General features: G+C 40.6%; 48 protein-coding genes, 4 tRNA genes and 1 rRNA gene (1 of these 53 running past the window's edge). 10 read left to right on the top strand and 43 right to left on the bottom strand.

Annotated features, from left to right (window positions below):
* The 29 genes from KHA99_RS08265 to ychF all read right to left on the bottom strand — a co-directional run.
* Positions 1-12: the 5' end (the start) of a hypothetical protein gene (locus KHA99_RS08265; protein WP_213116990.1), read on the bottom strand. Its footprint begins 192 nt before the window's first position; only the first 12 of its 204 coding nucleotides appear in the window; it begins with the start codon at positions 10-12; its stop codon lies off the left edge, out of view.
* Between the two features lie 38 nt (positions 13-50).
* Entirely contained in the window at positions 51-350 is a 300-nt protein-coding gene (locus KHA99_RS08260) for a hypothetical protein (protein ID WP_213116989.1), read from the bottom strand.
* A 15-nt stretch (positions 351-365) separates the two neighbouring features.
* Entirely contained in the window at positions 366-872 is a 507-nt protein-coding gene (gene radC / locus KHA99_RS08255) for a RadC family protein (protein ID WP_213116988.1), read from the bottom strand.
* A 158-nt stretch (positions 873-1030) separates the two neighbouring features.
* Positions 1031-1741, bottom strand: coding sequence for a M48 family metallopeptidase (locus KHA99_RS08250; protein ID WP_213116987.1), 711 nt, complete (start codon positions 1739-1741; stop codon positions 1031-1033).
* Position 1742: 1 nt separating this feature from the next.
* Complete coding sequence (locus tag KHA99_RS08245; protein ID WP_213116986.1) at positions 1743-4796, bottom strand: type I restriction endonuclease subunit R; 3054 nt, start codon at positions 4794-4796, stop codon at positions 1743-1745.
* Positions 4793-6013 (bottom strand): restriction endonuclease subunit S, encoded by a 1221-nt coding sequence (locus tag KHA99_RS08240; protein ID WP_213116985.1) that lies wholly within the window; start codon positions 6011-6013, stop codon positions 4793-4795. Before KHA99_RS08240 ends, KHA99_RS08245 begins: the two co-directional genes overlap by 4 nt.
* Positions 6004-8409 carry a type I restriction-modification system subunit M gene (locus KHA99_RS08235; RefSeq protein ID WP_213116984.1) on the bottom strand — a complete coding sequence of 802 codons (2406 nt, stop codon included), beginning with the start codon at positions 8407-8409 and terminating at the stop codon, positions 6004-6006. Before KHA99_RS08235 ends, KHA99_RS08240 begins: the two co-directional genes overlap by 10 nt.
* 273 nt (positions 8410-8682) lie before the next feature.
* Positions 8683-9162: a 23S rRNA (pseudouridine(1915)-N(3))-methyltransferase RlmH gene (rlmH, locus tag KHA99_RS08230; protein WP_213116983.1), complete on the bottom strand. Its 480-nt coding sequence runs from the start codon at positions 9160-9162 to the stop codon at positions 8683-8685.
* Positions 9163-9262: 100 nt separating this feature from the next.
* Complete coding sequence (locus KHA99_RS08225) at positions 9263-9421, bottom strand: CxxH/CxxC protein (RefSeq protein WP_213116982.1); 159 nt, start codon at positions 9419-9421, stop codon at positions 9263-9265.
* A 139-nt stretch (positions 9422-9560) separates the two neighbouring features.
* On the bottom strand, positions 9561-10796 hold the full coding sequence (locus tag KHA99_RS08220) for a S1C family serine protease (protein ID WP_213116981.1): 1236 nt from the start codon (positions 10794-10796) through the stop codon (positions 9561-9563).
* Between the two features lie 180 nt (positions 10797-10976).
* On the bottom strand, positions 10977-11774 hold the full coding sequence (locus tag KHA99_RS08215; RefSeq protein ID WP_213116980.1) for an MBL fold metallo-hydrolase: 798 nt from the start codon (positions 11772-11774) through the stop codon (positions 10977-10979).
* A gap of 5 nt (positions 11775-11779) precedes the next feature.
* A complete protein-coding gene (locus tag KHA99_RS08210; protein ID WP_213116979.1) occupies positions 11780-12577 on the bottom strand; it encodes a two-component system regulatory protein YycI in 798 nt (265 codons plus the stop codon).
* Positions 12564-13886: a YycH family regulatory protein gene (locus tag KHA99_RS08205; protein ID WP_213116978.1), complete on the bottom strand. Its 1323-nt coding sequence runs from the start codon at positions 13884-13886 to the stop codon at positions 12564-12566. Before KHA99_RS08205 ends, KHA99_RS08210 begins: the two co-directional genes overlap by 14 nt.
* Complete coding sequence (gene walK, locus KHA99_RS08200; protein WP_213116977.1) at positions 13883-15712, bottom strand: cell wall metabolism sensor histidine kinase WalK; 1830 nt, start codon at positions 15710-15712, stop codon at positions 13883-13885. The genes KHA99_RS08205 and walK overlap by 4 nt, the downstream gene beginning before the upstream one ends.
* Before the next feature lie 6 nt (positions 15713-15718).
* Positions 15719-16429 (bottom strand): response regulator YycF, encoded by a 711-nt coding sequence (gene yycF, locus KHA99_RS08195; protein ID WP_213116976.1) that lies wholly within the window; start codon positions 16427-16429, stop codon positions 15719-15721.
* A gap of 291 nt (positions 16430-16720) precedes the next feature.
* Positions 16721-18175: a peptidoglycan DD-metalloendopeptidase family protein gene (locus tag KHA99_RS08190; protein ID WP_249366561.1), complete on the bottom strand. Its 1455-nt coding sequence runs from the start codon at positions 18173-18175 to the stop codon at positions 16721-16723.
* A gap of 357 nt (positions 18176-18532) precedes the next feature.
* Positions 18533-18605: transfer RNA gene (locus KHA99_RS08185), tRNA-Phe, on the bottom strand.
* A 239-nt stretch (positions 18606-18844) separates the two neighbouring features.
* Positions 18845-18921: transfer RNA gene (locus KHA99_RS08180), tRNA-Asp, on the bottom strand.
* A 68-nt stretch (positions 18922-18989) separates the two neighbouring features.
* Positions 18990-19061 (bottom strand) — tRNA-Glu (locus tag KHA99_RS08175).
* Between the two features lie 12 nt (positions 19062-19073).
* Positions 19074-19149: transfer RNA gene (locus tag KHA99_RS08170), tRNA-Lys, on the bottom strand.
* Between the two features lie 135 nt (positions 19150-19284).
* A complete protein-coding gene (locus KHA99_RS08165) occupies positions 19285-20577 on the bottom strand; it encodes an adenylosuccinate synthase (RefSeq protein ID WP_213116975.1) in 1293 nt (430 codons plus the stop codon).
* 199 nt (positions 20578-20776) lie between these two features.
* The gene (gene dnaB / locus KHA99_RS08160) at positions 20777-22129 is read right to left on the bottom strand and encodes a replicative DNA helicase (RefSeq protein WP_213116974.1); all 1353 of its coding nucleotides are present in this window, start codon (positions 22127-22129) and stop codon (positions 20777-20779) included.
* 173 nt (positions 22130-22302) lie between these two features.
* The gene (gene rplI, locus KHA99_RS08155) at positions 22303-22752 is read right to left on the bottom strand and encodes a 50S ribosomal protein L9 (protein WP_213116973.1); all 450 of its coding nucleotides are present in this window, start codon (positions 22750-22752) and stop codon (positions 22303-22305) included.
* The gene (locus KHA99_RS08150; RefSeq protein WP_213116972.1) at positions 22749-24722 is read right to left on the bottom strand and encodes a DHH family phosphoesterase; all 1974 of its coding nucleotides are present in this window, start codon (positions 24720-24722) and stop codon (positions 22749-22751) included. Before KHA99_RS08150 ends, rplI begins: the two co-directional genes overlap by 4 nt.
* 25 nt (positions 24723-24747) lie before the next feature.
* Positions 24748-25692, bottom strand: coding sequence for a YybS family protein (locus KHA99_RS08145; protein ID WP_213116971.1), 945 nt, complete (start codon positions 25690-25692; stop codon positions 24748-24750).
* A 200-nt stretch (positions 25693-25892) separates the two neighbouring features.
* Positions 25893-26132 (bottom strand): 30S ribosomal protein S18, encoded by a 240-nt coding sequence (gene rpsR / locus KHA99_RS08140; RefSeq protein WP_173062335.1) that lies wholly within the window; start codon positions 26130-26132, stop codon positions 25893-25895.
* Positions 26133-26184: 52 nt separating this feature from the next.
* Complete coding sequence (ssb, locus tag KHA99_RS08135; RefSeq protein ID WP_213116970.1) at positions 26185-26697, bottom strand: single-stranded DNA-binding protein; 513 nt, start codon at positions 26695-26697, stop codon at positions 26185-26187.
* A 69-nt stretch (positions 26698-26766) separates the two neighbouring features.
* Positions 26767-27054: a 30S ribosomal protein S6 gene (gene rpsF, locus KHA99_RS08130; RefSeq protein ID WP_213116969.1), complete on the bottom strand. Its 288-nt coding sequence runs from the start codon at positions 27052-27054 to the stop codon at positions 26767-26769.
* Positions 27055-27225: 171 nt separating this feature from the next.
* Positions 27226-28326 (bottom strand): redox-regulated ATPase YchF, encoded by a 1101-nt coding sequence (ychF, locus tag KHA99_RS08125; RefSeq protein WP_213116968.1) that lies wholly within the window; start codon positions 28324-28326, stop codon positions 27226-27228.
* A gap of 299 nt (positions 28327-28625) precedes the next feature.
* On the opposite strand from ychF, the gene KHA99_RS08120 reads away from it, so the two are divergent.
* Positions 28626-31382: an SH3 domain-containing protein gene (locus KHA99_RS08120; protein WP_213116967.1), complete on the top strand. Its 2757-nt coding sequence runs from the start codon at positions 28626-28628 to the stop codon at positions 31380-31382.
* Positions 31383-31515: 133 nt separating this feature from the next.
* Here the strand turns inward: KHA99_RS08120 and KHA99_RS08115 are convergent, their stop codons facing one another.
* The 3 genes from KHA99_RS08115 to KHA99_RS08105 all read right to left on the bottom strand — a co-directional run bounded on the left by KHA99_RS08115 (position 31516) and on the right by KHA99_RS08105 (position 34694).
* Positions 31516-33522: a molybdopterin-dependent oxidoreductase gene (locus KHA99_RS08115; RefSeq protein ID WP_213116966.1), complete on the bottom strand. Its 2007-nt coding sequence runs from the start codon at positions 33520-33522 to the stop codon at positions 31516-31518.
* A gap of 86 nt (positions 33523-33608) precedes the next feature.
* Complete coding sequence (locus tag KHA99_RS08110; RefSeq protein ID WP_213116965.1) at positions 33609-33806, bottom strand: DUF951 domain-containing protein; 198 nt, start codon at positions 33804-33806, stop codon at positions 33609-33611.
* A gap of 15 nt (positions 33807-33821) precedes the next feature.
* The gene (locus KHA99_RS08105; RefSeq protein ID WP_213116964.1) at positions 33822-34694 is read right to left on the bottom strand and encodes a mechanosensitive ion channel family protein; all 873 of its coding nucleotides are present in this window, start codon (positions 34692-34694) and stop codon (positions 33822-33824) included.
* A gap of 169 nt (positions 34695-34863) precedes the next feature.
* Here KHA99_RS08105 and yyaC point away from each other — a divergent pair, with 169 nt between their 5' ends.
* Positions 34864-35478, top strand: coding sequence for a spore protease YyaC (gene yyaC, locus KHA99_RS08100; RefSeq protein WP_213116963.1), 615 nt, complete (start codon positions 34864-34866; stop codon positions 35476-35478).
* A 130-nt stretch (positions 35479-35608) separates the two neighbouring features.
* Here the strand turns inward: yyaC and KHA99_RS08095 are convergent, their stop codons facing one another.
* From KHA99_RS08095 to rpmH, 11 genes are all read right to left on the bottom strand, one after another.
* Positions 35609-36322, bottom strand: coding sequence for a DUF554 domain-containing protein (locus KHA99_RS08095; protein WP_213116962.1), 714 nt, complete (start codon positions 36320-36322; stop codon positions 35609-35611).
* Positions 36323-36390: 68 nt separating this feature from the next.
* Positions 36391-37242, bottom strand: a complete 852-nt coding sequence (locus tag KHA99_RS08090; protein WP_213116961.1) for a ParB/RepB/Spo0J family partition protein — start codon at positions 37240-37242, stop codon at positions 36391-36393.
* Positions 37235-37996 carry a ParA family protein gene (locus KHA99_RS08085; RefSeq protein WP_213116960.1) on the bottom strand — a complete coding sequence of 254 codons (762 nt, stop codon included), beginning with the start codon at positions 37994-37996 and terminating at the stop codon, positions 37235-37237. Before KHA99_RS08085 ends, KHA99_RS08090 begins: the two co-directional genes overlap by 8 nt.
* 272 nt (positions 37997-38268) lie before the next feature.
* A complete protein-coding gene (gene noc / locus KHA99_RS08080; protein WP_213116959.1) occupies positions 38269-39132 on the bottom strand; it encodes a nucleoid occlusion protein in 864 nt (287 codons plus the stop codon).
* 138 nt (positions 39133-39270) lie between these two features.
* The gene (gene rsmG / locus KHA99_RS08075; protein ID WP_213116958.1) at positions 39271-39987 is read right to left on the bottom strand and encodes a 16S rRNA (guanine(527)-N(7))-methyltransferase RsmG; all 717 of its coding nucleotides are present in this window, start codon (positions 39985-39987) and stop codon (positions 39271-39273) included.
* Positions 39988-40008: 21 nt separating this feature from the next.
* A complete protein-coding gene (gene mnmG / locus KHA99_RS08070) occupies positions 40009-41898 on the bottom strand; it encodes a tRNA uridine-5-carboxymethylaminomethyl(34) synthesis enzyme MnmG (RefSeq protein ID WP_213116957.1) in 1890 nt (629 codons plus the stop codon).
* A gap of 77 nt (positions 41899-41975) precedes the next feature.
* Complete coding sequence (gene mnmE / locus KHA99_RS08065) at positions 41976-43361, bottom strand: tRNA uridine-5-carboxymethylaminomethyl(34) synthesis GTPase MnmE (protein ID WP_213116956.1); 1386 nt, start codon at positions 43359-43361, stop codon at positions 41976-41978.
* Positions 43362-43669: 308 nt separating this feature from the next.
* Positions 43670-44296: an RNA-binding cell elongation regulator Jag/EloR gene (gene jag / locus KHA99_RS08060; RefSeq protein ID WP_213116955.1), complete on the bottom strand. Its 627-nt coding sequence runs from the start codon at positions 44294-44296 to the stop codon at positions 43670-43672.
* Positions 44293-45066 carry a YidC family membrane integrase SpoIIIJ gene (gene spoIIIJ / locus KHA99_RS08055; protein ID WP_213116954.1) on the bottom strand — a complete coding sequence of 258 codons (774 nt, stop codon included), beginning with the start codon at positions 45064-45066 and terminating at the stop codon, positions 44293-44295. Before spoIIIJ ends, jag begins: the two co-directional genes overlap by 4 nt.
* 270 nt (positions 45067-45336) lie before the next feature.
* Entirely contained in the window at positions 45337-45684 is a 348-nt protein-coding gene (gene rnpA, locus KHA99_RS08050) for a ribonuclease P protein component (protein ID WP_213116953.1), read from the bottom strand.
* Positions 45685-45923: 239 nt separating this feature from the next.
* Positions 45924-46058, bottom strand: a complete 135-nt coding sequence (gene rpmH / locus KHA99_RS08045; RefSeq protein ID WP_066059809.1) for a 50S ribosomal protein L34 — start codon at positions 46056-46058, stop codon at positions 45924-45926.
* 669 nt (positions 46059-46727) lie between these two features.
* Between rpmH and dnaA the strand changes: the two genes are divergently transcribed.
* From dnaA to KHA99_RS08005, 8 genes are all read left to right on the top strand, one after another.
* Complete coding sequence (dnaA, locus tag KHA99_RS08040) at positions 46728-48074, top strand: chromosomal replication initiator protein DnaA (RefSeq protein WP_213116952.1); 1347 nt, start codon at positions 46728-46730, stop codon at positions 48072-48074.
* A gap of 184 nt (positions 48075-48258) precedes the next feature.
* Positions 48259-49395, top strand: a complete 1137-nt coding sequence (gene dnaN, locus KHA99_RS08035) for a DNA polymerase III subunit beta (RefSeq protein ID WP_213116951.1) — start codon at positions 48259-48261, stop codon at positions 49393-49395.
* A 150-nt stretch (positions 49396-49545) separates the two neighbouring features.
* Entirely contained in the window at positions 49546-49761 is a 216-nt protein-coding gene (yaaA, locus tag KHA99_RS08030) for a S4 domain-containing protein YaaA (protein ID WP_213116950.1), read from the top strand.
* An 18-nt stretch (positions 49762-49779) separates the two neighbouring features.
* Positions 49780-50898 (top strand): DNA replication/repair protein RecF, encoded by a 1119-nt coding sequence (gene recF, locus KHA99_RS08025; protein WP_213116949.1) that lies wholly within the window; start codon positions 49780-49782, stop codon positions 50896-50898.
* A gap of 8 nt (positions 50899-50906) precedes the next feature.
* A complete protein-coding gene (gene remB, locus KHA99_RS08020) occupies positions 50907-51155 on the top strand; it encodes an extracellular matrix regulator RemB (protein ID WP_213116948.1) in 249 nt (82 codons plus the stop codon).
* A 65-nt stretch (positions 51156-51220) separates the two neighbouring features.
* Positions 51221-53143, top strand: coding sequence for a DNA topoisomerase (ATP-hydrolyzing) subunit B (gyrB, locus tag KHA99_RS08015; RefSeq protein ID WP_213116946.1), 1923 nt, complete (start codon positions 51221-51223; stop codon positions 53141-53143).
* Positions 53144-53334: 191 nt separating this feature from the next.
* The gene (gyrA, locus tag KHA99_RS08010; protein ID WP_213116945.1) at positions 53335-55857 is read left to right on the top strand and encodes a DNA gyrase subunit A; all 2523 of its coding nucleotides are present in this window, start codon (positions 53335-53337) and stop codon (positions 55855-55857) included.
* Between the two features lie 256 nt (positions 55858-56113).
* Positions 56114-57663, top strand: a 16S ribosomal RNA gene (locus tag KHA99_RS08005).
* Positions 57664-57671: the final 8 nt, after the last annotated feature.

Below are 57671 nucleotides of genomic sequence, written 5' to 3'. Positions count from 1 at the left end.
ATTAGGCAGCATATTATTACCTCCATAAACTCAAATTGTATGATTTCAAGCTATAACAAAAATTCATTTACTATAGGCTGTCCATTATGAATTAACACAATATATTCTCTTACATTTGTTGCAGGATTGACGACTATACCTGCTATCCAATCATTCCCTTTATCATCCTCATAAAGCAAAGTATCAAATTGAATTGGATTAGGTAGCTGTTTTAAGTGCATAATCGGGATAAGTTTTTCATCAATCTCGTCTTGGTAAAGTTCTGTTGATTCGAAGCTGATTTTCCTTTCATCTATAGCAGTATCAGCGTGTAGACCCATAAATTTCGTGAAAAGCTGAATACTCTCCATAATCCTACCACTCCTTCAGACATATCCTTTTTCTTTTAGAGATACAAATTTATCAGCGCAAACAATTAAGTGATCCAACACCTCAATCCCTATAATCTTACCAGCCTCTATAAGCCTCTTGGTCACTTCAATATCTTCCTTACTTGGTGTAGGATCATTACTTGGATGATTATGGGCAACAATTATCGAGGCTGAGTTTGATAAAATAGCAGGCTTTAGAACCTCCCTAGGATGAACTATACTAGCGTTTAAACTTCCCATATGACACACATTAATGGCCGTTGGTTGGTTTTTAGTGTCTAAACATACAACTAAAAAGTACTCACGGTCAGCTTCTACTAAGAACTGTTTTAGTAGCTTGTAAGCACCTTCTGGAGATTTTACATTTCTTTCTGGGTACAGAAAGCTGGTTTCCTTTACAACTTTTAAACTGACGATATTGACTCTTTTTGCAGCTGACTTTGATGGAAGTGATTGTTCAAATAATTTTAGTTGTTCTTGCTTTACATTTTTATAGCTCATTCGTATTCCTCCTCAAAATAAAACGGCTTCAATCCCATTAAGAGATTGAAGCCGTCAATTAAAATATATATTCTCATATATAATATATATCTGAATAATTGCTTGATTCGATTTTATAAGCTATGAAATGATTTTTTAAGCTTTTATCTATGGTGATATTAATTCCAATTTTCATGCCTTAAAGGTAATCTATTTAATTCATCTTTATAAAAACGCCATTTGGGTAAATATTTATTCATGAATGAAATAAATCTGTCATTATGATTTCTTTCCAATAAATGCACCATTTCATGAACTACAATGTACTCTAAGCATTCCGGAGGTTTTTTAGCCAACTCTAAATTGACCCAAATCCTCTTAGCCTCACGATTACAAGTTCCCCATTTTGTTTTCATTTTCTTTATTCTAAACTCATCCACTTTGACATTCAACTTGTTTTCCCATTTTTCAATAAGTGCTGGTAAATCCTCTTTCAGCTGTGCACGATACCACTTATCTAATATAGCTTGTCTCTTCTCAATTGAGGTTTCTGGCCGGATATAAAGGACTAGTGTACTGTGCATCAGTTCCACTTTTGGTGGTGAATCAGTCTCTATAATTTTTAACAAGTAACGTTTCCCTTTATAGTAATGGCTTTCTCTATTAAGGAATTCTCTTTGTTCTTCTCTGTCCTGATTCTTAAATTTAAGCTGTTCTTTTTTTATCCAATTAAGTTTTGAGAGAGCATAAACCCTTATAGTATCAATATCCATTCTAGAAGGAGCTGCAATACGAACTCTTCCTAATGGCGGGTGTACACTTAAATGGATATTTTTAATATCCTTCTGTTCAACTTCTATGGTGATATCTCCAAACTTTAATTGTTCCATACTAATACTCACTCTGCTGTTCTATGATTAAGAATACTCTTTCCACTTCATCTACATCCTTGAAAATTTCATATAATGATCGCTTAATAACCATCTCTTTAGCGGGATTTCCCCTCCAGCCATCAGGTCTACATTTTAGAATACTTTCATGGACTGCAATGGCTTTATCTTTATCTTGCCCTAAATTATTATAGAGAACTCTCATTGCAGGTGTTTTTAAATCATCTGGGGTATTAACATTTTTTCCCTTTTGTACTTTTTTTGCTAACTCTGCAATTTTCTTTAAGTAATCTTCATAACTAATAGCTTTTTCTTTACGCTCTGTTATGATTGTACTAAGTAATGCAGACATTTCTTCAAAGAAGGCAGGGTCAATTAAATGATCCTTGATAATTTTACTTCTAACATTGTTCTCAATTGTTTCAGCAACTGCTTCTTTATTTCCCTTAATACCATTTGGCAACTTATCAACAGCATCTGCAATTCCCGATTTTACAATAAGTTCGATAAGTGGCATTTCACCAAAAGTTGATATAACTTGGGAATCTTCCGCTTGAATGTAATTGTCAATCAAATGACGCATATCTGCTTCATATGGTTTAAGATCAATAGTTTCGCCGCTTGCTCTTTTGATTTCTTCACGTAGTTTAAGATAAAAATCTAATAAATCCTTGATTTCATTAATTTCTGATAAAGTATAACCAGCTGCTTCCATATCATCGGAAATATTAGCGTATGCACGGATTAATGCAACTGTTCCTTTATATAATGCTGTTCTTTGAACTTCTCTTGCCTTCAATTCTTCTGGAATCTCTGTATTACCACAGAAGTACCTGATATACTCTAGTGTTCCTTTAGGTAGTTCTACAGGTTCACATAGAAAGGCTAATTGTTCAATGGCATCTTCCAGGCGCTCCCGACCTTTTTTTAGTCTATCTTGTAATAAGATCTCACAATCTTCCTTATCAAAGTCCTCATAATCTAGCTCTGATGTATATACTGCTACAGCATTTTCAACCTTTTTAAAGAGGTCCTTATAGTCAACAATGTATCCGAACTGTTTATCTTCTGTATCAAGTCTATTTACACGACAAATTGCCTGAAATAACCCGTGATCCTGCATAGATTTGTCAATATAAAGATACGTACAACTTGGGGCATCAAATCCCGTTAATAATTTATCAACCACAATTAAAAGTCGCATGTTTGAAGGCTCTTTAAGAAACTTTTCCTTAACAGCATCTTCATAAGATTCTGTTTTGGTCTTACCAGGCTTTGCACTGACATTCTCTAAAAGGTCCGTATAAGTCTTATAGATATATTCCTTTTCAGTTTCAGTATTTGCCCCAGTATCTTCAGTGGTAATATCCCTTGTACTTGGATTATATGAGGTAACAACTGCACACTTACCTTTCAATGATGTTTGTTGAAATAAATCAAAATAACGACAAGCTTCGTATATATTCGCAGCTACTAGGATAGCATTTCCTCTCTCAGAACTTAGTCTAGGTTTTAAACTAAAGTCAAAAATAATATCATTAACAACCTTGTCCATCCTAGAACGGGAACTTAATACTTTTTGCATTGTCCCCCATTTTTTCCTCAATTCTGCTTTTTGAAAGTCATTTAATCCTCTTGTTTTACTTTCAAACCATGCATCTATTCTCTGAGGAGAAGAAAGTTTCTGATCAATATCACGTGCTTCGTACAACAAATCCAATACTACTTCATCTTCAACAGCCTCATTGAATTTATAAGTATGAATGTACTTTCCAAATACCTCTAGACTAGTCTTTTTATCCTTCTTTAATAACGGTGTCCCGGTAAAGCCAATAAATACAGCATTAGGTAGCATAGCTTTCATTACACGGTGTAATTTCCCACTTTGGGTACGGTGACACTCATCTACAAATACAAACAATTCACCAACCGCTAGCGATGGACTACTTTCTAATTCCTTAATAAACTCCTCAAAATTCTCTACATCCTTCTTGCCAAACTTATGAACAAGCGAGCAGATTAACCTTGGGGTTGCTTGTGAAAGTTGTGCCATTAAGTCTTTCCCGCTAGAGGTTCGTTTTATTGACTCACCGGCATCATTAAAGACTCGTTCAATTTGCTTATCGAGCTCATCACGGTCAGTAATAATGGCAACACGTGCATTAGCATTATTCTCTAATATCCATTTTGCAAGTAGCACCATTACAATACTTTTACCACTACCTTGAGTATGCCAGATTATGCCGCCTTCTCGCTTACGAACATGTTCTTGAGCAGCTTTAATACCAAAATACTGATGAACCCTTGGTAGTTTTTTTATCCCACCATCAAATAGTACAAAATCATACATCAGCTCCATGAGGCGCTCCTTGTTACACATTTTTAGAAGGTATTTGTCAATCTGTAATCGGCTAGTGTCTTTTAAATCTTCCTTCCAATTAAGAAAGAACTTTTCAGCTGTGCCAATAGTACCATAGCGTAAACCTTCTGTGTCATTTCCTGCAAATACAAACTGTATAGTAGAAAAGAATTGACCAATAAACTCCTTCTTTTGGTTTACAATACTCTGACGAATACCATCACCAATAGAAATAGTACTGCGCTTGAGTTCTAGAACACCTATAGCAATTCCGTTTACGTATAACACAATATCAGGACGCTTTTCATGATTACCAAATACCGTTACTTCCTCAGCAATGTAAAAGTCATTGTTTTCAGTCCGCTCCCAATCAACGAGGTAAACAGTTTCATAATTTTCACTTACATCAGCCTTAACTTGTACACCATAGCGAAGTAATCTATATACGTTTTTATTGTTAGAATAAAGACTTTCATTATAATTGTTTGCTGCTATCCTTAACTCATGTAGGGCTTTGTTAATTAAGTTAAGGTTATAACCTTTTCTTGAAAGGAAATCCATCAACAAATGCTCTTCAATGTTACTGTTGTTTGTACGTTCTTCCCAATTTCCAAGATACTTATAACCTAGTTCCTCATGAAATAATTTAACAATACGATTCTGAGTTATCCTTTCTCTTTGCCCTACAGTGCTCATACTAGCCTAATCCTTCCTGTTAAAAGATTCTGCATCATACCTTGTTTTATTTGCTTATATTTAGATAGCTTATTTTCTAAAGCTACGATTTCCTTATCCATATCAAAGAGAATTGTGGCAATGCGAATCTGCTCCGTTTTGGAAGGATAACCAATTTCTATTGATTCAATGTCACTTGGTTTTAAATTATTTATACTTGATCCAGATAATAAAATATCAATAAATGATCTATAGCTATATGTTTGAAAGTTATAAAAGATAAAACGCTTATCTGTATCTTGGTCAAAGATACGAAAGCTACCCATAAAGGCCCCGAAAGTATAATTGAGATTGTCCTCGGGTAAATAGAATGCAGATTTACCTACCAATTCTTTGCTTCCGTTTGCCATACAAATTAATATATCTCCGGCTTGGAGAATCTGTTTTTCTTTTACCCTAGTATTTTTAACAAATTGTAGATTATTATAATCAATGGTTGATTTTTGGATATTGTTTGATCTAAAAAGCCTCACAGAATTCCAAGTATCATCTTGGTACAAATCACTATCACCATTATAACTAACTCCCCTAATACATTCCCCAATTTCACCTAATTTTTTAATAGCCCAGTTATCATTAGGTTTTAGCAACTCCTGCAATGTACCCTGTTTGATTCCACGTTTTTTATCAATAAGTTTTTCAATAGACTGGATTAAATTATCGATATCTGAAAGTGCAGCAGCTATAGAAACCTGTTCTATCTTTGAAGAAGGTGTGGGAATTAGAGTTTCTTCAACCGTTTTCCATTCCGCTCTTGGCATTTTTGTGCCTGTTGATTGATTTGCAATATTGATTACCTTATTCGATTGCATTTGATAATAAAGCCATTTACTATCAAATTCATTTTTAGTTTTTAAAACCCAAATTTCAGAGGTACAAACACCATCAAATTCTGCCAAAAGGTACTTTTTTAAATAAGGCCTTAATTTTCCAAAAAGTACATCATTCTTCTCAAATAAGGTTTTTTGGCTTTTTAATAATTTTGAATCTGTGTATCCTAGAAGTCTACCTGTTTCCTGAGAAATGTGTTCTAACTCAACACATTTATAGTTAACTGTTGAGGTTAAAGGATTTATTCTATTATTTGATGGGGTACAAATTTCCCCCAATCTTTTTAGTTCCCAATCTTCAGGAATAAATTCGCCCTCAACTTGTTTGTACGCTTCTTTTACATCCATACAAACCCCATCCTTTCGAGGTGGCTATTTACACTCTTTTCTAGTTCCTCTACTTCAGCACTTTGCAAAGGCAGTGGAGTTTCGTAGCGTTCTGCAAGCTCTTTTATTCGCAGAGTCAATCGTTGAATAATTCTATCTAATTCAGTCTGAATATTTTGCTCGATACTAGCCATCCATTTATCATCTACAACTAACGATTTTATTTCATCAACAGCTAAAGCCGGATATTTTTCATAAAGTTTTTTATCTAGTTCAGCATTAGCTTCTTTTAACTTTTTATTTATTTTTGCTAATTTGTCTGTTAAGTCGAGATAAGCCTTTAATGTATTAATTTCATCTTTTGTCTTGTCATCATTTTGAATCTCTTTTAAACGAGCCTTAACATTTCCTTTATTTATTTTATCTAATTCAGAAAAATAACCGTCTTCACCACTATGCTCCTCTTCCATTTCAACAAGTTGGGTAGCCAAAAGTTCACTTTCAGATTCTAATGATTCTATGAGTTGCTTTTCCTTAATGAAATAACGGTTAATTACAAGTTCCTTAGGAATTAGATCACAAGTCCATCCTTTATCTACCATTTTCTTCTGTTTATTTTCTACATAAATTCTGTAGGTCTCTGCCTTCCAACCATCAGAAGAAATTAAATAACTATCGTCCTGCATAATCTCTGCCCAATAATCCATAAGATGTTGGTATACATCATATTTAGAGATTAATTTTTTTCCATAATAATGTGTAAGTATATCCTCAGATAATTCAAATATTAACTCTTTAGGGTTTAAACCAACTTTAAGCTCTTTAAGCTTATTTGTATTCTTTATTTTCCAATCTGAAAATATTACATTCATTTCTGCTGTAAAATCTATAAATTCTTGGTGATTGAAAATTGTCTGTTTAATATCGTCTTTATTAATTTTTAATGTTAAATATTGTTCCCTTTTTGTATTTTCAAATAAAGATACCCTTAGGTTAGGGAAAACCTTCCAATAGTCATTTAATTCATCTATATCAACATTAGGAATGCCGCCTAATAGATGAGCATTAATATCTTGAATGTCTTCTTTTTCCTTACTATCAATATAACGGGAAATATTAAGACTGTATTCATTCTTCTCAATCTCAGAAAATGGGACCATTCTAGAATACTTATCTTCTTCTATTTGCTTATTAAATACATCTACAATTTTGTGGATATCCATACTACGTAATCTATTTTTGTTTCCATCCTTTAAAAAGCCTTTACTTGCATCTATCAAGAAAATACCTTTACGACTTGCCGCATGTTCTTTGTCAATTACGATAATACATGCTGGTATTCCTGTTCCATAAAATAAATTTGCAGGTAATCCTATTATTCCTTTGATATAGCCTTTTTTTATTAGGTTTTTCCTTATTTCTGCTTCAGCATTACCTCTAAACAGCACTCCATGAGGTAAGATACAAGCACCTTTCCCTTTGCTTTTTAATGAACGGATTATGTGCAATAAATAAGCAAAATCTCCATTTTTCTCCGGAGGTACTCCATAATCTACAAATCTACCATATTGATCCTTATCCGGGTCAACTCCATTTCCCCATCTTTTATCACTAAAAGGAGGATTGGCAACGATATAATCAAAGGTTTTAAGGTTTCCTTGTTCATCAAGAAATAAAGGATTAGCTAAAGTATTTCCCTGTTTAATTTCTGCTAAAGGATTGTTGTGAAGGATCATATTCATTCTTGCTAACCCTGCTGTTGTTGAATCCTTCTCTTGACCATATAAAGATATACTTTTTTCAGCCTCATCTGCTACTTTTAGTAATAGTGACCCAGAACCACATGTAGGATCATAGGCTGTAGTCGAAGCACTACTATTTGAACTATTAATACCAATGATCTTAGCCATGATACGGCTCACTTCCGCTGGAGTATAAAACTGGCCTTTACTTTTACCACTTTCTGAAGCAAAGTGACGCATTAAATATTCATAAGCATCACCTAAAATATCATCACCGTCAGCACGATTTTTGCTAAAATCTAATTCCTTACGTTCAAAAATTGCTATTAGGTTAGTAAGACGATCAACCATCTCTTTACCGCTGCCAAGTTTTGTTACATCATTAAAGTCTGGCATGTCAGTTAATTTATTTGCATCGGCAATTGGACCAATTATTTTCTTGTTAATATCGTCACCAATAGTTGATTTACCCTTTAAATCAACCATATCTTTGAAGCTTGAACCTTTTGGTATAGTAATAGGCGCGAATGGTTCATCAGCATATTTATCACTTATATACTTAATAAATAACATTACTAGTACATAATCCTTGTACTGACTCGCATCCATTCCTCCTCTTAATTCATCACAACTTGACCAAAGCGAACTATATAATTCCGATTTTTTAATTGCCATGATTTATCCCCCTAATATGCTTTGAATCTATGAAAAAATACCCTGATTAAAATAAAAAATCTATTATTATATCACACTTTACTACTAAATTATTATAGCACGAGTAATAGAGAAGAGCATTTTTCCTTTTTCCAATTCACTGGGTTTTTAAGTCTTATTGTTAGTGTTAGAAATAAAAAAAAAGAAGAAGGAATTTTCATTTCTTCTTCTTTTACTGTAATTTATTAAGTGACTCATCTATTTAATCCAATATCTTAATTAAAAATTTCGCCGTTACTTATGGTACGGTTCCCCCCGATTTATCCGAAATGCCCGGTAAACCTGTTCAACCAATATCAACCTCATCAATTGATGTGGGAATGTCATTCTCGAAAAAGACAGCTGCTCGTTCGATCTTTTTACCACCTCATCACTTAACCCCAATGATCCGCCAATTACGAAAGCTAACTTACTTTTTCCATAAGTCGCTAGTTTATCCAAAGTATCCGCCAACTCTTCCGATGATTGCATTTTTCCTTGAATCGCCAACGCAATCACATATGTATCCTGACTAATTTTCCCCAAAATCCGTTCGCCTTCTTTGTGTTTCACCTGTACCATTTCCAGCTCGCTTAATTCTTCAGGGGCCTTTTCATCGGCAACCTCGATGACTTCTACCTTGGCATATGCCGATAATCTCTTTAAATACTCCTCAATTCCCTGCTTCAAATACTTTTCTTTCAGTTTACCAACCGTAATAATAGAGATATTCACAATTCACAATCCTTTAACATTTGATTACAAACAGTTTACAAACAAGATATCCACAGAAGTTATCCACATATTCACATTTTTATCCACATCTTGTATGGAATCATTTGTTCCCCACAATATATACAGCCTGTTTTCGACAATATTCACAGGTTGTTGATAAATTATCCACATCCAATTTATTTAAAATTGGATAGGTTTCATATTCCTCCAAAATTGTATCCATTGCCTCACTCACATGTTCCTCACAACAATAAATCATTTTATTACACCATCCCGAACAATATTCAATCATCTATAGCTTTTACCAAACCAACGTGTTCAAAACAAGCTAAAAGCCTCATTTATCATAGCAAAAGGAAAAAGAGAAGTGAATTTATCACTTCCCTAAATCAGCAGCATTATTGAGTTTTATCACTAGCCAATGTCATAGTTACCTCTTTGAGTTTGCCGTCCCGATAGAATTTAATCGTCATCTGTTCACCGATTTTCTTTACCTGATATAAATGCTTTCTCAAGTCGATGACATCATTGATTTTCTGTCCGTCCATTTCAACAATGACATCCAATTCCTGCAGTCCCGCAACAGCGGCTGGCGAGCTTGGAACTACCTGGCGAATTGCAACCCCATGGGTCACATCGCGCGGCAATTTTAATGCTTCCTGCTGGTAATAGGCAGGAATTTCATCAACCGATTTTAGATCTATACCCATATATGGCCGCTTGACGCTGCCGAATTGTTCTAAATCATTAATGACCGGCTTAGCTGAATTTATCGGAATCGATAAGCCGATTCCTTCAACGGCCTCCTGGGAAATTTTCATCGAATTAATACCGATTACCTGACCGGCCATATTAATTAAAGCACCGCCGCTGTTTCCTGGATTGATGGCAGCATCGGTTTGCAATACTTCTGATTGCCAATCAATGATGCCATCCTGATTGATATCAACCGGAATAGTCCGTTTCAATCCGGAGATAATTCCCTGTGTGACTGAACCAGAGAAGGTAGGACCAAGCGGGTTGCCAATGGCAATAACCGGTTCACCCATTTTTAAACTGTCAGAATCACCGAATTCCGCAACCTTTTTGATTTTTCCAGCATCCACTTCAAGCACGGCCAAGTCTGTCCAAATATCGCTTCCTAATAGCTTGGCTGGTATCTTTGTACCATCCGAGAGACTAACCTCGAGCTTTGTAGCCCCCTCAACAACGTGGTGGTTTGTTACCACAAAAGCCCTGCTGCCTGCTGCCTTATAAATCACCCCTGACCCGGTTCCTGCCGGATCCTCAGTATTATTTTCCCCGTTATCCCAGAATCCTGATGACTGGATATTATTAATTCCAACAACAGCATCAGCTGTTTTATCGATAGCATTGGTGATATTGGTGTTAACATCATACGATATTTGTTTATGTACAACATTTTGCTTAGATGTATTATCTATTTCTGTCACAGTACTCTGCTGTGGCTCTACTTTGTATGGAAGTACACCGCGGTTGGCAAGAGCAGGGATGGAGACAATCACCAAAATGGCTCCCAAAACGGCTCCAACCAGGCTGGCAATAAAAATTCCACTTTTATTTCCTTTTTGCTCCCGATAGCGATTTGGAGAATGATCATCATAATAACCCAATTTACACCATTCCTCTCTACAGAACCATTGCTAACGTTTATTTTGGCTTATATAAACAATTATACTCCAATACAAGGAATTTACTAAAAATTTGCATAATATTTCATAAAACTTCATCTTTTGTTCATACTTTTTTCATACTAAAAAAAGAGAGGAGCCTTCAAAGTGAAAGCAACCTCTCTATACTGCAGTTAGCACGGTCGGTATTTTTGGATCTGTGTCATACAGGTCAAATTGTTCGCCGACTATTAAGCCGCGGCTTTCCAAAGTCTGTGACACTGACATTCTTGCTAAATCCTTCATATTGTTATCTAGGCTTAAATGGGCGAGATAAATCCGTTTGGTCCGGTCACCAACGACCTCACTCATCGCAAGTGCTGCATCTTCATTGGAAACATGGCCGACATCACTTAAGATTCTTCGTTTAATGTTCCAAGGATATCTACCCATCCTTAGCATTTGCACATCATGATTGGATTCAAAAATATATACATCGGCATCTTTGATTATGCCCTTCATCCGATCGCTTACATAACCGGTATCAGTAATTTGCACGAGTTTTTTGCCGCCGGAATGATGGAAAATATAAAACATTGGCTCAGCCGCATCGTGGGAGACCCCAAAAGATTCAATTTGCACTGAACCAAAGCTTTTTACCGATTCCATATCAAACACAAACTTCTGCTCAGTTGGGATTGCACCTACTAAACCATCCATAGCCCGCCAGGTTTTTTCATTTGCATAGACTGGCAGCTTATATTTACGCGCTAAAACGCCAATCCCTTTGATATGATCGCTATGCTCGTGTGTTACAAAAACGGCAGAAAGCTTGCTGATATCCCGGTCGATTTGCTGAAACAGCGCCTCCATTTGCTTTCCGCTTAAGCCTGCATCGACCAGAAAGGAGTGCTCTTCAGCCTCTACATATAGGGCGTTGCCTGTACTCCCGCTTGTAAGAATGCTATAACGTAAAGACATACATTTCACTCCACATTAGTTTTTTCATCGCTTTTGAATTGGATGATTTGCCCTTCAAAAGCATTCACAAATAGATTTTCCTTATCATTGACCGCAAAGTGCCAGGTTGGCGCTAACACCTGGGAGGCTGCTAATTGGATACGTGTTGAGTAGCCAAGCTCGACCTTGGTAATCTTGCTTTTTGGTTTGATGACTCCCTTTTGGTGCAACGTTTCAATCGCTTTTAACGGCGTGAGTATTTCTTCCTTCGCCGCCATCTTTTCGAAGCCCTCAAGATAGGTCTGCTGATAAGAGACTATTTGATTTTCAGAATTATACGTAAAGGTAATCATCCCATTAATATTTTTGTATAATGGATAGCTTTCATATTGTTGAAAATAGGTGATCGTACTCTTTTTCTCATTTTTCTCCCCAAATTGATACTGGTCTCCATACAAAATATTGTCCTTTAAAAAGGATGCCAATTCGGCAGGTTCGAACTTATTACTTAATGCAAACGGCTTTTCAAATTCCGCTTGAAGGGTGGTACCGGGGTCCTTAAGGGTAACGGACTGCCCTTTCAGCTTTGCCGTATCACTTTTTGTAAAAACCTTTGGTTTTGCACTTAAGTACTGCGACTTTATTTTCGCTGTCGGCAGTTCCTCGTATTTAATTTCGTCAGCCTTTAGTTTCTCTTCAAAAGTAGTTTCAGTTACGAATTCATATTTATTGGCATCACGGATTTTCATAAATTGAAATAACAGATATACATCCAGGATTAAGAATGTAACGATGAAAATTGTCTTAATTTTACTCCAATCCATGTGCCGGCCCCCCTAGGTCATCCATCGTAAGCTCTCCCCATTGTTTATCGTAGCGATAGAACCAGGCAGGCTCTAAAAGGATTAACTGGTTTTCCTCTGAATCCCGATCCATTCGATACCCTAATACTAACTCCTCGAGAAGCTCTGACTTAAAATTCCTTTTGTTCTCCAAGAAATTTAACACATCATGACCGGAAGCCCGCTTCACCGTTTTCATTTCAGTTGTCAGCGGCAGCTCTAAGGCAATGTTGGGCCGGATATATTTAGTAAGTTCATTTCGGCCCCATACCTCTGTAATCTCAGAAATGCCCCGTTCACTGAAAACTGGGTAGCCGTCACCAGTATAAAGGCGAAAAACAACTGTGGCACTGTATTCATTTTTTGAAACATAATGATAGGAATCCGTCCATCCACTATGTTCGTTGATTAAATCAATACTTCGCTTCACTAAGTCATAGGAATTATCTACAAAGTCATCCTCTGCAGTGGGATTGACATATGAAAGTATATTCGTATCATCACTGACTGTCATTTTACTTGAATCACTTGTATATTCTTCCCCTGCACGAATTGGGTTCTTCTGCACATTGCTTGGGTCTCGGAATAAGGCTTCTTTAAATTTTTCCGAATTAAGGGTAACAGGCAAATACTTATATGTTTTCATATCTGTTTCGCCTTCCGGTAAAAAGATCGTTTTATTATCCGAGGGCTTATACGCAAAATATCGCGGTAAGCGGGGTGCGTTTTTGAAAATGTCCCGGTTAAATGCAGTTAAATTGGCCGGTGAAATATGACTGATATAAACCTGCTGGTTTTCTGATGAAACAAAATAGACGATTCCATTCTCATTGCTGGAATTCTCCACATTAATAATCATTCTATTAAAATTAAAGGAAGGAACCTTTTTTCCTTCAATGTTTAAGACACCACGATATAAAGCGATTGGGACCTCACCCGGAAACACTATTTCCGCGTTTCCGGGACTGTGAATAAGGTCATTAATGTTTTCAACATTGTCGGTATAGTTTTTAATATCAAAGATAGACCATTTGCTAATTTCCTTAATGACATTGTCTATTTCATCCGGATTATTGGTCCCATAGTGATCATTTTTAATATGAAACAAAATTCGGTCAGGACGGACAATTTTCTGCAGTTCCTGCTTTTCACTCACCGAGACTTCCGCCACATAGCTGTCATTTTCCATCGTGTCGAAGTTAGGCTGGTACGTCCAAAGATTCCAGGTTAAAAAAATACTGATGAACACCAATATTGTTAAGATAACGGATTTTATATTTTCATATTTCATGACCATTCATCCTCTTCAGCACTTTCATATGGCAAGGAAAATGAAATGGTAGTTCCTTTCCCTTCCTTACTAGATGCCCAGATATTTCCGCCATGAGCACTGACAATTTCTTTAGCAATGGCCAGTCCCAAACCTGTTCCGCCCATTTTCCGCGTTCTTGCTTTATCGACTCGATAAAAACGGTCAAATATTTTCCCGATACTCTCTTTGGGAATTCCCATTCCTTGGTCTGAAACGCTGACAATAATGGTCTCATTTTTTTCTTGTATAGTGAAGGTCACCTGTCCACCTTCAGGAGAATACTTCAGAGCATTGGAAATGACGTTGTATAAGACCTGAGTCATTTTATCTTCATCCATTTCAACGAAGATGCCATGCTTAGGGAGAATTCTTTTAAATGTTACGTTTTGCTCCTTTGCCATTTCAAAACGGTCAATAATTCGGTCATAGAAATCAACAAAGTTTACCCATTCCATTGTCATTCGATAATCAGTGCTATCCATTTTTGACAATGTCAACAGGTCATTAACAAGGCGAATCATTCGCTCCGTTTCCTTACTTGTCACTTCCAGAAAGTTCGGGGCAATTTCCTCATCACGCCAAGCCCCATCTGCAAGAGCCTCTAGGTAGCTTCTCATCGTAGTTAACGGGGTCCTCAGCTCATGCGAAACATTGGCCACAAACTCCCGTCTTTCGAATTCAATTTTTTCCTGCTCCGTAATATCATGCAGAACGCAAATCAATCCGTTTACAAAGCCAGTTTCTTTTTGGATAACGGAAAAATTTGCCCTAAGGATGTATCTTTCCTGCTTGGTACTATAATCCAGAATAAGCGAATCCTTCTCCTCCAACAAATCTTCGAAGGTATTGGTGTCGTCCAAATCTAATAATGACACAATCGGCTGGGAGAGCACTGTTTCACGTGAAACATTCAGCATTTCCGCTGCCGGTTCATTTATGAGGATGACCCGGCCTTTTCTATCTGTTGCAATAACGCCATCGGTCATATAGGAGAGGACGGAGGATAGTTTTCTACGTTCCCCTTCCGTCATCGCCTGGGCTTCCTGCAGCTTCTTTGTTAAATTGTTAAAGGTAATTGCCAGCGTTCCGATTTCATCGTACCCATACACCTTAACCTTGCGAGAAAAGTTCCCTTTGGCCATTGCCAATGCCTGCTTTTTCATATCGGCAATCGGCCTTGTAATGGTCTGGGCTAACAAGATCCCTAATACAGCTGTGATTGACATGGCGATGGCTGTCCCTGTAGCAAAAATTGTATTAATGGTTTTCATTTGTTCAAAAACACTCTCAATTTTTGCAACAAGGTAAATGGCGCCAATGACCTTCTTGCCGGATTTAATTGGAGTAGAAAGGACCCAGATACGATTTCCCGTTTTCTTATCGATTAACAGGGCGCTTTGGTCTTCTTCCAATACCATTGATTGTTTAATGCGAAGTATGGTTGTTCTTTGCCCGATTAGACCTTGATTATCTGCATCAGAGGTTCCAAGAATCTTCAGTGACCGGTTTTCAATTACCTGCACCTCTGAGATATCACCGGCATTGTCAAAATCCTTAAGGGTCTTTTTGATATCTTCCTCTAAAGTCGGGTCTTCAGCAGTTCTTTGTTTCTCTATTTCCTCGCGAATATTATATCCTAGTAAATTCACACGCTCTTTTAAAGCCGTTTGGAAATTTGTCCTCAATGTTTCCTCCAGTTGCCGGACAAAATAAACACCGATAATCTGCATTGCAACTAAAAGGAGGAGCACATAGATGATCACAAATTTAACATGTATCGAGCGAAAGAAGCCTACTTTTTTCACCAGTCACTACTCCTGTTCAGGATTCCGTAAATAATAACCTACCCCGCGGCGCGTCACAATCCAGGCAGGATGACTCGGACTGTCTTCAATTTTTTCACGAAGGCGGCGTACCGTAACATCGACTGTCCGAACATCGCCATAATAATCATAACCCCAGACCGTTTGCAGTAGATGCTCGCGTGTCATAACCTGACCAATATGCTGTGCCAAGTAGTAAAGCAATTCAAATTCACGATGGGTAAGCTCAATGGTTTCCCCACGTTTAGACACGACATAGGCATCCGGATGGATGACAAGAGCGCCCACGACTATTTCATTCGTTTCATTTTCCGCATCAGGCTGTGCAATGATTTGCTGATGGCGGCGCAAATTTGCCTTCACACGGGCGATTAACTCTCTTGTGCTGAACGGCTTCGTCACGTAATCGTCAGCACCAAGCTCAAGTCCCAGGACTTTATCAATTTCTGAATCCTTGGCAGTCAGCATGATAATCGGCATTTCGTACTTTTTCCGTACTTCGCGGCAAACCTCCATTCCATCTCTTTGCGGCAGCATAATATCTAACAGGATTAAATCTGGCTGGATTTCTTCAACTAATTGAAGTGCTTGGTTTCCATCATAGGCGCAATAGACGTCATATCCTTCCTTTTTCAGGTTAAATTGAAGGATATCAGCAATCGGTTTTTCATCATCAACAACGAGAATTTTCTTTTCCATACCATTGCTCCTTTTTGTTTTTATTGTCTATATTTTTCTTTTTAAAAGTCATAACTACTCTATTTTACTTTACCATTGTTTCGCCTGAAATTCATCTATAACAAGTATTTGGAAGTCTTCTTCCAGTTAACTACTAGGGTTTCTAAAGAAAACTCGCCGATTGGCGAGCCCCTAAGGGCGAAGACAGAGGCGTAGTTGCACTTATGCGTTAAGAAAGTATAAAGTTTTCGGCAGAAAGTTTATACTTTCTTATTAGCCAAAAGAAAAAGCCTCTAGTTAAACTAGAGACTGTTATCTGCTTACATAAGAAAGTGGGTTTACCAAGCCGCCATTTTTATACACTTCGAAATGGAGGTGGACACCAGTTGCATCTCCGGTTGCTCCCATTACACCGATCGCTGTTCCTTTAGAAACTGTCTGTCCGGCTTTTACATTAAGCGAGGACATGTGGCCATATAGGGTACGCATTCCATTTTGATGGTCAATGATAACTTTATTTCCATAGCCGCCGTTGTCCCATCCGGCTGAAACAACTACACCATTATCTGCAGCTTTGATTGTTAAATTGCTTGGTCTGGCAATATCGATTCCTTTATGTTTTTTGCCCCAGCGGAACCCCATTTCACTGGATACATACCCGCCGACAGTCGGCCAAGCAAGTGTGCCCTCACCACGGGAAGGAATGGCCTTTGTTCCTTTAATGATAATATTATTTATAGGCTGCTGCAGGATTTGCTCACTAGTAACGTTCTTTTGGGAAGCAACACCATTTTGTTCTGAAATATGGTAGGTTACTGAACGAGATCCGTCTTGACCTTCTTGTTGTACTTTCTTTTCTCCCTTAGGGAGATTTGCGTCTTCTTCGATTTGCGTTTCAAATGGAATGGTTTCGTTTTGGTTCACTTCTTTTTCAACGATTACATCCACGTATGGCTTTAAGGCCGTAATATTGATTTCTTGGCCGATTTTTATTAATGAATCTGCTGTTAATCCAGGATTTAAGGCTAGCAATTCCGGTACTGTCAATCCATTTTGATGGGCAATTGATTCAAGTGCGTCGCCATCTTGAACAGCGTACTTCTTTTCTTCCAAAGTGCCTTTTTGTAAAAGAGTAACAGCCTCAGCAGGAGTTACGATTTTTTGCAACTCAACATTTTTCGTCTCCACAGAAACATTTTTTGAAAGACTTACATTTAAAATACGTGTTTCATTTTGATTTAAAGCCGGTAATGTGTCAGGTGAAGCCTCTTTACGTGCTTCAAGGTCTTGCAGCTGCTGTTCAGTAACATACTGCAGTTTAAGATTCTTGATTACGTCCTCACCCGCACTCTTATTTTCCAGATAAACAACAGGTGCTCCATCAATCATAATGGCAGCCGCTTCTGCTTGAACTTGGAATGTATTTCTTAAGTTTTGAAGAGTTTCTTGATTGTTTGCATTGGCGCTGAAAACTTGTTCAGGTACATATTGAACCTGTTCGCCAAGCTTTATGTTAAGATCTTTGATGGATTCCTTCATGGAATCCAATTTCTCTGCAACAATTTTATCGACAATTGCTTTATCCGTTACATTACCTATGTATGTACCATTGAGATAAACATGATAAACAGTTGTTAATTTTGAGGAAGTAGCCAGTGCCACCGGTCCGCTGCTAAACGCAATAACAGATGCTGCTACTGCTGATGCTATGGTTGTTTTTATTAATAAAAGTTTTTTAGAATTGTTTTTTTTGTTTAAAGAAAACATTATTTCCTCCTAAACCACGGTAAAACACAATGAAAGGGTTTCCCAGAATTTTAGCCTCTCTTACTTTACCATAGTTTTATAGAGATGAGATTAATAGTCTCCATAATGTAACACAATTGTATAATTACTGACATTATCCTACGTCTTTTGAAATATGCTAGTCATTTCTTCCTGTTTTTTTGTGCGGGTAATAGGGGGAAATCCCTATTATATCAGGGGTTTGTCCAATATCGGGATAATTTTACAAAATAAGACAAATTTCTATGCTATTTGTAAAAAACAGGGGCATTTATTACATTTATGTAACAAATGTAACAAAAAAAGAAATCCGCAATGTGTGCGAACTTCTTTTTGGGATGGCTCAGGACGGAATCGAACCGCCGACACAAGGATTTTCAGTCCTTTGCTCTACCGACTGAGCTACTGAGCCATATTTAGATGATTTCCTACAACAAGTATGAGGTAAGTCCTTCGTCCCCGCCTCAGAGAGCTTATTCAAGCAGCAGCTCGGCGTGTACGCTGATGCCTTTTCAAGGATGCTTACTCAATCGTGCAGACATCTTAGAAGGCTTATTCAAGGAGCGTCTCGATGTCTGCCCTGAAGTATTTCAAGGAAGCTTATTCGATCGTGCTCTACCGACTGAGCTACTGAGCCCATTCTAAATTAAGTGGCGGTCTGGACGGGACTCGAACCCGCGACCTCCTGCGTGACAGGCAGGCATTCTAACCAACTGAACTACCAGACCAATTTATAATATGATCAGCCAGCAAGGAGACTGTCCTTGCCAGTCATTTACCGGCCGACCAATGCCGATGACCCCTACGGGATTCGAACCCGTGTTACCGCCGTGAAAGGGCGGTGTCTTAACCGCTTGACCAAGGGGCCATTCGTAAAGAATGGTGAGCCATGAAGGACTCGAACCTTCGACCCTCTGATTAAAAGTCAGATGCTCTACCGACTGAGCTAATGGCTCGTTATTTAATGTATTTCCGCCATCTCTTGGCGACGTTTTTTATAATATCATGATAATGTATAATAGGCAATAGTTTTTCTAAAAAAACTTTTTAAAAAAGTAAAGCCCCCCTAGAAAGAGGGCTTTAAAAGAGTTCTAAACCTGTCTCCACGGGTTGCTGACGACGTTTGTTTGGGTGCGGTCAGGACCTACTGAGAAGGTTGATAATGGAATACCAGTTAATTGTGAAACGCGTGCTACATAGTGACGGGCGTTTTCAGGCAATTCATCCAAGGATTTACAGCCAGTAATATCTTCTGTCCAGCCTGGCAATTCTTCGTAAATTGGTTGACATTGAGAAAGAATCTTTAGGTTGGCAGGATATTCTGTAATGACTTCGCCATTAAATTGGTAAGCTGTACAAATCTTTAATGTCTCTATTCCTGTAAGAACATCAATAGAATTTAACGAAAGATCTGTCAAACCGCTAACACGGCGAGCATGGCGGACCACAACGCTGTCAAACCAGCCAACACGGCGTGGACGTCCTGTCGTTGTACCATATTCACGGCCGACTTCGCGGATCTGGTGGCCGATTTCATCATGTAACTCAGTTGGGAATGGACCATCACCAACACGAGAAGTATACGCTTTACATACACCAACAACATGAGTGATCTTAGTTGGGCCTACACCTGAACCAATCGTTACACCGCCGGCAACCGGGTTGGAAGACGTAACAAATGGATAGGTTCCTTGGTCGATATCAAGCATAACACCCTGGGCGCCTTCAAACAATACACGACGGCCTTCATCCAAAGCATCATTTAGAACGACGGATGTATCACAGACATACTTCTTAACCTGCTGGCCGTACTCATAGTATTCATCGAGAATATCTTCGACTTTGAAGCCGTTTGTTTCATAAATGCGTTCAAATAAACGGTTTTTTTCCTCTAGATTACGAACCAACTTTTCTTCAAAAATTTCACGGTCAAGCAAATCAGCAATGCGAATCCCGTTCCGGGCTGCCTTATCCATATATGCTGGACCAATTCCCTTTTTAGTTGTGCCAATTTTATTAGCGCCTTTGCGATCTTCTTCCACTTCATCCAATTTTATATGATAAGGAAGGATGACATGGGCACGATTACTGATGCGCAGATTATCGGTTGTAATTCCTTTTTCATGTAAATAAGCAAGTTCTTGAATAAGTGCCTTTGGATCGACGACCATGCCATTTCCGATGACACAAATTTTTTCCTTATAGAAAATCCCTGAAGGAATCAAATGCAGCTTATAAGTCTCGCCATTAAACTTGATGGTGTGGCCTGCATTATTTCCGCCTTGATAACGGGCAATTACTTCTGCATTTTCTGAAAGGAAATCAGTGATTTTCCCTTTTCCTTCGTCTCCCCATTGTGTACCAACAACCACTACTGATGACATGTAAGGCACCTCCGAATTTTTAGCTTTCATTAAATTAATTAATTCCCTTACATAGTTTATCAATTTTTTATGAAAAAAGTCAATTAAACACGAACGATTTATATCAAAATAGTAAAATATGTTCGTAAACTAAAAATCTATTAAAAAGGGGTCTGACCCCGCTGCAGGACAACACTAAAGCAGCGGGAATCAGGCCCCATTAAGCCCCTGGAGATTCATATCTTGTCTCCAGATTTACGAATTTATTATATTCTTTCACGAATGCTAGCGAAACGGTACCCGTCGGGCCGTTACGTTGCTTAGCAATGATAATTTCGATGATATTTTTGTTTTCCGATTCCTTATCATAGTAATCATCACGGTAAAGAAAGGCAACAATATCAGCATCCTGCTCGATAGACCCGGATTCACGGATATCTGACATCATCGGCCGCTTATCCTGACGCTGCTCCACACCACGGGATAGCTGCGATAAGGCAATAACAGGCACTTGCAGCTCACGGGCTAATTGCTTGAGGGAGCGGGAAATTTCCGATACTTCCTGCTGACGGTTTTCACCAGAGCGGCCACTTCCTAGAATAAGCTGCAAATAGTCAATTAAAATCATTCCCAAGCCGTGCTCTTGCTTTAAACGGCGGCATTTGGAACGAATATCACCTACTCTTACCCCAGGAGTATCATCAATATAGATTCCTGTGTTTGATAAGCTGCCCATTGCCATCGTCAACTTACCCCAGTCTTCCTCTGTCAGCGACCCAGTACGAAGCCTTTGGGCATCAATGTTCCCTTCGGCGCATAAAAGACGCATGACCAACTGCTCAGCACCCATCTCAAGACTAAAGATGGCAATATTTTCGCCGGTTTTTTTCGCAACATTTTGCGCAATATTTAAGGCAAAGGCTGTTTTACCAACTGAAGGACGCGCACCGACAATAATTAAATCATTGCGTTGGAAGCCTGCTGTCATCTTGTCAAGTTCAACAAATCCCGTCTCAAGGCCGGTAATCTCTCCAACGCGTTTATGCATTTCCTCAATATTGTCATACGTCCGAACAAGGACATCTTTAATATCATGGAAGGCTCCGGCATTCTTCCGCTGGGCCACCTCCATGATGCTTTTTTCGGCCTCGCTTAAAAGTGATTCGACTTCATCTTCACGAGTATAACCATCTGTGGCGATATTAGTCGCCGTGCGGATCAATCTTCTAAGAAGGGATTTCTCTTCTACGATTCTCGCATAATATTCAATATTGGCAGCCGTCGGCACAGCGCCTGCTAGTTCACTTAAATAGCTGACACCGCCTATATCCTCAATTAATTTAGCTGCAGCCAGTTCCTCAGTAACAGTTACTAAGTCAACTGCCTTTCCTTCGTCATTCAGCTTCAGCATCACATTAAAGATTTTTTGGTGGGCGGCTCGATAGAAATCCTCTGGAATCAAGATTTCCGAAGCCATTGTTAAAGAAGAAGGCTCTAAAAAAATGGCACCTAATACCGCCTGTTCTGCCTCAATATTTTGTGGGGGCATGCGGTCTGCAAACAAATCATTCATCTATTAAAACCCCTCCTAACTAGAGAGTGATTATTAATCTTATAAAAATAATCATATCTTAAAAAGAAAAAAGTGACCAGATAAACCGATCACGTCTCAAATCTTGCTTTTCTATTTTATCATGATTCATCTAAATTTGAACTGGCAAATTTTATTCTTCTACAGGCTGTCTTTTATTTTCCTTCTTTCACATGAACGGTCAAGGTGGCTGTTACGTCATGATGGAGCTTAACTGGAACCTTCGTATGACCTAATGTCCGAATCGCATCATCGAGTTCCATTTTCCGTTTGTCGATTTTAATTCCGTGCTTCTTTTGCAGTTCTTCAGCGATTTGTTTTGAGGTGATAGAACCAAATAGACGTCCGCCCTCACCAGCTTTTGCTGTCAGCTCCACTGTAACTTTATCTAAAGTTTCTTTGAGCTTTTTTGCATCAGCAAGCTCTTCAGCCGCTTCTTTTTCCTGCTTTTTCTTTTGGGCATCCAAAGTGCTGACATTAGCGGAGTTTGCTTCAACAGCAAGCCCCTGCTTAATTAAAAAGTTGTGGGCATAACCGTCCGCCACGTTTTTTATTTCACCCTTTTTTCCTTTTCCTTTTACATCTTTAAGAAAAATTACCTTCATTCTTTTGTACTCCCTTCTAAATAATCCTCGATTACTTGCTTCAACTGGTCCTCTGCTTGTTCAATGGTAAGGCCTGTCAGCTGGGTGGCTGCATTTGTCAAGTGTCCGCCGCCTTTCATCCCTTCCATAATGACCTGTACATTTATGTTTCCTAGTGAACGAGCGCTGATTCCAATCAGTTCCTCACTTCTTTTTGAAATAACGAATGAGGCCGTCACTCCATTCATAGTTAGAAGCGTGTCTGCAGCCTGGGCGATAATCACTTGGTCATTGAAATCCTGTTCGGAGCCTTTGGCAATGGCAATTCCCTCATGATAGAAATAGACAGATTCAATGAGCTTCGACCTTTTGATGTATGTACCGACGTCTTCTTTCAGGAACTTTTGCACAAGGATCGTGTCAGCCCCGTGAGCCCGCAGGTAGGATGCAGCATCAAATGTCCTTGATCCCGTCCTTAGTGAAAAACTTTTGGTATCGACAATAATTCCCGCCAACAGCGCTGTTGCTTCAATTACTTCAATTTTACCTCGTTTTGGCTGATATTCCAAAAATTCCGTTACAAGTTCTGAAGTAGAAGAGGCATACGGCTCCATATAAACGAGCAATGGGTTGGCGATAAAATCCTCACCGCGGCGGTGATGGTCGATAACTACGACATTATCGATTTTATTGAGCAGCCGCTCCTCCATAACAAGGGAAGGTTTGTGGGTATCGACCACAACAAGGAGTGTTTTATCAGTGGCAATTTCTAAGGCCTCTTCCGGCCCTATAAAGCGGGAATATAACTTCTCCTGATGGCGGATTTCATCCATCATCCGTTTAACGCCACTCTCCATTTCCTGCATGTTTACAACAATATAAGCATCCTTTTGATTGAGTTGTGCCACTTTATAAATCCCAATGCTTGAACCAATGGAATCCATATCCGGATTTTTATGTCCCATAATAATGACCTTGTCACTGGCTATAATCAAATCTCTTAAAGCGTGGGAGATAACCCGTGCCCTCACGCGCGTACGCTTTTCAATTGGATTTGTTTTTCCACCGAAAAATTTCACCTTGCCATTTGGAAGTTTAATCGCCACCTGATCACCGCCGCGGCCTAATGCTAAATCAAGGCTCGATTGTGCTAACAATCCCAATTCCGGCAGCGAAGATACACCTGTTCCAACACCAATACTTAGTGTAAAGGAGGTATTTTGCTTCGAGGTCATTTCCCTTACTTCGTCTAAAATTGAGAATTTCCCCTTTTCAAGGCCGTGAAGAATTTCCTCATTAAAAACAGCAATAAAACGTTCTGACGATATTCGTTTTAGAAAAATCCCATTATCGTTTGCCCATTTATTTAAAATAGAGGTGACCAAATTATTAAGACTCCCGCGCATTTGATCGTCCATTCCCTGTGTCAAGTCGTCATAATTATCTAAGAAAATGATGGCAATAGCCGTTCGTTCATTAAGATATAACTTTTCAATCTCAGCTTGTTCAGTTACATCAAAAAAATACAAGAGCCGTTCCTCAGGTTTATGAATGACACGGAATTTCTTATCATGAAGGGTGATAACTTCTGTTTTGGCCTCCTGTTTTATCAATGGAATTAACCTGTCAGCAACATCGTAAAGCGACTTGCCTAGCAAGGTATCCTCATCGAAACACGAGGATAAATAAGGGTTTGCCCACTCGATGGTATATTCTTCATTGATCAGCATAATCCCGATTGGCAGCTCGAGCAGTGCTTCCTCGCCAACCTTTTTAACTCGGTAAGAGAGCGTTGCAATATAATCTTCCATTTCCTTTCGCTGGCGCCGGTCCACCACAAACATATAGTAAAGAGGGATAAACATGGCGAAGAACCCCGCCAAGCTTAATATCCAATTGTATAATAGCAGGACAATGAGCAGTACCACTGTAACGCCGATTAACCCATAAAAAGGATAACGTATCGATCGTTTTTCTAAAAATGCTGGCAAAGTTTTCAGCTCCCAATCACAGTAGTCATGACTCTTTTTTAAACTTTTTCCGTAAATCAAAGCCTAAATCAATTATACCTAATATCCCTATAATATAAAGAAAAATCGGAATAATGAAGGAGAAAACAGCCAGGATAACTGCCACTGATTTAGAGATTCCTTTCGCATCAAAGTAATAAAACATAAAGGTATAGCCCTGAAAAATCATTAAGAATTGCAGGACATATGTAAGATTTAATAATACAGCAAATAGATATGTCCCTTCCTGAGGGTTTAGCACCATATTTGCAAACAGGGTAATCAGAAGATACCACAGCAGACTTCTCGGCAGGCTGAGGTCTTTAAACGGCTTCCACTTTTTAATTTCAACACCAAATCTTTTTACGATTGGATAGGATACCAGTTGAATCATCAATGTCAGAATAAACGAGGTTAATACAAACAATGTTGGGATCAAGGTTCTAACCATTTCTAATCCTCTAGTGAATTGTTTTACCGTATTTTCTGCTTGTTTTTCCTGACCTAAATTCTTCAGCATATCGGTTGACATTTTAATGGAATCCTTCATGGTATTAATCATTTCGTTGATGATGTCCATGTTAAAAAAGACAATACTAACAGCATACATCCCAATGATATTAATCAGTAAAACAAATGAACTGGCAATGAAGATTGTCATTCGCTCTTTTTTCTTTTGAATTAAATACCCCATTACTGCTCCTGTTGTTCCAAATGACAAGGCTAATGGAAGGGAGAGGAACGACCCGACAATAATGGAAAGAAGTATAGAGGCAACAACAAATACAATAGTCCATTTTCCTTCATATTTAGCCGCAAACAGAATAAAGGGAACGGCTAAAAACAAACTTGAAACCATTCCGACAAATGGTAAATACATCGATATTAGAAACAAAACCGTAAAGGCTGCTAAAAGCATGGCGCCTTCTGTTAACTTACGAACATTTTTCACTTCTTCACCTCGAAACTAAACCTTCTACTTCTTAATTTTAGCTAGATATAGCATGCTATTCAAATTTTTTGCAAATGAAAACCCGCCGATAGGCGAGTCCGATAGGACGGTTCATGAGGGGGAGCTAAATTTATACTTTCTTATTTGCTAATAAAAAGACAGCCAGGGCTCTCGCCTTGGCTGTCTTTTATGCAGCTTTATTATTCACCTGCAACGAATGGTAATAAAGCCATTTGACGTGCACGTTTGATTGCAACAGTCAATTTGCGTTGGTATTTAGCGCTAGTACCAGTCACACGACGTGGTAAAATTTTACCGCGTTCAGAGATGAATTTTTTTAGTAAATCTACATCTTTGTAATCGATGTTAGTGATACCGTTTGCTGTAAAGTAACATACTTTACGGCGTTTTGCGCGTCCGCCTTTGCGTCCTCCTGCCATGGAAATTCCCTCCTTCACTTTTTAAAAATTAATCCGATCTATTAAGGTTACATTAGAATGGAAGATCATCGTCAGAAATGTCGATTTGACCGCTTCCTGCAAATGGATCATCATTTACTTTTGTAAAACCTTGGTTAGAATTTTGTCGTTGATTCTGATTGCCGCCGCCAAATGGGTTTCCTTGCGGCTCCATTGGAGGTGCACCATAGAAATCGTTGCCTCTTCCGCCACCGCCGCCTGATGCGCCTTTTGGTTCTAAGAACTGAACACTTTCTGCTACAATCTCTGTAACATATACGCGTTTGCCATCTTGTCCTTCATAGTTGCGGGTTTGAATCCGACCGTCAACACCTGCTAAACTTCCTTTTTTTAAGAAGTTTGCCACATTTTCTGCCGGTTTTCTCCATACGACACAGTTAATAAAATCTGCTTCGCGTTCCCCCTGCTGATTCGAAAATGCCCGATTTACAGCTAAAGTAAAGGTAGCAACTGCAACGCCGCTTGGTGTATAACGAAGGTCAGGATCTTTAGTTAAACGGCCAACAAGAACGACACGATTCATCATCAGAATCAACTCCTTTTCTCCCGGAAATGTTCCACGTGAAACATTTTTTACCAGAAATATTTATATATTTTACTCTTCTTCTTTAATTACGATATGACGAATGATATCTTCGTTGATCTTTGCAAGACGTGCAAATTCTTGAACTGCAGCAGACGAAGATGTTGTCTTAACGATTTGGTAGTATCCGTCACGGAAATCATTGATTTCGTAAGCAAGACGGCGTTTACCCCAATCCTTCGATTCAGCAGCTTCCGCGCCATTATCAAGAAGAATGTTGTTGAAACGCTCTACAAGAGCTTTTTTTGCTTCATCTTCAATGTTTGGACGGATGATGTACATGATTTCGTACTTGTTCATCACAGTCACCTCCTTTTGGTCTAAAACGGCCCGAATATGGGCAAGGAGCAATTATTCATTACTCACAAGTTGAAATTATAGCACAATAGAACGACAAATGCAATTCCCTTCACATGAATGCCATAATCTTTATAAGAAATGAAGAAAGGCTGACACCTGTCAGCCTCTGAATTATACGTTAAAACGGAAGTGCATGACGTCTCCGTCTTTTACTTCGTATTCTTTACCTTCTAATCGGACTTTGCCTGCTTCTTTTGCGGCATTATAATTTCCGGCAGCCACTAAGTCATCAAAGGAAACAGTTTCTGCACGGATAAAGCCACGCTCAAAATCAGAGTGGATGACCCCTGCACACTGAGGAGCCTTCATTCCTTTTCTAAAGGTCCAGGCACGGACCTCCTGCACACCGGCAGTAAAATACGTAGCTAAACCAAGCAAACTGTAGGCAGCTCGGATTAATTGGTCAAGCCCAGATTCTTCAATTCCAAGCTCCTCGAGGAACATTTGCTTTTCTTCGCCTTCAAGCTCGGCGATTTCCTCTTCGATTTTCGCACAGACGACAATGACTTCAGCATTTTCTTTAGCCGCATATTCCCGGACCTTTTGGACATATTCATTTCCGGACGGGTCAGCAACATCATCTTCACTGACGTTAGCTACGTAAAGGACCGGTTTAATAGTCAGAAGATGGAGGTGTTTAACTACTTTTAATTGCTCTTCTGTAAATTCAACGGACCTTGCAGGTTTTTCTGTTTCAAAAGCGTCGCGGAGCATTGCTAGCACTTCAAACTCTGCCGCAGAATCTTTATCCTTTTGCTTGGCCAATTTTTCCGCACGGCCAATACGTTTTTCCACCGATTCCATATCAGCAAGAATTAATTCCAAGTTGATGGTCTCGATATCAGAAATCGGGTCAACCTTACCCGATACATGGGTAATATTTTCGTCAGCAAAGCAGCGAACCACTTGGCAGATCGCGTCCACTTCACGAATATGAGAAAGGAATTTGTTCCCTAATCCTTCCCCCTTGCTGGCGCCTTTAACAATCCCAGCAATATCGGTAAATTCAAACGCTGTCGGAACTGTCTTTTTCGGCTGAACAAGCTCCGTTAATTTTTGCAAACGATAGTCCGGTACCTCTACAATCCCAACGTTAGGGTCAATTGTGCAGAAGGGATAGTTTGCCGATTCCGCTCCCGCCTGGGTAATTGCATTAAATAATGTGGACTTGCCCACGTTTGGTAGCCCCACAATACCCGCTGTTAAAGCCATTCGCGTTCACTCCTCAAGATAGAATATCTATTTCAATTTAATTCGTCCTAAAAATTACAAGCCTTTCACCATTATAGGCATTTGTTTGTAAAAAGACAAGAATGGACCTTTCCTGACTGAAGTACACGACATAAAACCTCATAATCTAAGAAAATTAGAAAAAAACACCGTTTTATTGCAACAATTTCCCTTAAATTTCTCTACTAAATTAGCAAATATGGTAAAATTTAATATAAATCTATTACTTTTTCCTTAACATTAGGAAAAAAACACATATTTATGAGTTATAGGGAGGAGAAATGGAAAAACAAGAGCTATTACCAAGCAGAGTAGAAAAGTACAAAAATTCCCATCCCCAACCTAGTGTTGTAAAAAAGGCAATATTGCCGACGTTTTGTTTTGCGGTTCTGTCAGCGGCGGCCTTCGAAGAAGCCGTCTTTGCTGAATCCAATTCGACACAAACAAGTAATATTCAATCAGCCATAACAAGGTATGTAAATGTTGATATCGGCTCACTTAATCTGCGAAAAAGTGCTTCTACAAGTTCAGCTGTACTTGCCGCATTACCAAAAGGTACGGCTGTAACGGTTTACTCCGAAGTGAATGGCTGGGCTATGGTTACAGCCAGCGGAAAAAGCGGATATGTAAGCTCACAATTTTTATCAAATCAAAATTCTTCATCAGCAGCTGTACCGCCAGGACCAACACCAACTGCAGCATCGGCAACGAAATATGTGAATATTGAAAGCGGCTCACTTAATATGCGGAGTGGTACGTCAACGAGCGACTCCATTATTGCGAAACTCTCAAAGGGCACAGAGGTGAAGTTTTTTTCTGTAACGAACGGCTGGGCCAAAATTGAGGTAAACGGAAAAACTGGTTATGTCAGTTCAGCCTATTTGGCGGACAAGACCTCAGAAAGCAGCAACGTTACTACACCAGCTCCACAGCCAGCAGCAACGAAATACGTGAATATCGTAAGCGGCTCACTTAATATGAGAAGTGGTGCATCAACGAGTGACTCCATAATCGCGAAGCTCACTAAGGGCACAGAGGTGAAGTTTTTTTCAGCAACGAACGGCTGGGCCAAAATTGAGGTAAACGGGAAAACTGGTTATGTCAGTTCTGCCTATTTGGTGGACAAGCCTTCTGAAAGCAGCAGCGTAACAGCACCGGCTCCACAGCCGGCTGCAACGAAATATGTGAATATTGAAAGCGGCTCACTTAATATGCGGAGTGGTACGTCAACGAGCGACTCCATTATTGCGAAACTCTCAAAGGGCACAGAGGTGAAGTTTTTTTCTGTAACGAACGGCTGGGCCAAAATTGAGGTAAACGGAAAGTCTGGTTATGTCAGTTCAGCCTATTTGGCAGACAAGTCTTCTGAAAGTAGCAGCGTTCCAACTCCGGCCCCACAGTCGGCTGCAACGAAATATGTGAATATCGATTCTGCTTCAAAATTGAATGTTCGAAAAAGCCCATCCTCTGGTTCTGCCATTCTCACAAAACTGACTAACGAAACTGAGGTAACTGTCTATTCTGAAGAAAATGGCTGGGCGAAGATTATGGTAAATGGGCAGGAAGGGTATGTCAGTTCTGAATATCTTGCCCCCGCAAAAGCGGGCTCAACTACTGAAACCAAAAAAGAAGAACCCATACCTGTGACCAAGTTTGTAAACGTCAGCTACGACTCCCCCTTAAATATGCTGAAAAGCGCCGCAGCAGATGCATCTATATTGGTAAAGCTAGCCCGCGGTACAGAGGTAACGGTTCTTTCAGAAGAAAACGGCTGGGCCAAGATTGAAGCATATGGGCAAATAGGCTATGTCGACCCGCAGTACTTATCAGAAACAAAGCCTGCAGCCGGTACTGATTCTCCTGCTGAGAACAATACAGAGCAAAAAGACACAGCAATAGTGGAGAAATATGTAAACGTCGTATACGGCTCCAGCTTAAATATGCGTGCAGAGGCTTCCACAACAGCTTCTGTCTTGACGAAGCTGGCTAGAGGGACCATTGTAACAGTCAATTCTGAAGAAAATGGCTGGGCAAAGGTAACAGCAAATGGAAAAACAGGTTATGTAAGTGCACAGTATTTATCTGCATCAGAACCATTTAATCCAAATGTAACCAACAGCAACATTGAAAAGGTTTATGAAAACTACAACATCAGCCTGGCGGACATGGTAAAGCTGGAAATGGCAGTGAATCCGCAGACAGACAAGAAATACGCGGCCTACATCCGCGCTGATGCGCTAACCTTAACCAGTCCTTCAAGCGGGATTGTTAATGGTACGGTTTGGAACGTACGCGGCGGCGCCGGTACAGACTTTTGGACAATCGCCCAAGTGAAAAGTCAAGAGCAACTGCAAATACTTGGCAAAGTAACAGGCACTGACGGATTTGACTGGTACCAAGTCGTCTATAATAAATCATGGGTAAATGCTAGTCCGGAAGACGTCAGCTATTATGTGAATCCAAATAATTTCTTAAGTACAACAGTTGATTCCCTTCAATTTTTAAAGCTTTCTGCAACAGCCAATCTTAATGCAGAAGAGGTAAACCAAAGAATCCTGTCCGGAAAAGGGATTTTACAGGGAACCGCCTCAGCTTTTATTACTGCAGGCCAAACTTACGGAATCAATGAAATTTATTTAATTTCCCATGCCTTATTGGAAACAAGTAATGGCACATCCAAGTTAGCGTCTGGCGTAGTGGTGAATGGAAAAACCGTTTACAATATGTATGGAATCGGCGCTTACGATAATACCGCTTTAGAAAGCGGTGCCCAATTTGCCTATAATGCCGGATGGTTTACTCCTGAAGCAGCCATTATTGGCGGAGCACAATTTATTGCCAATGGCTATATTAATGCAGGTCAGGATACACTTTATAAAATGAGATGGAATCCGGGTTCTGCTGCAGCAAAAGGATCGGCCTCCCATCAGTATGCTTCTGATATTGGCTGGGCGGCAAAGCAAGTTTTCCAGATTCATAATTTATATAGTTTGCTTGTTTCTTATAAGCTCATTTTAGAGATTCCGCAATATAAATGAAAACTTGCCGATTGGCGAGTCCGTTAGGACGAAGACAGAGTACTAGTTGAATTTATACTTTCTTATTAGCTAAACAGAACAGAAAACAAGTTTTAAAAAGGGGCCTAACCATTTAATGGGGCCCCTTTTCATCTTATATTTTTTCTATCGCAACAAGACAGTCGTATAAAGTGCTTCCCAGCCCATTATCTGATTCATGGCTTGAGGTCAGGTTATTGACGGAACCGCCAAATTCCTTCCATATTCCCTCATCAATGTTAATCGTGTCCGGGTGGGCTGACGCCAAAATGGACACATAGCCTTTTACTTCGCCGCGGTCATTCCATACCTTTACAAAATCACCAGTTTGTAAACCATGAGCAGCAGCGATATTTTGCGCGACTTCCACTTTTAATTTTACTTTCCCTCCCAATAAATGATAGTTCTGTGAGTGATTTGAGCGCATTGGATGAATCGTCAGCAGGCTGTACGGGAACTTTTCAGCTATGTTTGGATTTTTCCATTTCGATTCTTCCGGTACTGCCAATTTCAACAAACCATCAGCACCCTTTACACGCCCTGTCAGGGAAGTAAATTCAAATTTTCCTGACGGCGTTTGAAACTTTCGGTCCTGCCAAGGAACTTTCTGTACAGGCAGCTCTAACGTATGCTGTTCTTTTAACTTTTCCAGGCTCAAGCCTTTGCCTTCTAATGACCTTAAAGTCATCTTCAGCCATTCGTCACGTGAAAAATCAAAATCGGAACCGAAACCAAGCCGTTCAGCTAACTGGGTCCAAATCCATAAATCCGGTTTGGCTTCACCGGGTGCAGCGGCGATCTTCGGTCCGTAATTGACATAATGATGGTACATCGATGAATAATAGAAATCCTCTTCCTCAAAGACGGTCGTTACAGGCAGTACATAGTCAGCCAATTTGGCTGTGTCTGTCATATATTGCTCCATTACAACCAAGGTTTCAACCGATGAAAATGCTTTTGCCACGATGGTTGAATCAGGAACTTGTGTCAACGGATTCCCACATGTAACAAAAATCATTTTAATCTTTGGATTGACCGCCGACAAAATCCCTTCCGCCTGTTTCATAATTGAAAATAAGCGATGATTTTTCCTGCGGCCTGGCAGCGTCAATTCTTCAAAATCAAAGCTTTGTCCAACTTGAAGATTGGCATAGTTGGCTCCGCCGCCCGGAATTCCGATATTCCCGCTTACTGCAGCAAGGGCGTCAATCAAGCGAATCGTATTGCCGCCATTTTGGTACCGCTGCAGGCCAAGACCCATAAAAGTAGCTGTTGGTTTATCAGCATAAAGATGTGCTAGCTCTGTTATGTTTTCTTGGGAAACTTCCGTCATTTCACTGATGGTTTCTATAGAGATTCCATCAAGAAGATTCACTAAATCAGCAAAACCAAACGTAAAGTCCTCGATAAAACTCCGATCTTCCAGCCCTAAACGAAGCATTTCCTTAATAATTCCAGCGGCTAATATACCATCCATCCCGGGTTTTATCGTTATATGTTTATCAGCAATTTTTGCTGTTGCGTTAAAGAGCGGGTCAATCACATATAGCTTTGCGCCCTGCTTTTTCACTTCCAACAGCTTTTCGTAAAAATGCATATTAGTCCGAGCAGCATTTCTCCCCCAAATAATGATATTTTTACTGTTAATAATATCATTTGGTTCATGGCTCCAGGCATTGCCGAAATCCCACTTCTGCGCTTCGATTCCAGAGCCCCAGCAAAGGGAACCATAAAGTTCGGTAACGCCGCCATAACAATTAAAAAAGCGCTGGTCGAGATTCTTCAAAATGCCGTTATTGGCATAGTCATGGCTGTGAAGCACAGCCGTTGTTCCAAAACGTTCTTTTATATCGTGCAATTTGGTTGCTATTTCATCCAGAGCCTGCCCCCAGGAAATTTGCTCAAATTTGCCATTTATCTTTTTTAAAGGGTGCAAGAGCCTTTCTGGTGAATTCGTTCTTGTTTCAAGCATCCGGCCTCGGCCGCAAATCTTCCCCTTTGTGATAGGATGGTCTGGATCTCCTTCCACCTTTACCACTCGGTCATTTTCCAAAGTAACCTTTAAACCGCAGCTATCCCAGCAGTTCAATGGACACGCAGCCTTGACAACTGTTTGAGCCAATTACTCCACCCCCAAACTGTGAATCTACTATTTCAACTTTAATATTAAGGATAATACACGTTAATAAAAAAAAGAAGCATGAAATATTATCCTTCATGCTTCACAAGAATCTTCTTCATTTTCCTGGAGAATTCCCTTCTTGGGATGAGAACACTATGCCCGCAGCCTTCGCATTTAATCCGGATATCCATTCCCATCCGAATGATTTTCCAGCGATTGGTTCCGCATGGGTGCTGCTTCTTCATCTCGACAATATCATTAATCCCAAATTCTTTTTCTTCCAATTCAATCACCTGCCTCTAAACACCAGTAACTGGATTTTTTGATAACATGACAATATTTGGATATGAAATATCAATTCCATTTTGATCTAATTCTAATTTGATATCTCTTCGAATATTCCTAGCCAGTGCTGCGTGTTTCATCGGTTGGGTTTCAGCCACAATTCTTAGCGTCACTTCTGTTGGACTAAGATTTTGTACACCCAGGAGTTCAGGACTCTTCACTAATTCATCATACTTTTCCTGCATTGTCTCCAAGAGGCCTTCAATTACCCGCTGTGCTTTTTCTATATCCTCTTTATAAGGGATGGCAATATCCACAACAGCCACACTATTATTTATCGAGAAATTCGTTACTTCTAAAATGCTTCCATTAGGGATAATATGAACTTCGCCTGTCCAACTTTTAATTTTGGTTGTCCGTAAACCAATTGTTTCGACATTTCCTTCAAACTGGCCAATCTTAACATGGTCTCCTACTGAAAACTGATCTTCAAAAATAATAAAGAATCCGGTAATTACATCTTTCACTAAACTTTGTGCACCAAACCCTACCGCTAAACCAACAATTCCTGCACCTGCAAGCAGAGCCTTAACATCAATGTTCATAACCGAAAGAATCGTTAGGAAGGCAATAAAATAAACCACATAAGATAGAATATTATCCAGAAGCTTGGACAGTGTTTCTTCACGCCGGACATTTGTTCTAAGCGGTGAAATGTTTCTTATTTTAAATATGTTATGAATCATTACTTTGCCAAATCGAATTAATAATTGCGCAACAATAATAATAGCAATGATTTTAACAAGGCCTTCACCAAGGTTCAGCCAAGTATCTTCATTTTGCAATTTGGCAATGATTTTTTTAAATCCTTTTTCTGTAATACTCATTAAGACACCTTCCTTTAAGCTTAACAACTGCCATTACTATTTTAACAATTTTTCAAAAGAGTTAATAGCCATCTGAATTTTTCTTTTTCTGTTTGAATATGTATAGTTTCTCAAAATTTTCCGTATACTGTTAAGGCAGATGAGCGAAAAGATTTAGGGAGTGGACTTAATGAATCTGAAAGCTTTCATGTTTGACAGGAAGGCTAAGACGCAGTTCATGCATGATGACCTGCATGCCGCTGAAAGTTTAGCTGATGAACTGCTTCAACATATTCCGTCAGTAACAAGCCGTCCCATCGTTTTTGTTTGTATTGGTACTGACCGCTCAACAGGAGATTCATTAGGGCCACTTGTTGGGACGTTATTGGAGGAGAAGAAGCTCGAATCCTTTTATGTGTATGGAACTTTAGATGAGCCAGTTCATGCTGTTAATTTAGCAGATAGACTGGAGGAAATAAAAACCTTACATTCAGACCCCTATATTATCGGTATAGATGCCTGCCTTGGCCGCAATAAAAATGTTGGTGCCATTCAGGTGGGGCAAGGTCCTGTTAAACCAGGGGCCGGGGTGAATAAGGAGCTGCCGCCAGTCGGCGAGCTTCATATTACCGGAATCGTGAATGTCAGTGGGTTTATGGAGTTTTATGTATTGCAAAATACCCGTCTAAATTTAGTTATGAAAATGGCTAAAACCATTGCAAATGGAATTTACCAGGCCGGCCTTTTGTACAATAAACAAAGCTGGACGAACCTGGAATGGATAGAAGAAGAGAAAACGAATTAAGAGCAACGGATCAATCAGTCCATTGCTCTTTTTATTTTAGCTAATAAGAAAGTATAAACTTTCTTAACGCATAAGTGCAACTACGCCTCATGAACAGCCCTTAGGGGCTCGCCAATCGGCGAGTTTTTCTTTATAAATATTGATGGTAGTTATATAAAATTGTCACAATCGCTCCAGTCACCAGTATGGCAGGGAGGAGGTTGGCGACTTTTATTTTGGTTAAGCCCGTAAGATTTATCCCGATTGCAAAAATCATGATACCGCCTACTGCAGTCATTTCGACAATAAACTGGTCCATTAAGGCCTGGGGGACAAATCGGTCGATTTGAGTGGCAAATAAGGCAATCAATCCTTGATACAGCACGACTGGAATAGCAGAAAAAATAACGCCTATTCCCAACGTCGTAGTTAAGATTAAGGCGGTAAAACCATCGATTAAGGCCTTTGTATAAAGAACATCATGGTCGCCGCGGATCCCGCTGTCAAGTGCCCCGATAATGGCCATGGCGCCGATTACAAAAATTAACGTAGCTGTGACAAAGCCTTCGGCAATACTGCCCTTTCCGTTTGAGCCAACCTTATTTTCCAGCCAGCCCCCAAGGTCATTTAGCTTTTCTTCAAGTTTTAGTAGCTCGCCAAACACCGCCCCTACAACAAGGCTGATAATCACAATTAGGAAATTTTCACTTTTTAAACCCATCTGTAAGCCCAAAACCATGACCGATAAGCCAATTGCATACATGACGGTTGTTTTCATGCTTTCCGGAATGCGGTTTAATAACTTACCCAGAAGGGTACCAACAACAATTAACAATCCATTCACTAGTGTGCCTAATAAAAACATGCTGTCCTCACCTTTTTTCTCTTTTATGAAAAGGAATCTCTAAAAAAATAAACCATCCCGAAGATGGCTTATTCTGTATCATCCGGTCCCAAAAGCGATAGAATTCGTTCCAAATCCTCCTGGGAGAAAAATTCAATTTCAATTTTCCCTTTATTCTTGTTTTGTTTAATGTGCACTGATGTTCCAAACCGTTCCCTTAATGAATGCTCCCGTTCTTTGATAAAGACATCCTTTTTCTTATCTGGATTTTTTGTTTCACGTGGAACATTTTCATTTAGCTGCTGAATCAGTTTTTCAAGCTGGCGCACATTTAATGATTCCTTGATCACCTTTTCGACTACTGCTGAAAGCTTCGCTTTTTGGCGAAGACCAAGTAAAGCACGGCCATGTCCCATCGTTATTTTCCCTTCAGAAATCAACGCTTGAATGTTTGGTGGCAGGGACAATAGACGAATATGGTTAGCTACATGCGGCCGGCTTTTTCCAAGACGTTTGGCTACTTCTTCCTGGGTCAATTTCAGCTTTTCCATCAGGTTGTTGTAGGCTTGTCCTTCTTCAATTGGATTTAAATCCTCCCGCTGAAGGTTTTCAAGGACGGCCAATTCCATCATTTGCTGCTCGGAAAGCTCTCGCACTACAGCTGGGACGGTTTCAAGCTTTGCTTCTTTTGCAGCCCTAAACCTGCGTTCCCCTACCACAATTTCAAAGCCCTTTATACTTTTTCTTACAATAATCGGCTGCAGGATTCCATGTTCTAAAATGGAAGCTTTCAATTCTTCAATGGCTTCTGGTTGGAAATGCTTGCGAGGCTGGTAGGGGTTTGGACGTAAATCCTTTAGTTTAATTTCTTGGATTGTCTCCTCTTTGCCAGCTTCCATTGTAAAAAATGCATTCAGGCCTTTTCCTAAGCCCTTAGCCATGCGAGACCACTTCCTTTGCTAAATCTAAATATACTTCAGCGCCCCGGGACCTGGCATCATAATTAATGATTGGTTCCCCATGGCTTGGAGCCTCACTTAGACGAACGTTTCTTGGAATAATGGTTTTATACACTTTATCCTGGAAATACTTCTTCACTTCCTCAATGACCTGGATGCCAAGATTAGTTCTTGCATCGAGCATTGTTAATAATACGCCTTCGATTTTTAGATCTTGATTCAAGTGCTTTTGCACCAGCCTTACCGTGTTCAATAATTGACTTAATCCCTCCAAGGCATAATATTCACACTGCACAGGGATTAGCACGGCATCAGATGCTGTTAAAGCATTAATCGTCAATAAACCTAATGATGGCGGACAATCGATGATTACATAATCAAATTGATCTTTCACCTCTTCCAAAGCTCGTTTTAAACGAACCTCTCTGGAAATGGTCGGCACCAATTCAATTTCAGCTCCTGCAAGCTGGATTGTGGCCGGGATAGCGTATAAATTTTCCACGGCTGTCGGCTTAATGACTTCCTTCGCTTCCACATCATCTACTAAAACATCGTATATACACTGGTCGACTTCTGCTTTTTCAATACCAATTCCGCTAGTTGCATTTCCTTGCGGGTCAATATCTACTAATAAGACCCGTTTTCCTATATGTGCTAAGCAGGCGCCCAGGTTGACAGAAGTAGTCGTTTTACCGACTCCGCCTTTCTGATTCGCGATTGCAAGGATTTTACCCACGATGTCACCTACCCTTTAATTCTCCCAAAATTTCAATCTCATATTCTATTAAAATACCCTTATTTTGACATTATCCACCAAATGATATGGAAAGTCCATTCTCTTATTTTATCATGAATTTCGGCAGATTTTGTTTTTTTTCAAAAAATAATACAGCCGGAACTGATACATATTTTCCCTAAATAGTATATTTTTTAATGATAGTGGGGATTTTTGTAAAAATAAAAAGAACCAAACAGAAAATTGTCTGGTTCTTTTCATTTTAGTTTATATTATTTTTTCTTGGGAATGCGAATTGTAAATTGATAGAAATCCTCAAATTCCTCTTCTTCAGAATTCAGGTTAATTCCACTGTCAGAAACCATTGTTAACGATTGGCGGATAGTATTGACAGCAATTCGCATATCTTTGCTGAAAGCCTTCCGCTTCGCTTTCGGCTTTTCATTTTTTTCCTCTAGCAGTTTGAAGACCCGGTCTTCCGTCTGTTTAACGTTCAAGTTTCTCTCGATTATTTCTGTAAGCATAGCCACTTGCTTTTCTGGATCCTTAAGCGGAATAAGGGCGCGGGCATGGCGCTCAGTAATCGTCTTATTTAATAAAGCATCCTGAATGGGCTGAGATAATTTAAGAAGACGCAGCTTGTTGGCAACGGTTGACTGCCCCTTGCCAAGGCGTTGAGCCAAAGCCTCCTGTGTGAGGTTATGAAGCTCAAGCAGCTTGCTATAAGCAATCGCCTCTTCAATCGGCGACAGCTCTTCCCGCTGAAGGTTTTCAATAAGAGCAACGGAAGCGGTTTGCGAATCGTTTAAATTTTTTACAATAGCCGGAGCTTCATCCCAACCTAATTTCTTCATCGCCCGCCAGCGGCGTTCCCCAGCGATAATTTCATATTGGCCGGAAGCAAACTCTCTTACAACAATCGGCTGTATAATACCATGTGTATGAATGGTTCTGGATAATTCCTCAATTTTCTCTTCATCAAAAACTGTTCGCGGCTGAAATCGGTTAGGAACAATTTGGTCTATCGGTATTTTCTTAATTTCTTCGTTTCTCTCTATATTCAGCTCTTCTTCAAGCTCAACAGTTTGTTCTCCCTTATCAGCAAAGCCAAAAAAGCGTGTAAATGAATTTTTCATCCCCGACACCACCTTTACGAAAAACTCCCTTTTACTTATTCTCTATGTCGATACATTCTTCCTGCCTAGGATATCATTTTTATCGCAAAATTGTCAGCCCTAAGAAATATCCAATCCCATCCGAACCTTCAAATTCACCTATTCAATTGGGGTCTTTCCAGGAACACCCGGCTTACGCGGATATTTTTTTGGCGTTTGTTTTTCTTTCTTAATGATGATGATCGTTCTGTCGAATTCCTCAATTGGCAGGTTAAAGGTGTGAGAGTTGAGGAGTTTGCCGCCAAGTGCTGTAATTGCTTTTTGACCCGTCTTTAATTCTTCCTCTGCGTTGACCGCTTTTAATGCCAGGAAGTGACCGCCGACTTTGACAAGCGGAAGGCAAAGCTCACTTAACACAGACATTCTGGCAACCGCCCTCGCTGTCACCACATCAAAGCTTTCCCGATAGTTTGGATTGACACCAAACGTTTCCGCACGGTCATGGACGAATTGAACCTTTTCCAAATTTAATGTCGTGGCCAAGTGATTTAAAAATGTGATTCGCTTATTTAGAGAGTCAACAATCGTTACATCGATATGCGGAAAGGCAATTTTCAACGGAATGCTTGGAAATCCTGCACCTGCCCCAACATCACAAAGGCGAAATGGTTTGGTAAAGTCGAAATAAAACGCTGCTGAAATTGAATCGTAAAAATGCTTTAAATAGACTTCGCCTTTTTCCGTTATTGCCGTTAAGTTCATTTTTTCATTCCACTCAACCAGCGTTTCGTAATACTTTTCAAACTGGCCAAGCTGGGTGCTGTTTAGGGCAATTCCTTTTTCCTTTAAACTTGTTTCGAATTGTTCGATATTCATAAAAGTTTCTTCCTCACTCCATTATTCATTGGCGATTCTGGCGATCCGTCCTTGTTCCAAATAAACAAGCAAAATAGAAATATCCGCCGGATTTACCCCGGAAATTCTGGAAGCCTGAGCGAGTGTTAACGGCCTGATTTTCTTCAGCTTTTGCTTTGCTTCTGTCGCTAACCCACTAATGGCATCATAGTCGATATTTTCTGGTATCTTCTTATCTTCCATTTTCTTTAACCGCTCAACCTGCTGCAATGATTTTTCAATATAGCCTTCGTACTTAATTTGGATTTCCACCTGTTCCTTGACTTCATCATCTATAGGAACTTCTGACTTCGTCAATGTCTCAAGCAGTTCATACGTCATTTCCGGTCTTTTCAATAAATCGGAGGCTCTGATACCATCTTTTAATTCACTGCCGCCTATGTTTCTGATTAATTCTTGGACTTCGGCAGAAGGTTTTAAAATAACAGAACGCAATCTTTCCTTTTCTGCTTCAACAGCTGCCTTTTTAGCTAAAAATACTTGATACCGTTCTTCGCGAACCATGCCAATTTTGTGCCCTATTTCGGTTAACCGCAAATCGGCATTATCATGACGCAGCAACAAGCGGTATTCTGCCCGTGATGTCAACAAGCGGTATGGTTCATTTGTTCCTTTAGTAATTAAGTCGTCAATTAACACACCAATATAAGCATCGGATCGGCTTAGCACAAGTTCTTCACGGCCAAGTGCATTTAAACCTGCATTAATCCCTGCCATTAAACCTTGTCCTGCTGCTTCTTCATAGCCTGATGTTCCATTAATTTGCCCAGCAGTATAAAGATTTTTTACAACCTTTGTCTCTAAAGTCGGCCAAAGCTGTGTTGGAACGATGGCATCATACTCAATTGCATAACCAGCCCGCATCATTTGGGCGTTTTCAAGTCCTGGGACGGTTTTAATGATTTGCTGCTGCACATCCTCAGGAAGACTTGTCGATAATCCCTGTACATAAACTTCCTTTGTATTTCTTCCTTCCGGCTCCAGGAAAATTTGATGGCGCGGCTTGTCGTTAAAGCGGACCACTTTGTCTTCGATGGATGGGCAATAACGCGGACCTGTTCCTTTGATCATTCCTGAGAACATCGGTGAACGATGAAGATTTTGGTCAATGATAGAATGTGTTTGATCATTTGTATAGGTTAACCAGCATGGGAGCTGATCGGTAATGTATTTTGTTGTTTCATAAGAGAATGCCCTCGGCTCTTCGTCGCCAGGCTGAATCTCCGTTTTGCTGTAATCAATGGTGTTGCTGTTTACTCGTGGCGGTGTTCCTGTTTTAAAGCGGACCAACTCAAAGCCGAGCTGTTCTAAATGCTCTGAAAGCTTAATGGATGGCTGCTGGTTGTTCGGGCCGCTGGAGTATTTTAATTCACCAATGATAATTTCACCGCGAAGGAATGTCCCTGTTGTAATAACAACGGTTTTCGAACGGTATACTGCACCTGTTTTGGTAACCACACCTGTGCAAATTCCATCTTCGACAATCAATTGCTCAACCATGCCCTGAATTAAGGTTAAGTTTGTTTCCTCTTCCAAGGTCTTTTTCATTTCATGCTGGTAGGCAAATTTATCGGCCTGGGCTCTGAGCGCACGGACTGCTGGACCTTTACCTGTGTTCAGCATTCTGATTTGAATAAGGGTTTTATCGATATTCTTGGCCATTTCCCCGCCAAGTGCATCAATTTCCCGGACCACGATACCTTTTGCCGGCCCTCCCACTGAAGGGTTACATGGCATGAATGCCACCATATCAAGATTGATGGTAATCATTAAGGTTTTCGCACCCAGTCTTGCCGCCGCAAGGCCCGCCTCACAGCCGGCGTGACCGGCCCCAACGACAATGACGTCGTAATTTCCTGCTTCGTATTGCATGGTTTTCCTCCTTTTCCGTTTTTCAAACGGAAAAATTACTCTATTTTTTATACTAGCCGCATCGCCGCACTGCGGTCTTACTTTCCTAAGCAGAACTGCGAGAATAACTGGTCAATCAGACTTTCATGGACGCTGTCGCCGATAATTTCCCCGAGCAGCTCCCATGTTCTTGTTAAATCAATTTGCACAATATCGATAGGCGTCCCAATTTCCACACCTTCAATCGCTTCCTCTATGGCCCGTGAACTTTGATTCAACAGCGCTATATGGCGAGTGTTAGAAACGTAAGTGGCATCCTTCGCTTCAATTGAACCGGCAAAGAATAAAGCGGAGATTGCTTCCTCCAGTTCATCAACACCGCGGTCTTCCAATAGAGATGTCGTAACTACCTTATGGTCTTTTGCCAATTCCTTAACCCGGTCCATATCAATTTGCTGTGGCAGGTCCGTTTTGTTGACAATCACAATTACATCCATTCCGTTTACCGCTTCAAAGAGGTTTTCATCCTCTTTTGTCAGTTGATCGGAATAGTTTAACACCAGCAAAATAAGGTCCGCCTCTTTCAAAACCTGGCGGGAACGCTCGACGCCAATCCGTTCAACGATATCTTCCGTTTCCCTGATACCAGCTGTATCCAATAACCTTAGCGGCACACCGCGGACATTCACATACTCCTCGATAACGTCCCGTGTTGTCCCTGGGATATCTGTGACAATTGCTTTATTCTCTTGAACAAGACTATTCAATAAAGAGGATTTTCCAACATTAGGCCGGCCGACAATTACTGTCGACAACCCTTCACGTAAAATCTTTCCCTGCTGGGAGGTTTGCAACAGTTTATTTAATTCTTCCCTTACATAATGAGCCTTCGGCAAAAGCATTGTATGTGTCATTTCTTCTACATCATCATATTCAGGGTAGTCAATATTCACTTCAATGTGGGCTAGAATCTCAAGAATCTCCTGTCTTAACCGGCGAATCAACTTGGAAAGACGCCCTTCCATTTGTCCTAAGGCGACATTCATCGCCCGGTCAGTTTTTGCCCGGATTAAATCAATGACTGCTTCCGCCTGGGATAAATCAATCCGTCCATTTAGAAAAGCACGTTTCGTGAATTCTCCTGGTTCGGCAAGTCTCGCGCCGCCATTTAAGACAAGCTGCAGCACCCGATTAACGGACACGAGTCCACCGTGGCAGTTAATTTCAACTACATCTTCTTTTGTAAAAGTTTTCGGGCCCTTCATCAAAGAGATCATAACCTCTTCAGCCACTTGGCCGCTTTTTGGATCAATGATATGACCATAATGAATCGTATGGGAGGACATTTCCGCCAATTTCTTTCCGCTGACACTTCTAAATAGCTTATCTGCAATTGGAACGGCCTCATTTCCGCTCAATCGGACAATTGCAATGGCTCCCTCTCCCATTGGTGTCGATATGGCCGCAATTGTATCAAACTCCATTTTTTTCACCCCGCAAGCATTACAATATTTATATAAAGTTTCGATCTCGTTTCAAAATAATAGAATACCACAAAAAAGCCAGCCTTTGCAGTTAACTGGCTTGAATTATCCACACTTGATAATACCTTGTATTATTTTAACTTATCCACATGTGAATAACAATAAAACACATTTTAGTTAATAAAAAGTTATTCACAGGGATTTTTTCAAAAAAACTACAAAAAAGGCTGTTGATTTCCGCTCCAATCAACAGGTGTTTTATATTTTTCTTTTCCTAATAAAAAAACACCCTGCCTTTTGGCAGGATGTTATCTTGTTCTCACTGGTGAAATCACAACATGGCGATGGGGTTCTGTTCCATCGGAAGAGGTTTTGACCCGTTTATTTTCGGATAAGGCAGTATGAATAACTTTACGCTCGTAGGATGGCATTGGTTCAAGAGCGACATCCTTTCCTGTTTGAACGGCTTTTTGCGCCAGGCGGTTGGCCAGCTGGATGAGCGTTTCATTTCGTCTGTTTCGATAATCCTCAGCATCCAGAATCACGGTAAAATATTGCTCCGAATGGCGGTTTATCACTAATTGCGTCAAATATTGAAGAGAGTTCAGTGTTTGTCCCCGCTTGCCAATAAGCAGCGCAATTTTCTCACCTGTCAAAACAAACAGCACCTGCTTACCATCACGCTTCACATCAATACTTACAGGTGCGCCCATTTGTTCGCCGACTTGCATCAGAAATTTCTTAGCTTCTTCAATCGGGTCGTGGATTACGGACACCTTTACTACCGCCGGCCGTGAGCCGAAAATGCCAAAAATCCCCTTTTTTCCTTCATCAATGATGTTAATTTCAGTGCGGTCCTTTGTTGTCTTTAATTGAGCTAAAGCTGATTCTACTGCTTCTTCGACGGTTTGTCCTGTAGCAGTTACCTGTTTCACTTTTTTGCTCCTCCCGCATTACCGGTGGCATTCGCCTTTAAATCCGGTCCTTTAATAAAATAGGTTTGAACAATCATAAAAATATTTCCGACAACCCAATACAAGGAAAGAGCTGCTGGGAAATTGAAAGCAAAAATAACAATCATAATTGGCATCATCCAAAGCATCATCGCCATTTGCGGATTCTGCTCCTGCCCCGCCATCATGATTTTTTGCTGAATAAATGTAGTGATCCCTGCAACGATCGGCAGGATATAATATGGATCCTTTTCACCAAGGTCAAACCAAAGGAAGCTATCCTGGGCAATTTCTCTTGTTCTCGAAATTGCATGATAAAACCCAATTAAAATCGGCATTTGAACGATTAACGGAAAACAGCCCGCCATTGGGTTAACCCCATGTTTTTGGAAAAGAGCCATCGTCTCCTGTTGGAGCTTTTGCTGTGTTTTTGCATCTTTTGAACTGTATTTCTCACGAAGCTTTTTCATTTCCGGCTGCAAAGCCTGCATTGCTTTTGAGCTTTTTGTCTGTTTAATCATCAGCGGCAGGATCACCAGGCGGATTAGAATAGTTACAACGATAATCGATAACCCAAAGTTTCCGCCTAGCAAATGAGCCATTTCTTTAATCAGCCATGATAATGGATAAACAATATATTCATTCCAAAAACCTGTACTCTCTGCCGTGATTGGTTTATTGAATTCACTGCACCCAGTCAGCAGCAGGAAAACAGAAAGCAGTCCGAATAACAATAATATTCGTTTGTTCAACCGGTTTTTCCTCCTTGTTTCTTTATAATAGATAATTGCTTGTCCTCTTTTTAGCTAATAAGAAAGTATAAAATTTCCCCCAATTTTATACTTTCTTAACGCATAAATTCAACTACGCCTCATAAACCGTCCTAACGGACTCGCCAATCGGCGAGTTTCCATTTATGTATTTCTCCCAATGCTATGTTTCAAAGGATATTTTATCATTTTTTTACAGGTTATGTCTGCTCAGTTTGTGCTGAATTTGGCTAGTTCCTTAACAATTATCACCTAATCATTTTTTCTTAAAACCTTACCAACCTTTAATACATGGGTTAGACTGCTTTTGATCTCAAAAAAGTCCATTTCGCTGGCAGGCTTTCTGGCGATAATTACATAATCATTTCCTGGCGTTAATTGTTCTTTCAGCTCAAAAATTGCTTGCCTGACATATCTTTTAATTTGATTTCTTGTTACGGCATTGCCTAGCTTTTTGCTGACAGACAATCCAATTCGAAAATGGCTCTGTCCTTCCTTTTCTAATGAATAGACGACAAATTGCCGGTTAGCAAAAGAACGACCTTTTTGAAAAACAACTTGAAAATCTTGATTCTTTTTAATTCGGAGCTCCTTTTTCATAAAACCGAACAGTCCTCCTTATTCTAAAGGCTCTGTTAAACAGGTCTGTTGATTTCCGCTCCAGGCGCAAGCGGTTCGCGGGCGGTTAGGGAGCCTCCTCGTCGCTTTGCTCCCGAGGGGTCTCCCCTATCCCGTACTCCCGCAGGAGTCTTCGCGCCTTCCGCTCCAATCAACGTTTTTCTGAATCAAAAAGCGTTATAAAGTGATTTAAAAAAAGACCACTGAGACGTTTCAGTGGTCTAAGCTGATAATACTTTTCTTCCTTTTCGGCGACGACGAGCAAGAACTTTACGTCCGTTTGCTGAACTCATGCGGCTACGGAAACCGTGAACTTTGCTGTGCTTACGCTTATTTGGTTGATACGTTCTTTTCATTATATTACACCTCCCAGAGGATAAGCCTATAAATTTAAAACGACAGTCTTACTTATTATAAAGATGTTAACTTTATATTGTCAACTACTGTCCTAATATTGTTACCTTTTCCCAGATCCCTTAGATTCGGTTCGGTAAGAATTATTTTGCCCGTTTAGATAAAAAATAGCCTGAAGACTACTCTCAGCTCACTGTGGATAAAAAATCGACAAATTTCGGACTATCCACACAAGATATTGACAGGTTTTTCACAAATTATCAACCTGTGGACAATTTTCATGCACAGCCCACTGAGGTTGTGGATAAATCTTGAAAAACCATTGCAAACCTTGATATTATTTGTTATTATATTTGTGTTTTCACTCTGAATAACTTTGTCACCCTTAGTCTTTATCCACAAATTGTGGATAACCTGTGGACAGTTTATTCATCGGTTCTGTAAAAACTTGTCCACAAGAGGTGGATATTGTCGAAACTCCACATTATTTCCTTATTATATGTTTTCCACAACCACTGTTCATATTTTAATAAATTAATAGGTTGTACTCATGGATGAAAAAAATTTTCATACCCAATATTGCACCGAATGAGAGATGAAGAATTCAAATAGATAACGTTTCTTGGGAGTTTAACGTCATCGGAGTATTTAAATAAAAAGGAGGGAAACTAGTGGAAAATATTGCGGATCTTTGGCATGCGGCCCTTGCCAATATAGAGAAAAAAATCAGCAAACCGAGCTTTGATACTTGGCTAAAATCAACAAAGGCTCATTCCCTTCAGGGCGATTTGCTTGTCATCACAGCGCCAAATGAATTTGCCCGCGATTGGCTGGAGGAACGCTATTCTCAGCTAATTTCAGGAATTCTTTACGATATTACAGGGGAAGAATTAGCTGTAAAGTTTATCATTCCGCAAAATCAGAAGGAGGAGGAGCTTGAAATCCCGACACCGCCAAAAAAGGCGAAAAAGGATGAAGAGCATAACGATTTTCCTTCTAATATTTTAAATTCAAAATATACATTTGATACTTTTGTAATTGGATCCGGAAACCGCTTTGCCCATGCTGCTTCGCTTGCCGTTGCGGAAGCCCCGGCCAAAGCATACAATCCCTTATTTATTTACGGAGGCGTCGGATTAGGAAAAACGCACTTAATGCACGCGATCGGTCATTATGTTTTAGATCATAATCCTTCAGCTAAAGTAGTTTATTTATCATCAGAAAAATTTACAAATGAATTTATTAACTCGATTCGTGACAACAAGGCTGAGAATTTCCGCAATAAATATCGAAACGTGGATGTCCTCCTAATAGATGATATTCAGTTTTTGGCTGGAAAAGAATCAACCCAGGAGGAATTTTTCCATACCTTTAACAGCCTACATGAAGAAAGTAAGCAAATCGTCATTTCCAGTGACCGGCCGCCAAGGGAGATTCCAACCTTGGAGGACCGCTTGCGTTCACGCTTTGAGTGGGGCTTAATCACAGATATCACCCCTCCAGATTTGGAAACGAGAATTGCCATTTTGCGAAAGAAAGCGAAGGCAGAGGGCCTCGATATCCCTAATGAAGTGATGCTGTATATTGCGAATCAAATTGATTCCAACATTCGTGAGCTTGAAGGGGCACTTATCCGAGTTGTCGCTTATTCTTCGTTAATCAATAAGGATATCAATGCTGATCTGGCAGCGGAGGCATTGAAGGATATTATTCCTTCCTCTAAGCCAAAGGTAATTACCATTCATGATATTCAAAAGATTGTTGGCGAACATTTTAGCATTAAGCTTGAAGATTTTAAGGCGAAAAAGCGAACAAAGTCAATTGCTTTCCCTAGGCAGATTGCCATGTACTTATCTCGTGAATTAACCGATTATTCTTTGCCGAAAATAGGAGAAGAATTTGGCGGCCGTGACCACACCACCGTTATTCATGCTCATGAAAAAATTTCAAAGCTGCTGCTAACTGATTCTCAACTGCAGCGGCAAATTAAAGAACTAAATGACCTGTTGAAAATTTAGACCTATTGTGAATAACTTCCGAGAATGTATACACAGTCTGTCCACATGTGGATAGGCTGTGTTTCCTTTGAAAAAGCTAGTTATCCACATGTTAACAAGCCCTACTAGTACTTCTACTAATTTTTTTAAAAAAATATTATATGTAATTGCGTTAAAAAATATTCCTAAAACGGAGGATTTAAACATGAAATTTATAATCCAACGCGACCGCTTAGTTCAAAGTGTCCAGGATGTAATGAAGGCTGTCACATCGAGAACAACCATTCCAATCTTAACGGGGATTAAAATCACCACAACAGACGAGGGAGTAACCTTAACTGGAAGTGATTCTGATATTTCCATTGAATCATTTATCCCTAAAGAAGAAGCCGGCGATGAGATTGTAGAAATTAAACAAACAGGCTCCATTGTTTTGCAGGCGAAGTTTTTTAGCGAAATCGTGAAAAAGCTGCCAACAGATTCTGTCGAAATTGAGGTATTAAACCACCTGCAAACCGTTATTCGTTCCGGTAAATCAGAATTTAACCTGATTGGTTTGGATGCAGAGGAATATCCACACCTGCCACAGATTGAAGAAAATAATAAGTTCCATATTGCTACTGACCTATTGAAGGCAATGATCAGACAAACTCATTTTGCGGTGTCCACATCTGAAACACGGCCAATCTTGACAGGTGTAAACTGGCGAATTGAGAATGGCGAATTAACCTGTATTGCAACAGATAGCCATCGCCTTGCACTCCGCAAAGCAAAAGTAGAAATGGAAACGAGTGACAGCTACAACGTTGTCATTCCAGGAAAAAGTCTGAATGAACTTAGCAAAATTATTGATGACTCGAATGAGCAAATTGATATTGTCATTACCGAGAATCAAATTTTGTTTAAAGCAAAGCACCTTTTATTTTTCTCAAGATTATTGGAAGGAAACTATCCCGATACATCAAGATTGATTCCGAATGAAAGTAAAACGGATGTTACTGTCAACACAAAAGAATTTTTACATGCAATTGATCGTGCTTCCCTTTTAGCACGCGAAGGCAGAAATAATGTTGTTAAGCTTTCTACGATTGAGGGAGGAATCATTGAAATCTCCTCAAATACTCCAGAAATCGGGAAGGTTGTCGAAGAAATCCAAAGTGAATCCATTGAGGGAGAAGATTTAAAAATTTCTTTCAGCGCTAAATACATGATGGATGCGTTGAAGGCTCTTGAAGGAACGGATATTAGAGTGAGCTTTACTGGGGCGATGCGTCCATTCCTGATCCGCCCTCTTCATGATGAAACGATTTTACAGCTTATCTTGCCGGTAAGAACGTACTAAACATATATAAGCTATTATTCATAGGCCGCCTTTCTTCCACTGGCGGTCTTCTTTTTGACAAACATAAGTTTATTTTTGGTTTCCTTTGTAACTGTTCCGTTTTTTTAGTAAAATAAAGTATTGAGACTTTTTAAGAATTAGGTGATGCGGATGCCTGAAAAAATAAAGCTCGAAGCTGAATTTATAACATTGGGACAGTTCTTGCAGATTGCCGATGTTATTTCTACTGGCGGAATGGCCAAGTGGTTTTTAAGTGAGCATGAAGTTTTTGTAAATGGCGAACAGGATCAAAGAAGAGGAAGGAAACTTCGCGCCGGTGACAAAGTCCAAATTCCCGGTATTGGAGAATTTGTGATTACCGAATAGGTAAAGGACGAGAAGTCAATGTATATTGAATCATTATCGTTAAAAAACTATCGCAATTATGAAGAGTTATTTATTGAATTTGAAAATAAAGTAAATGTCATATTAGGTGAAAATGCCCAAGGCAAAACCAATGTGATGGAATCCATCTATGTTTTGGCCATGGCTAAATCCCACCGGACCTCCAATGATAAAGAACTTATTCGCTGGGACGAGGAGTATGCTAAAATAGAAGGTAGGGTTCAAAAACAGTACAGCTCATTGCCTTTACAATTAGTTATTTCAAAAAAGGGAAAAAAAGCACGACTTAATCATATTGAGCAGCAGAAATTAAGCCAGTATGTCGGGAATATGAATGTTGTCATGTTTGCTCCTGAGGATCTTAATTTGGTAAAAGGAAGTCCTCAGGTGCGCAGGCGATTTATTGATATGGAAATTGGCCAGATATCCCCTATTTACTTACATGATATGAGCCAATATCAAAAAATACTTCAACAGCGCAATCATTATCTGAAAATGCTTCAGATAAAAAAACAAACGGATCAAACAATGCTCGAGATCTTAACAGAGCAGTTTATTCAAGTTGCTGTAAAGATTATTGCGAAGAGATTTGAATTCCTTCACTTGCTTGCAAAATGGGCTGGTCCGATTCATAAAGGGATATCAAGGGGCCTGGAAACACTTGAAATCAACTATAAACCTTCCGTAGAGGTATTAGAAGAACAAGAGTTGTCGAAAATGGTAACATGCTTTGAAGAAAAGTTCGGAAAGGTGAAGACAAGAGAAATCGAACGTGGTACTACCCTATTTGGCCCACATCGGGACGATTTATTGTTTTTCGTAAACGGAAGAGATGTGCAAACGTTCGGATCACAAGGACAGCAGCGGACGACTGCGCTGTCGGTAAAGCTCGCTGAAATTGAATTAATTCAGGCGGAAATTGGTGAGTACCCTATTTTACTGTTGGATGATGTGTTGTCGGAATTAGATGATTATCGGCAATCTCACTTATTAAATACCATCCAGGGTAAAGTTCAAACCTTTGTTACCACAACCAGTGTTGATGGAATAGACCACCAGACATTAAAGGAAGCCTCAACCTTCCAGGTTTCGTCCGGTATTATTCAGAAAGTAGATTGAGGTGGAACATGTATATTCATATCGGGGAAGATCTCAATATTAGGGCAAAGGATATTATCTCCATATTGGACAAAGATAGTGTGAAAAATTCTGAGTTGGCTGGGGAATTCCTGCAGCGGCATCAGGATAAGGTCATCAACCTCTCAAAAAATCCTTTTAAATCAGTTGTGATTACATTTGACAAAGTGTATTTGTCCCCGATAGCCTCCGGAACGTTAAAAAGACGTTCCAGCCAAATGCATTTACAAGAATTTTAATAGCATAATAATTTTTCAAAAAATAAGGATTTATTTGGCAGAAAGTGCAGGTGAATCAAGTGACAATGGATCAAAAAGCAGTTCAGGAGCAGGCATATGATGCCAATCAGATACAAGTGTTGGAGGGCCTAGAGGCTGTGAGGAAAAGACCGGGTATGTACATCGGTTCAACAAGCGGAAAAGGGCTTCACCATCTTGTTTGGGAAATCGTTGATAATAGTATTGACGAGGCACTTGCGGGCTACTGTGACGAAATCAATGTCACGATTGAAGAAGATAACAGCATTACGGTAAAGGATAATGGGCGCGGTATTCCGGTCGGCATCCAAGAAAAAATGGGCAGACCTGCCGTTGAGGTCATTATGACAGTTCTCCATGCCGGAGGAAAGTTTGGCGGCGGAGGCTATAAAGTTTCAGGCGGCCTGCACGGTGTTGGTGCATCGGTTGTTAATGCCCTATCTACTGAGCTGGAAGTCTATGTACATCGCGACGGTAATATTCACGAAATAAAATTTGAACGCGGCAATGTCGTTTCTGAACTAAAGGTGGTTGGTACCACCGACAAAACCGGAACCATAACCCATTTTAGGCCGGACGGAGAAATTTTCACAGAAACACTTGAATATGAATATGACATTCTGGCAACACGCCTTCGTGAACTCGCATTCCTTAACCGAGGAATCAAAATCACCATAGAAGATAAGCGTGTCGAAAATAAACGCAATGAGTATCATTATGAGGGCGGAATTAAATCCTATGTTGAGCATTTAAATCGGACGAAAGAGGTCATTCTTGAAGAGCCTATCTACATGGAGGGCGAAAAGGATGGAATCAGCGTTGAGGTTGCCCTGCAATACAATGAAGGCTATACAGATAACATCTACTCATTCGCCAATAATATTCATACGTACGAAGGCGGAACCCACGAATCTGGTTTCAAAACGGCTTTAACGAGGGTTATTAACGATTATGCTAGAAAAAACAACCTGATTAAAGAAAGCGACGCGAACCTTTCCGGTGAGGATGTTCGCGAAGGCCTGACAGCGATTGTTTCGATTAAGCATCCGGACCCGCAATTTGAGGGGCAAACAAAAACTAAACTCGGAAATTCTGAAGTCAGGGCGATAACAGATACCGTTTTTGCTCAGCATTTTGAAAAGTTCTTGTTGGAAAATCCGATGGTTGCTAAAAAGATTGTCGATAAAGGTCTAATGGCGGCAAGAGCAAGGCTCGCTGCCAAAAAGGCAAGGGAATTGACCCGCCGCAAGAGTGCGCTAGAAGTATCTAGTTTACCCGGGAAATTGGCAGACTGCTCTTCTAAAGACCCATCAGAAAGCGAATTGTATATCGTTGAGGGTGACTCAGCGGGTGGTTCGGCGAAACAAGGACGCGACCGTCATTTCCAAGCAATCCTGCCGCTTCGCGGTAAGATTCTGAACGTTGAGAAGGCACGTCTTGATCGGATTCTTTCCAATAATGAAGTCCGGGCAATGATTACAGCCATTGGCACTGGTATTGGTGAGGATTTTGATATTGGAAAAGCCCGCTATCATAAAGTCATCATCATGACGGATGCGGACGTCGATGGCGCCCATATTCGTACGCTGCTGCTGACCTTCTTTTACCGCTATATGAGGAAAATTATCGAGGCTGGTTATGTATATATCGCCCAGCCGCCTCTTTACAAAGTGCAGCAGGGAAAACGGGTGGAATATGCCTATAATGACAAGGAACTTGACAAGGTTTTTGCCGAGCTGCCAAGCCAGCCTAAGCCTAATATTCAGCGCTATAAAGGTTTGGGAGAAATGAATCCTGAACAGTTATGGGAAACAACCATGGATCCAGGTTCGAGAACGATGCTTCAGGTAAGTCTAGAAGATGCGATCGAAGCGGATGACACCTTCGATATGCTGATGGGCGAAAAGGTCGAACCACGCCGGAACTTTATCGAAGAAAACGCTCAATACGTGAAAAATTTAGATATATAACATAAATGAAAACTCGCCAATTGGCGGGTCCGATAGGACGAAGATAGAGGTGTAGTGAATTTATGCGTTAGGAAATTATAAATGTGTGAAAATTTACAATTTCCTATTAGCTAAAAAAAGGGAAAAAGGGTAGAGGTGTCCACTATCCTCCTTTTTTATTTTAGGTGACACCCTAACAGGAGGTACCAATTATGGCTGAAACACCAAATTCTCAAGTAAAAGAAATTAATATTAGCCAAGAAATGAAATCCTCGTTTCTTGACTATGCAATGAGTGTTATCGTTTCACGTGCCCTTCCGGATGTTCGTGATGGCCTGAAGCCGGTTCACCGCCGTATTCTTTATGCTATGCACGATCTAGGAATTCATGCAGACAAACCATATAAAAAGTCAGCCCGTATTGTCGGGGATGTTATTGGTAAGTATCACCCGCATGGTGACTCCGCTGTTTATGAAACCATGGTCCGGATGGCGCAGGATTTCAACTATCGCTACATGCTTGTCGATGGCCACGGAAACTTCGGATCGGTTGATGGTGATGCGGCTGCGGCGATGCGTTACACTGAATCAAGAATGTCGAAAATCTCAATGGAATTATTAAGAGATATTAACAAAGACACGATTGATTATCAAGATAACTATGATGGCGAGGAAAGAGAACCGGTTGTCTTGCCAGCGCGGTTCCCTAACCTATTAGTGAACGGTACAACTGGAATTGCCGTTGGGATGGCAACCAACATCCCGCCTCATCAGCTCGGCGAGACTATCGATGCTGTTTTGGCAGTCAGCCATGACCCTGATATTACCACTCAGGAGCTGATGGAGATCATCCCGGGGCCTGATTTCCCTACTGGAGGGATCATCTTAGGCCGCAGCGGCATCCGCAAGGCTTATGAAACAGGACGGGGCTCCATTACTATACGAGCAAAAGTAGAAATTGAACAAAAATCCAACGGTAAAGAGGTCATTATTGTTAATGAGCTTCCCTACCAGGTAAATAAAGCAAAACTGATTGAAAAAATAGCGGAATTGGTCCGTGATAAAAAGATTGATGGCATCACTGACCTGCGCGATGAATCAGACCGCCGCGGAATGCGGATTGTCATTGAAGTTCGTAAGGATGCCAACGCCAATGTTTTGCTGAATAATTTATACAAGCAGACGGCGCTGCAAACCAGCTTTGGAATTAACACCCTAGCGCTTGTGAATGGGCAGCCAAAGGTGCTAAGCCTAAAGCAATGTTTAGTCTATTATTTAGACCATCAAAAGGTAGTCATTCGCCGCCGTACTGCATTTGAATTGCGTAAGGCCGAAGCAAGGGCACATATTTTAGAAGGTCTGCGAATCGCACTTGACCATATTGACGCTATCATTACGTTAATCCGCAACTCGCAAACGACAGATATCGCCCGTGAAGGGTTAATGACCCAATTTAATCTTTCAGAAAAACAAGCCCAGGCCATCCTTGATATGCGCTTGCAGCGTTTAACAGGCTTGGAAAGAGAAAAGATTGAAGATGAATATCAGGAGCTTGTAAAACTCATTGCAGAGTTAAAAGCCATTTTAGCGGACGAGGAAAAAGTCCTTGAAATTATCCGCGAAGAACTTCTTGAAATCAAAGAACGTTTCAATGATAAACGCCGCACTGAGATTGCAGCAGGCGGAATTGAAAACATTGAGGACGAGGATTTGATTCCACGCGAAAACATCGTCATTTCATTAACCCATAACGGTTATATTAAGCGTCTCCCTGTCTCCACGTACCGCGCACAAAAACGCGGTGGCCGCGGAATCCAAGGTATGGGCACCAATGAAGATGATTTTGTCGAGCATTTGATCACGACTTCAACCCATGATACGATTCTTTTCTTTACCAATAAGGGGAAGGTCTATCGTTCCAAAGGATATGAAATTCCGGAGTACGGCCGCACGGCGAAAGGCATTCCGATTATCAATCTGCTGGGTATTGAAAAAGGTGAATGGGTAAATGCAATTATCCCTGTTGAAGAATTCGTGGACGATTGGTACCTGTTCTTTACCACAAAAGAAGGTGTCTCCAAGCGGTCACCGCTGTCATCGTTTGCCCATATCCGGAATAACGGACTAATCGCCATAAGTCTGCGTGAGGGCGATGAGCTTATTTCTGCCCGTATGACTGACGGCAGCAAGCATATTATTATCGGTACAAAAAAAGGTATGCTGATCCGCTTCCCGGAAACAGATGTCCGTTCGATGGGCCGCACCGCTACAGGAGTAAAAGGCATTACCTTGGACAACGATGATGAGGTTGTCGGCATGGAAGTGCTTGAGGAAGATAATGAAGTGCTGATTGTAACGAAAAATGGCTACGGAAAGCGGACTGCTGCTTCTGAGTATCGCATTCAAGGCCGCGGCGGGAAAGGTATTAAGACCTGCCATATTACAGATAAGAACGGTGACCTTGTCTCGATGAGAGCGGTAACCGGTGAAGAGGACTTGATGCTGATTACAACAGGCGGGGTCTTGATTCGTATCGATGTAGCCGGCATTTCCAAAATGGGCCGGAATACACAGGGTGTAAAACTAATCAGCCTTGGCGATGAAGAGAACGAATATGTGGCAACCGTGGCTAAAGTAGAAAAAGAAGAAGTTCAGGAAAATGAAAATACAGAGGAAACAGAAGAAAACGCATCAGGTGAAAACCCAGATGTGAATACCACTTCTGATGAAGAATAATCATAAACGGAGCACTGAAAAGGTGCTCTGTTTTCTTTATTTAACATTACTTTTGAATTTATTATATTTATATAGTAAAAAAATGATTAAAACATGTTGACTTTAACTTAAACGGGTGATATATTTATAAAGTCGCTTCTGAGCGATAGAGAAATTGACCTTTGAAAACTAAACAAACAAAAACGTCAACAAACAATAATATTCGTTTCGTTTGAAACGAAGCCAACGTAACATTTTTGAGCTAATCAACTCAACTTTATTGGAGAGTTTGATCCTGGCTCAGGACGAACGCTGGCGGCGTGCCTAATACATGCAAGTCGAGCGAATCACTGGGAGCTTGCTCCTGGTGATTAGCGGCGGACGGGTGAGTAACACGTGGGCAACCTGCCTGTAAGACTGGGATAACTTCGGGAAACCGGAGCTAATACCGGATAATTTCTTCCCTCGCATGAGGGAAGGTTGAAAGTCGGTTTCGGCTGACACTTACAGATGGGCCCGCGGCGCATTAGCTAGTTGGTGAGGTAACGGCTCACCAAGGCGACGATGCGTAGCCGACCTGAGAGGGTGATCGGCCACACTGGGACTGAGACACGGCCCAGACTCCTACGGGAGGCAGCAGTAGGGAATCTTCCACAATGGACGAAAGTCTGATGGAGCAACGCCGCGTGAGCGATGAAGGCCTTCGGGTCGTAAAGCTCTGTTGTCAGGGAAGAACAAGTATCGGAGTAACTGCCGGTACCTTGACGGTACCTGACCAGAAAGCCACGGCTAACTACGTGCCAGCAGCCGCGGTAATACGTAGGTGGCAAGCGTTGTCCGGAATTATTGGGCGTAAAGCGCGCGCAGGCGGTCCTTTAAGTCTGATGTGAAAGCCCACGGCTCAACCGTGGAGGGTCATTGGAAACTGGGGGACTTGAGTGCAGAAGAGGAAAGCGGAATTCCACGTGTAGCGGTGAAATGCGTAGAGATGTGGAGGAACACCAGTGGCGAAGGCGGCTTTCTGGTCTGTAACTGACGCTGAGGCGCGAAAGCGTGGGGAGCAAACAGGATTAGATACCCTGGTAGTCCACGCCGTAAACGATGAGTGCTAAGTGTTAGAGGGTTTCCGCCCTTTAGTGCTGCAGCTAACGCATTAAGCACTCCGCCTGGGGAGTACGGCCGCAAGGCTGAAACTCAAAGGAATTGACGGGGGCCCGCACAAGCGGTGGAGCATGTGGTTTAATTCGAAGCAACGCGAAGAACCTTACCAGGTCTTGACATCCTCTGACACTCCTAGAGATAGGAATTTCCCCTTCGGGGGACAGAGTGACAGGTGGTGCATGGTTGTCGTCAGCTCGTGTCGTGAGATGTTGGGTTAAGTCCCGCAACGAGCGCAACCCTTGATCTTAGTTGCCAGCATTCAGTTGGGCACTCTAAGGTGACTGCCGGTGACAAACCGGAGGAAGGTGGGGATGACGTCAAATCATCATGCCCCTTATGACCTGGGCTACACACGTGCTACAATGGATGGTACAAAGGGCAGCGAAGCCGCGAGGTGGAGCCAATCCCATAAAACCATTCTCAGTTCGGATTGCAGGCTGCAACTCGCCTGCATGAAGCCGGAATCGCTAGTAATCGCGGATCAGCATGCCGCGGTGAATACGTTCCCGGGCCTTGTACACACCGCCCGTCACACCACGAGAGTTTGTAACACCCGAAGTCGGTGGGGTAACCGTAAGGAGCCAGCCGCCTAAGGTGGGACAGATGATTGGGGTGAAGTCGTAACAAGGTAGCCGTATCGGAAGGTGCGGCTGGATCACCTCCTTTCTAAGGAT

Origin of the sequence: Neobacillus rhizophilus, assembly GCF_018343535.1 — a bacterium.
In the GTDB taxonomy this organism is placed as follows: Bacteria; Bacillota; Bacilli; order Bacillales; family Cytobacillaceae; genus Neobacillus; species Neobacillus rhizophilus.
This window is presented reverse-complemented; position numbering and strand designations above follow the sequence as displayed.

What these genes read in the sequence shown, in the direction of transcription:
- rplI (WP_213116973.1), bottom strand. Translation starts at nt 22,752, where the DNA reads ATGAAGGTAATTTTTCTTAAAGATGTAAAAGGAAAAGGAAAAAAGGGT.
- KHA99_RS08215 (WP_213116980.1), bottom strand. Translation starts at nt 11,774, where the DNA reads ATGTCTTTACGTTATAGCATTCTTACAAGCGGGAGTACAGGCAACGCC.
- KHA99_RS08260 (WP_213116989.1), bottom strand. Translation starts at nt 350, where the DNA reads ATGGAGAGTATTCAGCTTTTCACGAAATTTATGGGTCTACACGCTGAT.
- KHA99_RS08250 (WP_213116987.1), bottom strand. Translation starts at nt 1,741, where the DNA reads ATGGAACAATTAAAGTTTGGAGATATCACCATAGAAGTTGAACAGAAG.
- yyaC (WP_213116963.1), top strand. Translation starts at nt 34,864, where the DNA reads ATGAATCTGAAAGCTTTCATGTTTGACAGGAAGGCTAAGACGCAGTTC.
- rsmG (WP_213116958.1), bottom strand. Translation starts at nt 39,987, where the DNA reads ATGAATATCGAACAATTCGAAACAAGTTTAAAGGAAAAAGGAATTGCC.
- KHA99_RS08225 (WP_213116982.1), bottom strand. Translation starts at nt 9,421, where the DNA reads ATGATTTATTGTTGTGAGGAACATGTGAGTGAGGCAATGGATACAATT.
- rpmH (WP_066059809.1), bottom strand. Translation starts at nt 46,058, where the DNA reads ATGAAAAGAACGTATCAACCAAATAAGCGTAAGCACAGCAAAGTTCAC.
- remB (WP_213116948.1), top strand. Translation starts at nt 50,907, where the DNA reads ATGTATATTCATATCGGGGAAGATCTCAATATTAGGGCAAAGGATATT.
- rpsF (WP_213116969.1), bottom strand. Translation starts at nt 27,054, where the DNA reads ATGAACAAGTACGAAATCATGTACATCATCCGTCCAAACATTGAAGAT.
- gyrB (WP_213116946.1), top strand. Translation starts at nt 51,221, where the DNA reads ATGGATCAAAAAGCAGTTCAGGAGCAGGCATATGATGCCAATCAGATA.
- rpsR (WP_173062335.1), bottom strand. Translation starts at nt 26,132, where the DNA reads ATGGCAGGAGGACGCAAAGGCGGACGCGCAAAACGCCGTAAAGTATGT.
- KHA99_RS08105 (WP_213116964.1), bottom strand. Translation starts at nt 34,694, where the DNA reads ATGAGTATTACAGAAAAAGGATTTAAAAAAATCATTGCCAAATTGCAA.
- KHA99_RS08245 (WP_213116986.1), bottom strand. Translation starts at nt 4,796, where the DNA reads ATGAGCACTGTAGGGCAAAGAGAAAGGATAACTCAGAATCGTATTGTT.
- KHA99_RS08210 (WP_213116979.1), bottom strand. Translation starts at nt 12,577, where the DNA reads ATGGATTGGAGTAAAATTAAGACAATTTTCATCGTTACATTCTTAATC.
- KHA99_RS08090 (WP_213116961.1), bottom strand. Translation starts at nt 37,242, where the DNA reads ATGGCTAAGGGCTTAGGAAAAGGCCTGAATGCATTTTTTACAATGGAA.
- ssb (WP_213116970.1), bottom strand. Translation starts at nt 26,697, where the DNA reads ATGATGAATCGTGTCGTTCTTGTTGGCCGTTTAACTAAAGATCCTGAC.
- KHA99_RS08235 (WP_213116984.1), bottom strand. Translation starts at nt 8,409, where the DNA reads ATGGCAATTAAAAAATCGGAATTATATAGTTCGCTTTGGTCAAGTTGT.
- KHA99_RS08240 (WP_213116985.1), bottom strand. Translation starts at nt 6,013, where the DNA reads ATGGATGTAAAAGAAGCGTACAAACAAGTTGAGGGCGAATTTATTCCT.
- KHA99_RS08095 (WP_213116962.1), bottom strand. Translation starts at nt 36,322, where the DNA reads ATGTTTTTATTAGGCACACTAGTGAATGGATTGTTAATTGTTGTTGGT.
- ychF (WP_213116968.1), bottom strand. Translation starts at nt 28,326, where the DNA reads ATGGCTTTAACAGCGGGTATTGTGGGGCTACCAAACGTGGGCAAGTCC.
- gyrA (WP_213116945.1), top strand. Translation starts at nt 53,335, where the DNA reads ATGGCTGAAACACCAAATTCTCAAGTAAAAGAAATTAATATTAGCCAA.
- dnaB (WP_213116974.1), bottom strand. Translation starts at nt 22,129, where the DNA reads ATGAATGATTTGTTTGCAGACCGCATGCCCCCACAAAATATTGAGGCA.
- mnmG (WP_213116957.1), bottom strand. Translation starts at nt 41,898, where the DNA reads ATGCAATACGAAGCAGGAAATTACGACGTCATTGTCGTTGGGGCCGGT.
- KHA99_RS08205 (WP_213116978.1), bottom strand. Translation starts at nt 13,886, where the DNA reads ATGAAATATGAAAATATAAAATCCGTTATCTTAACAATATTGGTGTTC.
- dnaN (WP_213116951.1), top strand. Translation starts at nt 48,259, where the DNA reads ATGAAATTTATAATCCAACGCGACCGCTTAGTTCAAAGTGTCCAGGAT.
- yycF (WP_213116976.1), bottom strand. Translation starts at nt 16,429, where the DNA reads ATGGAAAAGAAAATTCTCGTTGTTGATGATGAAAAACCGATTGCTGAT.
- recF (WP_213116949.1), top strand. Translation starts at nt 49,780, where the DNA reads ATGTATATTGAATCATTATCGTTAAAAAACTATCGCAATTATGAAGAG.
- noc (WP_213116959.1), bottom strand. Translation starts at nt 39,132, where the DNA reads ATGAAAAATTCATTTACACGCTTTTTTGGCTTTGCTGATAAGGGAGAA.
- yaaA (WP_213116950.1), top strand. Translation starts at nt 49,546, where the DNA reads ATGCCTGAAAAAATAAAGCTCGAAGCTGAATTTATAACATTGGGACAG.
- rnpA (WP_213116953.1), bottom strand. Translation starts at nt 45,684, where the DNA reads ATGAAAAAGGAGCTCCGAATTAAAAAGAATCAAGATTTTCAAGTTGTT.
- KHA99_RS08165 (WP_213116975.1), bottom strand. Translation starts at nt 20,577, where the DNA reads ATGTCATCAGTAGTGGTTGTTGGTACACAATGGGGAGACGAAGGAAAA.
- KHA99_RS08190 (WP_249366561.1), bottom strand. Translation starts at nt 18,175, where the DNA reads ATGTTTTCTTTAAACAAAAAAAACAATTCTAAAAAACTTTTATTAATA.
- radC (WP_213116988.1), bottom strand. Translation starts at nt 872, where the DNA reads ATGAGCTATAAAAATGTAAAGCAAGAACAACTAAAATTATTTGAACAA.
- mnmE (WP_213116956.1), bottom strand. Translation starts at nt 43,361, where the DNA reads ATGGAGTTTGATACAATTGCGGCCATATCGACACCAATGGGAGAGGGA.
- KHA99_RS08120 (WP_213116967.1), top strand. Translation starts at nt 28,626, where the DNA reads ATGGAAAAACAAGAGCTATTACCAAGCAGAGTAGAAAAGTACAAAAAT.